General features: G+C 68.4%; 46 protein-coding genes and 5 pseudogenes. 22 read left to right on the forward strand and 29 right to left on the reverse strand.

The window, feature by feature from the left end:
- The 7 genes from BMG07_RS15325 to rpmH all read right to left on the reverse strand — a co-directional run.
- The coding region (locus BMG07_RS15325) for a zinc ribbon domain-containing protein (protein ID WP_198085298.1) at nucleotides 1-608 on the reverse strand (608 nt) is incomplete at its 3' end.
- Between the two features lie 108 nt (nucleotides 609-716).
- The gene (locus tag BMG07_RS15330) at nucleotides 717-1,178 is read right to left on the reverse strand and encodes a Crp/Fnr family transcriptional regulator (protein ID WP_198085299.1); all 462 of its coding nucleotides are present in this window, start codon (nucleotides 1,176-1,178) and stop codon (nucleotides 717-719) included.
- A gap of 88 nt (nucleotides 1,179-1,266) precedes the next feature.
- A complete protein-coding gene (gene mnmE / locus BMG07_RS15335) occupies nucleotides 1,267-2,673 on the reverse strand; it encodes a tRNA uridine-5-carboxymethylaminomethyl(34) synthesis GTPase MnmE (protein WP_198085300.1) in 1,407 nt (468 codons plus the stop codon).
- Between the two features lie 69 nt (nucleotides 2,674-2,742).
- Nucleotides 2,743-4,359: a membrane protein insertase YidC gene (yidC, locus tag BMG07_RS15340; protein WP_269759011.1), complete on the reverse strand. Its 1,617-nt coding sequence runs from the start codon at nucleotides 4,357-4,359 to the stop codon at nucleotides 2,743-2,745.
- A 64-nt stretch (nucleotides 4,360-4,423) separates the two neighbouring features.
- Nucleotides 4,424-4,711, reverse strand: a complete 288-nt coding sequence (gene yidD, locus BMG07_RS15345; RefSeq protein ID WP_198085301.1) for a membrane protein insertion efficiency factor YidD — start codon at nucleotides 4,709-4,711, stop codon at nucleotides 4,424-4,426.
- Nucleotides 4,708-5,157, reverse strand: a complete 450-nt coding sequence (locus BMG07_RS15350; protein ID WP_198085302.1) for a ribonuclease P protein component — start codon at nucleotides 5,155-5,157, stop codon at nucleotides 4,708-4,710. The genes yidD and BMG07_RS15350 overlap by 4 nt, the downstream gene beginning before the upstream one ends.
- A 101-nt stretch (nucleotides 5,158-5,258) precedes the next feature.
- Nucleotides 5,259-5,393 carry a 50S ribosomal protein L34 gene (gene rpmH, locus BMG07_RS15355; protein ID WP_007834827.1) on the reverse strand — a complete coding sequence of 45 codons (135 nt, stop codon included), beginning with the start codon at nucleotides 5,391-5,393 and terminating at the stop codon, nucleotides 5,259-5,261.
- A 310-nt stretch (nucleotides 5,394-5,703) separates the two neighbouring features.
- On the opposite strand from rpmH, the gene dnaA reads away from it, so the two are divergent.
- The 10 genes from dnaA (at nucleotide 5,704) to BMG07_RS44910 (ending at nucleotide 19,993) form a co-directional block, all read left to right on the forward strand.
- A complete protein-coding gene (dnaA, locus tag BMG07_RS15360) occupies nucleotides 5,704-7,083 on the forward strand; it encodes a chromosomal replication initiator protein DnaA (RefSeq protein ID WP_198085303.1) in 1,380 nt (459 codons plus the stop codon).
- Between the two features lie 88 nt (nucleotides 7,084-7,171).
- A complete protein-coding gene (gene dnaN / locus BMG07_RS15365) occupies nucleotides 7,172-8,278 on the forward strand; it encodes a DNA polymerase III subunit beta (RefSeq protein WP_093242281.1) in 1,107 nt (368 codons plus the stop codon).
- Between the two features lie 134 nt (nucleotides 8,279-8,412).
- Nucleotides 8,413-11,034 carry a DNA topoisomerase (ATP-hydrolyzing) subunit B gene (gene gyrB, locus BMG07_RS15370; protein WP_198085304.1) on the forward strand — a complete coding sequence of 874 codons (2,622 nt, stop codon included), beginning with the start codon at nucleotides 8,413-8,415 and terminating at the stop codon, nucleotides 11,032-11,034.
- Between the two features lie 167 nt (nucleotides 11,035-11,201).
- Nucleotides 11,202-12,995 (forward strand): AAA family ATPase, encoded by a 1,794-nt coding sequence (locus BMG07_RS44095; RefSeq protein WP_198085305.1) that lies wholly within the window; start codon nucleotides 11,202-11,204, stop codon nucleotides 12,993-12,995.
- A complete protein-coding gene (locus BMG07_RS15380) occupies nucleotides 12,995-14,422 on the forward strand; it encodes a hypothetical protein (RefSeq protein WP_198085306.1) in 1,428 nt (475 codons plus the stop codon). Before BMG07_RS44095 ends, BMG07_RS15380 begins: the two co-directional genes overlap by 1 nt.
- Entirely contained in the window at nucleotides 14,422-17,586 is a 3,165-nt protein-coding gene (locus BMG07_RS15385; RefSeq protein WP_198085307.1) for an AAA family ATPase, read from the forward strand. The genes BMG07_RS15380 and BMG07_RS15385 overlap by 1 nt, the downstream gene beginning before the upstream one ends.
- Nucleotides 17,517-17,702, forward strand: coding sequence for a hypothetical protein (locus tag BMG07_RS15390; protein WP_198085308.1), 186 nt, complete (start codon nucleotides 17,517-17,519; stop codon nucleotides 17,700-17,702). The genes BMG07_RS15385 and BMG07_RS15390 overlap by 70 nt, the downstream gene beginning before the upstream one ends.
- A gap of 22 nt (nucleotides 17,703-17,724) precedes the next feature.
- Nucleotides 17,725-18,108 (forward strand): hypothetical protein, encoded by a 384-nt coding sequence (locus BMG07_RS15395; protein WP_198085309.1) that lies wholly within the window; start codon nucleotides 17,725-17,727, stop codon nucleotides 18,106-18,108.
- Complete coding sequence (locus tag BMG07_RS44905) at nucleotides 18,102-19,487, forward strand: AAA family ATPase (RefSeq protein ID WP_198085310.1); 1,386 nt, start codon at nucleotides 18,102-18,104, stop codon at nucleotides 19,485-19,487. The genes BMG07_RS15395 and BMG07_RS44905 overlap by 7 nt, the downstream gene beginning before the upstream one ends.
- The gene (locus BMG07_RS44910) at nucleotides 19,469-19,993 is read left to right on the forward strand and encodes an AAA family ATPase (protein ID WP_198085311.1); all 525 of its coding nucleotides are present in this window, start codon (nucleotides 19,469-19,471) and stop codon (nucleotides 19,991-19,993) included. The genes BMG07_RS44905 and BMG07_RS44910 overlap by 19 nt, the downstream gene beginning before the upstream one ends.
- A gap of 3 nt (nucleotides 19,994-19,996) precedes the next feature.
- On the opposite strand, the gene BMG07_RS15410 is transcribed toward BMG07_RS44910, so the two are convergent.
- Together BMG07_RS15410 and BMG07_RS15415 are read right to left on the reverse strand one after the other, a co-directional pair.
- Nucleotides 19,997-20,668 carry a hypothetical protein gene (locus BMG07_RS15410; protein ID WP_198085312.1) on the reverse strand — a complete coding sequence of 224 codons (672 nt, stop codon included), beginning with the start codon at nucleotides 20,666-20,668 and terminating at the stop codon, nucleotides 19,997-19,999.
- Between the two features lie 53 nt (nucleotides 20,669-20,721).
- Nucleotides 20,722-20,979, reverse strand: coding sequence for a hypothetical protein (locus BMG07_RS15415; RefSeq protein ID WP_198085313.1), 258 nt, complete (start codon nucleotides 20,977-20,979; stop codon nucleotides 20,722-20,724).
- A 311-nt stretch (nucleotides 20,980-21,290) separates the two neighbouring features.
- On the opposite strand from BMG07_RS15415, the gene BMG07_RS15420 reads away from it, so the two are divergent.
- The 3 genes from BMG07_RS15420 to BMG07_RS15430 all read left to right on the forward strand — a co-directional run bounded on the left by BMG07_RS15420 (nucleotide 21,291) and on the right by BMG07_RS15430 (nucleotide 23,807).
- Complete coding sequence (locus tag BMG07_RS15420; protein ID WP_198085314.1) at nucleotides 21,291-21,812, forward strand: hypothetical protein; 522 nt, start codon at nucleotides 21,291-21,293, stop codon at nucleotides 21,810-21,812.
- A gap of 125 nt (nucleotides 21,813-21,937) precedes the next feature.
- The gene (locus tag BMG07_RS15425; protein ID WP_198085315.1) at nucleotides 21,938-22,426 is read left to right on the forward strand and encodes a hypothetical protein; all 489 of its coding nucleotides are present in this window, start codon (nucleotides 21,938-21,940) and stop codon (nucleotides 22,424-22,426) included.
- Nucleotides 22,427-22,559: 133 nt separating this feature from the next.
- Complete coding sequence (locus BMG07_RS15430; RefSeq protein ID WP_198085316.1) at nucleotides 22,560-23,807, forward strand: metallophosphoesterase; 1,248 nt, start codon at nucleotides 22,560-22,562, stop codon at nucleotides 23,805-23,807.
- A gap of 30 nt (nucleotides 23,808-23,837) precedes the next feature.
- Here BMG07_RS15430 and BMG07_RS15435 read toward each other — a convergent pair whose 3' ends face one another.
- The 4 genes and pseudogenes from BMG07_RS15435 to BMG07_RS15450 form a co-directional block, all read right to left on the reverse strand.
- Nucleotides 23,838-24,341 (reverse strand): polyhydroxyalkanoate granule-associated phasin, encoded by a 504-nt coding sequence (locus BMG07_RS15435; RefSeq protein WP_198085317.1) that lies wholly within the window; start codon nucleotides 24,339-24,341, stop codon nucleotides 23,838-23,840.
- 103 nt (nucleotides 24,342-24,444) lie between these two features.
- Nucleotides 24,445-25,434: a lysylphosphatidylglycerol synthase domain-containing protein gene (locus BMG07_RS15440; protein ID WP_198085318.1), complete on the reverse strand. Its 990-nt coding sequence runs from the start codon at nucleotides 25,432-25,434 to the stop codon at nucleotides 24,445-24,447.
- Between the two features lie 12 nt (nucleotides 25,435-25,446).
- A pseudogene (gene clsB, locus BMG07_RS15445) lies at nucleotides 25,447-26,714 on the reverse strand (cardiolipin synthase ClsB).
- A gap of 11 nt (nucleotides 26,715-26,725) precedes the next feature.
- On the reverse strand, nucleotides 26,726-27,508 hold the full coding sequence (locus BMG07_RS15450; RefSeq protein WP_198085320.1) for an endonuclease/exonuclease/phosphatase family protein: 783 nt from the start codon (nucleotides 27,506-27,508) through the stop codon (nucleotides 26,726-26,728).
- Between the two features lie 230 nt (nucleotides 27,509-27,738).
- On the opposite strand from BMG07_RS15450, the gene BMG07_RS15455 reads away from it, so the two are divergent.
- Nucleotides 27,739-28,167, forward strand: a complete 429-nt coding sequence (locus BMG07_RS15455) for a serine/threonine protein kinase (protein ID WP_198085321.1) — start codon at nucleotides 27,739-27,741, stop codon at nucleotides 28,165-28,167.
- An 87-nt stretch (nucleotides 28,168-28,254) separates the two neighbouring features.
- Here BMG07_RS15455 and BMG07_RS15460 read toward each other — a convergent pair whose 3' ends face one another.
- The 3 genes from BMG07_RS15460 to BMG07_RS15470 form a co-directional block, all read right to left on the reverse strand.
- Entirely contained in the window at nucleotides 28,255-28,821 is a 567-nt protein-coding gene (locus BMG07_RS15460) for a Spy/CpxP family protein refolding chaperone (protein WP_198085322.1), read from the reverse strand.
- A 138-nt stretch (nucleotides 28,822-28,959) separates the two neighbouring features.
- A complete protein-coding gene (locus BMG07_RS15465; protein WP_198085323.1) occupies nucleotides 28,960-29,859 on the reverse strand; it encodes a pirin family protein in 900 nt (299 codons plus the stop codon).
- Nucleotides 29,860-29,905: 46 nt separating this feature from the next.
- Nucleotides 29,906-31,324 (reverse strand): carotenoid oxygenase family protein, encoded by a 1,419-nt coding sequence (locus tag BMG07_RS15470; RefSeq protein WP_198085324.1) that lies wholly within the window; start codon nucleotides 31,322-31,324, stop codon nucleotides 29,906-29,908.
- Nucleotides 31,325-31,450: 126 nt separating this feature from the next.
- On the opposite strand from BMG07_RS15470, the gene BMG07_RS15475 reads away from it, so the two are divergent.
- Nucleotides 31,451-32,098 carry a TetR/AcrR family transcriptional regulator gene (locus tag BMG07_RS15475; RefSeq protein ID WP_198085325.1) on the forward strand — a complete coding sequence of 216 codons (648 nt, stop codon included), beginning with the start codon at nucleotides 31,451-31,453 and terminating at the stop codon, nucleotides 32,096-32,098.
- 37 nt (nucleotides 32,099-32,135) lie between these two features.
- Here the strand turns inward: BMG07_RS15475 and BMG07_RS15480 are convergent, their stop codons facing one another.
- The 6 genes and pseudogenes from BMG07_RS15480 to BMG07_RS15500 form a co-directional block, all read right to left on the reverse strand.
- Entirely contained in the window at nucleotides 32,136-32,903 is a 768-nt protein-coding gene (locus BMG07_RS15480; protein ID WP_198085326.1) for a GNAT family N-acetyltransferase, read from the reverse strand.
- A 5-nt stretch (nucleotides 32,904-32,908) separates the two neighbouring features.
- Nucleotides 32,909-33,298, reverse strand: a complete 390-nt coding sequence (locus tag BMG07_RS44100; RefSeq protein WP_307866975.1) for a transglycosylase domain-containing protein — start codon at nucleotides 33,296-33,298, stop codon at nucleotides 32,909-32,911.
- Nucleotides 33,295-34,173 (reverse strand): hypothetical protein, encoded by an 879-nt coding sequence (locus BMG07_RS44105; protein WP_307866976.1) that lies wholly within the window; start codon nucleotides 34,171-34,173, stop codon nucleotides 33,295-33,297. Before BMG07_RS44105 ends, BMG07_RS44100 begins: the two co-directional genes overlap by 4 nt.
- A gap of 11 nt (nucleotides 34,174-34,184) precedes the next feature.
- A complete protein-coding gene (locus BMG07_RS15490; RefSeq protein ID WP_198085327.1) occupies nucleotides 34,185-34,760 on the reverse strand; it encodes a hypothetical protein in 576 nt (191 codons plus the stop codon).
- Nucleotides 34,741-35,469, reverse strand: coding sequence for an exosortase Q (gene xrtQ, locus BMG07_RS15495; RefSeq protein ID WP_269759012.1), 729 nt, complete (start codon nucleotides 35,467-35,469; stop codon nucleotides 34,741-34,743). The genes BMG07_RS15490 and xrtQ overlap by 20 nt, the downstream gene beginning before the upstream one ends.
- A gap of 218 nt (nucleotides 35,470-35,687) precedes the next feature.
- A pseudogene (locus BMG07_RS15500) lies at nucleotides 35,688-37,747 on the reverse strand (VIT domain-containing protein).
- A gap of 203 nt (nucleotides 37,748-37,950) precedes the next feature.
- Between BMG07_RS15500 and BMG07_RS15505 the strand changes: the two are divergent.
- The 5 genes and pseudogenes from BMG07_RS15505 to BMG07_RS15520 all read left to right on the forward strand — a co-directional run bounded on the left by BMG07_RS15505 (nucleotide 37,951) and on the right by BMG07_RS15520 (nucleotide 43,805).
- Complete coding sequence (locus BMG07_RS15505; RefSeq protein ID WP_269759013.1) at nucleotides 37,951-38,940, forward strand: inner membrane CreD family protein; 990 nt, start codon at nucleotides 37,951-37,953, stop codon at nucleotides 38,938-38,940.
- Nucleotides 38,904-39,410: an inner membrane CreD family protein gene (locus tag BMG07_RS42230; protein WP_307866977.1), complete on the forward strand. Its 507-nt coding sequence runs from the start codon at nucleotides 38,904-38,906 to the stop codon at nucleotides 39,408-39,410. The genes BMG07_RS15505 and BMG07_RS42230 overlap by 37 nt, the downstream gene beginning before the upstream one ends.
- Before the next feature lie 95 nt (nucleotides 39,411-39,505).
- Nucleotides 39,506-40,698: pseudogene (locus BMG07_RS15510) on the forward strand (glycoside hydrolase family 3 N-terminal domain-containing protein).
- A 13-nt stretch (nucleotides 40,699-40,711) separates the two neighbouring features.
- Nucleotides 40,712-43,114: a penicillin-binding protein 1A gene (locus tag BMG07_RS15515; protein WP_198085328.1), complete on the forward strand. Its 2,403-nt coding sequence runs from the start codon at nucleotides 40,712-40,714 to the stop codon at nucleotides 43,112-43,114.
- Nucleotides 43,115-43,199: 85 nt separating this feature from the next.
- A complete protein-coding gene (locus BMG07_RS15520; RefSeq protein WP_198085329.1) occupies nucleotides 43,200-43,805 on the forward strand; it encodes a hypothetical protein in 606 nt (201 codons plus the stop codon).
- Here BMG07_RS15520 and creC read toward each other — a convergent pair.
- Both creC and creB read right to left on the reverse strand, forming a co-directional pair.
- Nucleotides 43,799-45,252 (reverse strand): annotated as a pseudogene (gene creC / locus BMG07_RS15525) (two-component system sensor histidine kinase CreC). The gene BMG07_RS15520 and the pseudogene creC overlap by 7 nt on opposite strands.
- Entirely contained in the window at nucleotides 45,249-46,043 is a 795-nt protein-coding gene (creB, locus tag BMG07_RS15530; protein WP_198085330.1) for a two-component system response regulator CreB, read from the reverse strand. The pseudogene creC and the gene creB overlap by 4 nt, the downstream one beginning before the upstream one ends.
- Nucleotides 46,044-46,602: 559 nt before the next feature.
- Here creB and BMG07_RS15535 point away from each other — a divergent pair.
- Nucleotides 46,603-47,558, forward strand: a pseudogene (locus BMG07_RS15535) (YcjF family protein).
- 109 nt (nucleotides 47,559-47,667) lie between these two features.
- Here the strand turns inward: BMG07_RS15535 and cueR are convergent.
- Together cueR and BMG07_RS15545 are read right to left on the reverse strand one after the other, a co-directional pair.
- Complete coding sequence (gene cueR / locus BMG07_RS15540; protein ID WP_198085331.1) at nucleotides 47,668-48,066, reverse strand: Cu(I)-responsive transcriptional regulator; 399 nt, start codon at nucleotides 48,064-48,066, stop codon at nucleotides 47,668-47,670.
- Entirely contained in the window at nucleotides 48,063-48,257 is a 195-nt protein-coding gene (locus tag BMG07_RS15545) for a heavy-metal-associated domain-containing protein (protein WP_198085332.1), read from the reverse strand. Before BMG07_RS15545 ends, cueR begins: the two co-directional genes overlap by 4 nt.
- Before the next feature lie 141 nt (nucleotides 48,258-48,398).
- Between BMG07_RS15545 and BMG07_RS15550 the strand changes: the two genes are divergently transcribed.
- Nucleotides 48,399-50,636 (forward strand): cation-translocating P-type ATPase, encoded by a 2,238-nt coding sequence (locus BMG07_RS15550; RefSeq protein ID WP_198085333.1) that lies wholly within the window; start codon nucleotides 48,399-48,401, stop codon nucleotides 50,634-50,636.
- Nucleotides 50,637-50,643: 7 nt separating this feature from the next.
- On the opposite strand, the gene BMG07_RS15555 is transcribed toward BMG07_RS15550, so the two are convergent.
- The 3 genes from BMG07_RS15555 to BMG07_RS15565 are packed head-to-tail and all read right to left on the reverse strand — an operon-like array spanning nucleotide 50,644 to nucleotide 53,008.
- A complete protein-coding gene (locus tag BMG07_RS15555; RefSeq protein ID WP_198085334.1) occupies nucleotides 50,644-51,126 on the reverse strand; it encodes a GNAT family N-acetyltransferase in 483 nt (160 codons plus the stop codon).
- A gap of 56 nt (nucleotides 51,127-51,182) precedes the next feature.
- Nucleotides 51,183-52,310 carry a sterol desaturase family protein gene (locus tag BMG07_RS15560; RefSeq protein WP_198085335.1) on the reverse strand — a complete coding sequence of 376 codons (1,128 nt, stop codon included), beginning with the start codon at nucleotides 52,308-52,310 and terminating at the stop codon, nucleotides 51,183-51,185.
- Between the two features lie 35 nt (nucleotides 52,311-52,345).
- A complete protein-coding gene (locus tag BMG07_RS15565) occupies nucleotides 52,346-53,008 on the reverse strand; it encodes a beta-ketoacyl synthase (RefSeq protein WP_269759017.1) in 663 nt (220 codons plus the stop codon).
- Nucleotides 53,009-53,112: the final 104 nt, after the last annotated feature.

Here is a 53,112-nt window from a genome sequence, read left to right on the forward strand (position 1 = left end):
CACCGCGGGTGCGGCGCCGGGGCTGGCGCCGGCTGCGCCGCCGCCAGCGCGATTTCGGCGGCCGGGGCCGACACCGCGGATTCGGCATCCTCGGCCGCCGTGGGCGCCTTGCTGCGGGTTCCATAGCCATACCAGCCCGCCACCATCATCATCACCGCCACCACCAGCAGGCCGAGCCACAGCAGGATCACCCGCTTGCGCGGCGGCCGCTCGACGGGCCGCCGGACCTTGACCCGGGTGCGCTTGCGTTCGGCCCGTTCCTGCCGCGCCGTCTCGTAGCCCGATGTCGACGAGGCAGGGGGCGCGGGCGGCGGCGGGGGATCGTCGTAGGCCATGATCACCGTCTGCTGCTCGTCCGACGGCGCCGGGGCCGACGACTTTCCGAAGAACGAGCGCCGGGGCTCGGGCTCGCCGGGGTCGAAGAGCGGCGCCGGAATGGTCGGCGCGCGCAGCTGGGCCGGCGCGGTGGTGGCCCATTCGCGCTCGGGGCTCGGGGGTGGGGGTGGGGGAATCCGGGTCGGCGTGGCGGACAGCGTGACGCCGCAGCTTCTGCAGAAATTCGCGCCGTCACGGTTTTCCGTGCTGCAGACCGGACAGATCAAGGCCATGGCTTACTTACTGACTACTCTCGGGAACCGAAAACGAAATGGGCTGCACGCGTGCCGGCTCCAGTGCCCGCATCGCGCTTCTTGAAGGCCTGACCGCGGCGGCCGGGCTCAGGTGACGGCGACGCGCTTGGAGCGATGCGCCATGCGCTTGGCGATCACGGCGCCCAGCGCCATCGCGATTTCCAGCGCCAGGTTGGGCTGGCGGTTCGTCATCTCGGCAAAGCGGATCGCGTTGAGCCGCCACACGCGGCCCGCGCCGGTGACCACCACGTTGGCCGAATGCGGCAGGCGCGAGAAGAACGAGCCTTCGCCCACCACCGAACCCGGCGTGAGCACGGCAAGGCGCATCTGCTCCTTGCTGCTGACGCGGTGCACGCTGATGGCGCCGCTCTCGATGAAGAACACCGAGCGGTCGGGCGTGCCCTGCTCGATCAGCACGTCGCCGACGCTGGTGTCGATGGGCTGCAGGTAGCCCGCCAGCGTTTCCCATTGCTGGACGCTGAACGTCAACGCAAAAGCGTCGGTGCTCATGTTTTCCGCGATGGCGCGGCTCAGGTTCTGGATGGACATGCTTTTCTCAACCCCGCATCAGTGCCGAAGTATCCGCGATGGCCATGAGATTGGGCTACAGATGTTTACGTTTTTCAGGACGCTGTCTCTATTTCCCAATGCAAAAGCGCGAAAAGATGACTCCCAGCAGGTCATCGGCGCCGAACTCCCCGGTGATTTCGTTCAGCGCGTTCTGCGCCAGCCGCAATTCTTCGGCCAGCAGGTCGAGCAGCTGGGCCTGCGCCGCGAGGTGGCCGGCGGCCAGCGCCAGGTGCGTTTCGACCTGGGCCAGCGCCTGCACATGGCGAGCGCGCGCGAGGTACACGCCCTCGGGCACGGCCTGCCAGCCGGCCATGGCCAGCAGCTGCTCGCGCAGGGCCTCGATGCCCAGGCCGGTCTTGGCGGACATCGCGATGCCCTCGGCCGGCCGGGCCGCCGGCGCAGCGTCTTGCTTGTTCCAGACGTCGAGCACCGGCACGCTGGCCGGCAGCTTTTGCCGCAGGCCGGCGAGGATTTCTGCGTCGGCGGCGGCGTAGTCGGGCATGTCGGCGCGCGTCAGGTCGTGCAGGAACAGCACGGCGTCGGCGCTCTCGATCTGGCCCCAGGCGCGCGCCACGCCGATCTGCTCGACCTCGTCGCTGCTTTCGCGCAGGCCGGCGGTGTCGGCCACGTGCAGCGGCACGCCGTGGATCTGGATGGTCTGCGACACCACGTCGCGCGTGGTGCCCGCCACCGCGCTCACGATGGCCAGCTCGGCGCCGGCCAGCGCATTGAGCAGCGAACTCTTGCCCGCGTTCGGCTGGCCCGCGATCACCACCTTGATGCCTTCGCGCAGCAGCGCCCCCTGGCGCGCGCGCTGCTGCACGGCGGCGAGTTGCGCCTGCAGCCTGGCGAGCTGTCCGGTCGCGTCGGCCTTCTGCAGAAAGTCGATTTCCTCTTCCGGAAAATCGAGCGTGGCCTCGACCAGCATGCGCAGGTGGATCAGCGCATCGCGCAGCGTGTGGATCTCGCGCGAGAAAGCGCCCGACAGCGAGCGCCCGGCACTGCGCGCGGCGGCCTCGGTGCTCGCGTCGATCAGGTCGGCAATGGCCTCGGCCTGCGCCAGGTCGATCTTGCCGTTGAGAAACGCCCGCTGGCTGAACTCGCCCGGCTCGGCCACGCGCAGGCCGGGCAGGCGAGGGCGGCCGGTGACCGCATCGGGCTCGGCCGCCGCCTCGAGGCAGCGCGCCAGCAGCAGCTGCAGCACGACCGCGCCGCCGTGCGCCTGCAGCTCGAGCACGTCTTCGCCGGTGAACGAATTCGGCGAGGGAAAGTGGATGGCCAGGCCGTGGTCGACCGGCTCGCCGCCCGCGTCGCGAAACGGCAGGTAGGTGGCTTCGCGCGGCTTGAGCGCGCGGCCGCAGATCGCGTCGATCAGCGGCGCCAGCCTCGCGCCCGACACCCGCACGATGCCGACCGCCCCGCGCCCCGAGGCAGTGGCGATGGCGACGATGGGGTCTGTGGTGCGGGCGAGCATGGTGCGGATTCTTTCAGCAAAAAGGGCCGCTTACGCGGCCCTTCGGGGATTGGCGGGGGTGGTGTCCGGCTACTTCTTGGTACCGAGCACGCCCAGGCGCTTGTTGATGAACCACTGCTGCGCGATCGACAGCGTGTTGTTCGTGATCCAGTACAGCACCAGGCCGGCCGGGAAGAAGATGAACATCACGCTGAACGCCAGCGGCATGATCCACATCAGCTTGGCCTGCATCGGGTCCGGCGGCGTCGGGTTGAGCCAGGTCTGGAACAGCGAGGTGGCCGTCATGACGATCGGCAGGATGTACCAGGGGTCCGGTGCCGACAGGTCGGTGATCCAGAGAATCCACGGGGCGTGACGCATTTCGACCGACGACAGCAGCACCCAGTACAGCGCGATGAACACCGGGATCTGGATCACGATGGGGAAGCAGCCGCCCATCGGATTGACCTTCTCGGTCTTGTAGATCCGCATCATTTCCTGCTGCATTTCCTGCGGCTTGTCCTTCAGCCGCTCGCGCATTTCCATGATCTTCGGGTTGATGGCCTTCATCTTGGCCATGCTGGCGTAGGCCTTGGCGTTGAGCCAGTAGAAGGCCGCCTTCAGCAGCACCACCAGCGCGACGATCGACCAGCCCCAGTTGCCCAGGATGCCGTGCAGCTGGGTGAGCAGCCAGTACAGCGGCTTGGAGATGATCGCGAAGATGCCGTAGTCCTTCACCAGGTCCAGGCCCGGCGCGATGGCTTCGAGCTTCTTTTCTTCTTCAGGACCGGCGAACAGCGCGCTGTTCACGACCTGCGTGGCGCCCGGCGCCAGCTTCGGCAGCGTGGCCACCATGGCCACGGTGAAGAGGTTGTCGCCCAGGTCCTTCACGCGGAACTCGCGGCGCAGCTGTTCGCTGACCGGGTCGCCCTTGAGCAGCCAGGCCGACGCGAAGTAATGCTGCACCATCGCGATCCAGCCGTCGTTGGCCGGCGGCGGCGGTTCGATCTTGCCCTTGGCGATGTCCTTGAAGTCGAGCTTGTGGAACTTCTTTTCGTTGGTGTACGCGGCCGGGCCGGTGAAGGTGTTGGTGCCGAACATGGTGCCTGCGGCCACGGTGCCGTGGCGCAGCAGCTGCATGTACAGCTGCGCGTCGCGCGGCTGGTCGCCCACGTTCGTGACTTCGTGGCGCACGCCGATGGCGTAGTCGCCGCGGTGGAACACGTAGGTCTTGGTGTACTTCAGGCCGCCGACGGGGGCGCTTTCGAAGCTCACTTCCAGCGTGTTCTGGCCGTCGGCCATTTCACGCGGGCCGGGCTTCGGCGTCATCTGCGTCAGGTGGTTGGGGAAGGCCTCGCCGGCCACCGGGTTCAGCAGGCCGGTCTGCGCGATGTAGCGCGTGGCCGGCGAGTCGTTCTCGAACAGCACCACGTGCTTGGTGCGGTCGGCCTCGTCGTACTTCAGCAGCTCCAGGTGGTTGACCGTGGCGCCTTCGCTGTCGATCGTCGCCTTGAACAGGTCGGTGGTGACACGGACCTTTTCACCGGCCGCGGCGGCGTGGCTTGCGTGGGCACGGCGCCCGCGTTGCCGGCGGCAGCGGTGGGCACGCCGTTGGCGGTGGCGGGCGTGGTGCCGGCGGCCGGGGCGGTGACGGCCGGCTTGCTCGACGGCAGGAAGGTCGGCTTGTTGCCGTTGAAGACCTGCCATTGGTCCCACAGCAGCACCAGCGAGAACCCAAAAATCACCCACAGTATCGTGCGGCGGATATCGTTCATGACGAAGACTTCTTGTCGGAGGAGAGAAGAGACGAAAACAGCGAGCCTGACTTGTCAGTGCGACGCTGTGATTTCGGTGGAACCGGATCGTGCCCGCCCTGGCACCAGGGCTGGCATCGCGCGATGCGGTGCACAGTGAGGTAGCTGCCCTTGAGCGCGCCATGCACCTCGAGCGCCTCGATCGAATACACGGAGCAGGTCGGCGTGAAGCGGCACGACTGGCCGAGCCAGGGGCTCAGCAGCAGACGGTAGGCCTTCACGAAGCCGATCAGCAGGCGTTTCATGATGAGGACGAAGAAGACGCGGAAGAGGGCCCCGAAGCGGCGGGGGGCCGGCGCGGCGCGGGCGCGGACGGGCGCGCGGCCCGAGCCAGCAGTTGCTGGAGTTCGGCGCGAACGGCGCTCTTGAGCTTGTCCGAGGTGGCGCTCACGAATTCCTTGCGATCGAAGCCCGCGCGCAGCCGCACCACGTGCGCGGCACGTGGCAAGGCAACACCGGGAGCAGCGCTCACGGCGTAGATCTGACGCTTGATGGCGTTGCGCGTGACCGCGCGACGCGCCCAGCGCTTGGGCACCATGGCACCCAGCCAGACGTCGTCGGACGCGAACAACGGCGGTGCGCCCGATGCGAAATCGAGCGCACAGCGATGCAATGCGAAATGAGCAGTGCGCGCCACGGTGGCACCTGCGAGGACGGCCTGGAATTGCGCGCGGGTCTTGAGCCGCTGCATGGAAGCCGGGCCGCGCATGTCGTTACCGGTCGGGCCGGACGCGCCGGCTGCGGGAACTGGCGCTGACGTGTCGGCTGCTGGCAACGGCAGGTGGGCTGCCGTCAGACGGCCAGGCGCTTGCGGCCCTTGGCGCGGCGTGCGTTGATGACGGCACGGCCGCCGCGGGTCTTCATGCGGACCAGGAAGCCGTGGGTACGGGCGCGGCGGACTTTGGAAGCTTGATAAGTGCGTTTCATGATGATTTCCTAATTCCCTGTTCGCGCGGGCTCTCTGCCTGAAAAGCATGAGCAACCTGCGGGGCGCCGGGGGAGCGTGTTGGGATGAACCCCGAAGAACGACGCAAAGAGGTTTTCAGGGAAACCCGCAATTATCGCAAACATTGGCCGCCGGAACAATCTTCGACTGGATTTGCGGGCCTTTCGGCGTCCGGGACAGCGTGTGGATAAGGTTTTGACAAGTTAGAATGCCGGGCGCCTTCCAGCAGAGAATATCCACAATACCTATACCAAGAAATGCCCGAGGGTCTCATCACTTTTTCAAGCGCCCATGTCGACTGACGGCATCGGCGAAAGCCTCTGGCAGGCCTGCGTCGACCAGCTCGCGCAGGAGCTGTCCGAGCAACAGTTCAACACCTGGATCAAGCCCCTGACCGCACAGGTCGCCGACGACCTGTCGCGCATGACCGTGTTCGTCGCCAACCGGTTCAAGCTCGACTGGATCCGGGCCCAGTACGCCGGCAAGATCGCGGCCATGGCCGAGAAGATGTACGGCCAGCCAGTGGCCGTCGAGTTAGCGCTTGCTCCTCGCGAAACGCCCGTGCGCTCTGCGCCCGTGGCGGTCATGACCGAAACCGACGTGCCGCGTGACGTGGCCGGCCCGGGCGAGGAACCCGCCGCCGCCGGCTTCAAGAACCGGCTCAACTCCGGGCTCACTTTCGACACCCTGGTCGAAGGCACGGCCAACCGCATGGCGCGCGCCGCGGCCATGCACGTGGCCGGCATGCCGGGCCATCTTTACAACCCTCTTTTCATCTACGGCGGCGTCGGCCTGGGCAAGACCCACCTGATGCACGCGGTGGGCAACCGGCTGCTCGCCGACCGCGCCGATTCCAAAGTTCTCTACATCCACGCCGAGCAGTTCGTCTCGGATGTGGTCAAGGCCTATCAGCGCAAGACTTTCGATGAGTTCAAGGAACGCTATCACTCGCTCGATCTGTTGCTGATCGACGATGTGCAGTTCTTCGCCAACAAGGACCGGACGCAGGAAGAGTTCTTCAACGCGTTCGAGGCCCTGCTGGCCAAGAAATCCCACATCGTGATGACCAGCGACACCTACCCCAAGGGGCTGGCCGACATCCACGAGCGCCTGGTTTCGCGCTTCGACTCGGGCCTGACGGTGGCCATCGAGCCGCCCGAGCTCGAGATGCGCGTGGCCATCCTGATCAACAAGGCACGCGCCGAATCGGCCGAAATGCCCGAGGAAGTGGCCTTCTTCGTCGCCAAGAACGTGCGCTCCAACGTGCGCGAGCTCGAAGGCGCGCTGCGCAAGATCCTGGCCTATTCGCGCTTCAACCAGAAAGAGATCTCGATCGCCCTGGCGCGCGAGGCGCTGCGTGACTTGTTGTCGATCCAGAATCGGCAGATCTCCGTCGAGAATATCCAGAAAACGGTGGCCGACTACTACAAGATCAAGGTCGCCGACATGTACAGCAAGAAACGTCCGGCCAGCATTGCGCGGCCGCGGCAGATCGCGATGTACCTGGCCAAGGAGCTCACGCAGAAGAGCCTGCCGGAAATCGGCGAGCTGTTCGGCGGTCGCGACCACACGACGGTGCTGCACGCGGTGCGCAAGATTTCGGGCGAGCGCCAGCAGCTCACCGAACTCAACCAGCAGCTCCACGTGCTCGAGCAGACGCTCAAGGGCTGAAGCCGGATGTCATCCAGGATGCCTCCTGCAACAGCGGAGAATGGCGTCTTACAAGCTGATTCAAAGAGATAGAGAAGAGGAAGAAGACATGATCGTTTTGAAGGCAAACCAAGACAAAGTCCTCGCCGCGCTGCAGTCGGTGGCGGGCATCGTCGAGCGGCGTCACACCTTGCCGATCCTGGCGAACGTGCTGATCCGCAAGACCGGCGGCCAGCTGCAGCTGACCACCAGCGACCTCGAGATCCAGATCCGCACCACCGCCGAGCTCGGCGGCGACGAAGGCAACTTCACCACGACCATCGGCGCGCGCAAGCTCATCGACATCCTGCGCACCATGCCGTCCGACCAGACCGTGAGCCTGGAGTCGAGCGCCAGCAAGCTGGTGCTCAAGGGCGGCAAGAGCCGCTTCACGCTGCAGTCGCTGCCCGCCGAAGACTTTCCGCTGGTGCAGGAAGCCGCCAATTTCGGCCCCGTGTTCAGCGTGCCGCAAAAGACGCTGAAGGACCTGCTCTCGCAGGTCTCCTTCGCCATGGCCGTGCACGACATCCGCTACTACCTGAACGGCATCCTGTTCGTGGCCGAAGGCAAGCAGCTGAGCCTGGTGGCCACCGACGGCCACCGCCTGGCGTTCTCGTCGGCCACGCTCGACGTCGAAGTGCCGCGCCAGGAAGTCATTCTTCCGCGCAAGACCGTGCTGGAAATGCAGCGCCTGCTGTCCGACGCCGAAGGCGCCATCGAGATGCAGTTCGCCAACAACCAGGCCAAGTTCAGCTTCGGCGGCATGGAGTTCGTCACCAAGCTGGTCGAGGGCAAGTTCCCCGACTACAACCGAGTGATTCCCAAGAACCACAAGAACACCGTCACCCTGGGCCGCGCGCCGCTGCTGGCCAGCCTGCAGCGCACCGCCATCCTGACCAGCGAGAAGTTCAAGGGCGTGCGCCTGAACATCGAGCCGGGCACCCTGCGCATCGCGTCCAACAACGCCGAGCAGGAAGAAGCCCAGGACGAACTCGACATCGACTACGGCGGCGACGCCATCGAGATCGGCTTCAACGTCACCTACCTGATCGACGCGCTGTCCAACATGGACCAGGACATGGTCAAGCTCGACCTGGCCGACTCCAACAGTTCGGCGCTGCTGACCATTCCCGAGAACGCATCCTTCAAGTACGTCGTGATGCCGATGCGTATCTAGCAGACAGACCCCGAAGCGCCTTGCGCACACAGCCCGCGGCCCTCCGCGGGTTTGCGCTTTCAAGAGGCGGCGAATTGAGCTTTTGAGAGCCCGAAAAATCACGTGAATGCCGTGAGAGACAGAGGAATATCCGAATGAGTGCTGAAGAAAACAAGCCCGAAGTGCCGCACACCGAGCCGGTCTACACGCCTGAAGTGCAGGTCGTGCCGCCCGAGGCCATTGCCGCCGACACCAGCTACGGCGAAGGCTCGATCACGATCCTCGAAGGCCTCGAGGCCGTGCGCAAGCGCCCCGGCATGTACATCGGCGACACCTCCGACGGCACCGGCCTGCATCACCTGGTTTTCGAAGTGGTGGACAACTCCATCGACGAGGCGCTGGCGGGCCATTGCGACGACATCGTCGTGACCATCCACACCGACAACTCGATCTCCGTCACCGACAACGGCCGCGGCATCCCGACCGGCGTGAAGATGGACGACAAGCACGAGCCCAAGCGCTCGGCCGCCGAAATTGCCCTGACCGAACTGCACGCCGGCGGCAAGTTCAACCAGAACAGCTACAAGGTGTCGGGCGGCCTGCACGGCGTGGGCGTGAGTTGCGTGAACGCGCTGAGCGTCATGCTGCGCCTGGTGGTGCGCCGCGAAGGCAAGATCCACGAACTCGAATTCAGCCGCGGCTTCGTGCAGAACCGCCTGCTCGAGACGGTGCAGGGCGTTGAAGTCTCGCCCATGAAGATCATCGGCGACACCGACAAGCGCGGCACCGAGGTTCACTTCCTGCCCGACACCGAGATCTTCAAGGAGAACTCGGACTTCCACTACGAGATCCTCAGCAAGCGCCTGCGCGAACTGAGCTTCCTGAACAACGGCGTGCGCATCCGCCTGAAGGACGAGCGCACCGGCAAGGAAGACGACTTCTCGGGCGCCGGCGGCGTGCGCGGTTTCGTCGAGTTCATCAACAAGGGCAAGACCGTGTTGCACCCGAACTCGTTCTACGCCGAGGGCGAGCGCCCGGCCGACACCTACGGCGGCATCCCCGGCACGCACATCGGCGTCGAAGTGGCGATGCAGTGGAACAGCGGCTACAACGAGCAGGTGCTGTGCTTCACCAACAACATTCCGCAGCGTGACGGCGGCACCCACCTGACGGGCCTGCGCGCCGCGATGACCCGCGTCATCAACAAGTACATCGAAGAGAACGAGTTCGCCAAGAAGGCGAAGGTCGAAGTCACCGGCGACGACATGCGCGAAGGCCTGTGCTGCGTGCTGAGCGTGAAGGTGCCCGAGCCCAAGTTCTCGAGCCAGACCAAGGACAAGCTGGTGTCCAGCGAAGTGCGCGCGCCGGTGGAAGACATCGTCGGCAAGCTGCTGACCGACTACCTGCAGGAACGCCCGAACGACGCCAAGATCATCTGCGGCAAGATCGTCGAGGCCGCCCGTGCCCGCGAAGCCGCCCGCAAGGCCCGCGAAATGACGCGCCGCAAGGGCGTGCTCGACGGCATGGGCCTGCCCGGCAAGCTGGCCGACTGCCAGGAAAAAGATCCGGCGCTGTGCGAGGTCTACCTGGTGGAGGGTGACTCCGCCGGCGGCTCCGCCAAGCAGGGCCGCGACCGGAAGTTCCAGGCCATCCTGCCGCTGCGCGGCAAGATCCTGAACGTCGAGAAGGCGCGCTACGAGAAGCTGCTCACCAGCAACGAAATTCTCACCATGATCACCGCACTGGGCACCGGCATCGGCCGCGCCGGCGCGACCACGGCGGGCGGCGGCGCGGACGACTTCAACGTCGCCAAGCTGCGCTACCACCGCATCATCATCATGACCGACGCCGACGTCGACGGCGCCCACATCCGCACGCTGCTGCTGACCTTCTTCTACCGGCAGATGCCCGAGCTGGTCGAGCGCGGCCACATCTACATCGCGCAGCCGCCGCTGTACAAGGTCAAGGTCGGCAAGGAAGAGCAGTACCTGAAGGACGGCCCCGCGCTGGACGCCTTCCTGCTCAAGGTGGCACTGAAGGACGCGAGCATCGAGACCGGCGGCGCCAACTCGACCACGCTGAGCGGCGACACCCTGGGCGAGCTGGCGCGCAAGCACCAGGTGGCAGAGGCCGTCATTGCACGCCTGCGCAACTTCATGGACGCCGAGGCGCTGCGCGCCATTGCCGACGGCGTGGCGCTCGACCTGGACACCACGCCCGCCGCCGAGGCTTCGGCCATTGCGCTGCAGGCCAAGCTGCGCGAGCTCAACACCACCGGCATCCCCGCCGAGGTGAGCAGCGAGTTCGACGCCCGCACCGACAAGCCGCTGCTGCGCATCAGCCGCCGCCACCACGGCAACATCAAGAGCAGCGTGCTCACGCAGGACTTCGTGCACGGCGCCGACTACGCCGCGCTGGCCGAAGCCGCCAACACCTTCCGCGGCCTGCTGAGCACCGAAGGCGCGCTGGTGAAGCGCGGCGAGGGCGAACGCGGCAAGGAAGAAAAGGTCGACGACTTCCGCCAGGCCATGAAGTGGCTGATCAGCGAAGCCGAACGCGCCACCTCGCGCCAGCGCTACAAGGGTCTGGGCGAGATGAACCCCGAGCAGCTGTGGGAGACCACGATGGATCCGGCGGTGCGCCGTCTGCTGCGCGTGCAGATCGACGATGCGATCGAAGCGGATCGCGTGTTCACGATGCTGATGGGCGACGAGGTGGAGCCGCGTCGCGAGTTCATCGAGCAGAACGCGCTGCGGGCGGCGAATATCGACGTGTAAGCCTCCACGGCTTCTCCGCACCCCAAGGAACGCCCGGCCATGCCGGGCGTTCTGCTTTCCGCCGCGTCGAACCGCCAGACCCTTGAGGCAGAATCTGCGCCAATTTCGTTCGCGCCCACAGGACCCTTCCCATTCCATCCAGCCTCGCCTTCTTCGAACTGATCACCGTGTCCGGCGAAACCGTGGTCACTTCGCTGGCCTTTCCGGAGATGGCGTGGTTGGGCAGCAGCGCGCAGGCGATGGCGCGGCGCATGACGCAGGCGGTGCAGTCGCACCTGATCGACAAGGGCCGCTACCTCGAGGCCGTGCAGGTCAGCGATCCGCCGGCGTTCGAGCGGCACACGCTCGACGTCGACCTCCCGGGCGGCAGCGACGCGGTGCTGCACCCGCCGCGCCGCAGTCGCCATGTCGCGTTCCTGTCGAGCGGCCCGGCGAACACGCCTTGCATCGGCTACGTGCCCGCACTGGGTGTCGTCGCGCTCGCCGAGGCGGAGCGCCTGCGTGAAGCGGTGATCGAGGCCATCGTGCTCGAGCACCGCCGCACCGGCCGGCAGACCGATGTGCGGCGCCAGGTGGCGGCCCAGTGGTTCGAGCAGATCGAGCTGTCGCAGCTGCCGCTGGACCTCGTGTTCCACAGCGCCGAGGCCCTGCGCCGGCTGCAGGACGAACGCGCCAAGCCGCTGCTCCCCACGGTGGCCGACGAGATGAACACCGGCGCCTTGCGCACCGCTGTCGGGCTGGCCGCGCCGCTGACGGCGCTGCAGCGCGCGGCGGAAGGCCGCTTTGCGCGCAGCGTGCTGGTCGTGGGCGCCGAAAGCAGCGGCAAGACGGCGCTGATCCACCAGTACGCGCGCGAGCGGCGCGACCGCGCGGCCGGTTCGCCCTGGGAGACCAGCGCGGCGCGGCTCATCCAGGGCCTGACGCGCGACGGCAGCTGGCAGCAGGCACTGACCACGCTGTGCCGCGAGCTGGCCACGCGCGAGGTGATGCTGTACGTGGGTCACCTGGCCGAGCTGTTCGAGGTCGGCCAGTACCAGGGCAACAGCGTCAGCCTGGGCGACGCCTTGCGTGAGCCGCTGTCGCGCGGCCAGTTGATGCTGCTGGCCGAGGCCACGCCCGCCGAGCTCTCGCAGATCGACCTGCGCAGCCCCGGCTTTTCGGCCCTGTTCCAGCCGGTGCGCCTGCCCGAACTTCCCGAGGCCGAGCAGGAGCGCACGATGCTCACCGCGGTGGCCGCGCTCGCGGCGGAGCATCGCGTGGAAGTTTCACCGGATGCGGTGGCCGAGCTGATCGCGCTGCAGCGGCGCTTCTCGCCGTACTCGGGCTTTCCGGGCAAGGGCATCCGCTTCTTCGAGGAGCTGATCCTGCACGCGCGCGGCCAGCCGAACGCGGTGATCGGCCGCGACGACGCGCTCGCCGCCTTCTGCGCCGAAACCGGCATGCCGCGGCGCATGCTTGATGCGCGCCTTCCGCTGTCGCTGGACGAAGTCGACGGCTTCTTCCGCCGCCGCCTGTTCGGCCAGCCCGAGGCGCTGTCGGTGGTGACGAACCTGCTCGTGGCCACCAAGGCCGGGCTCGCGCGCGGCGGCAAGCCGATCGCGTCGATGCTGCTGATCGGGCCGACCGGCGTGGGCAAGACGGAAACAGCCAAGGCGCTGGCCGAGTTCATGTTCGGCGACCCGCGCCGCATGATCCGCATCGACATGAGCGAATACGCCGACCCGGCGGCCGTGCTGCGCCTGCTCGGCGACCTGGGCGGCGACGAGGGCGTGCTGATCGGCGCGGTGCGGCGCCAGCCGTTCTCGGTGGTGCTGTTCGACGAACTCGAGAAGGCCCACCCCAGTTTCTTCGACCTGCTGCTGCAGGTGCTGGGCGAGGGCCGGCTGACCGGTGGCGACGGCCTCACCGCCAACTTCTGCGGCAGCTTCGTGGTGATGACGTCGAACCTGGGCGCGAGGTGATGCAGCGCACGCCCATGGGCCTGGGCGCGGTGCGCGGCGATCCGCGAACGCACTTCGAGCAGGCGGTGCAGCAGGCCTTTCGCCCCGAGCTGTTCAATCGCATCGATCACATCGTGCCCTTCGCCGCCTTGTCGGCGGCCGAGCGCGCGCCGATCTTCGGGCGCGAGACGCTGCTGATGCGCCAGCGCGAAGGCCTGCTCGAACGCAGTGCCGAGCTGACGATCGACGACGACGTGGCCACCCGCCTTGCCGCGCTGCCCGGCGACGAGCGCTACGGCGCGCGCGACGTGCAGCGCGTGCTGCGCCGGCACCTGTTGCTGCCGCTCGCGCATGCGCTGTCGCCGCACGCCTACGTCACGCCGCTGGCCGTGCGGATCGACGCCGGCCAGCCGCTGGGCGTGCGCGTCGACCCGCTGCAGCGCCCCATCGACAACACGCCGCTGCTGACCGCCGACGCATTGGCCGATGCACGCCGCCACTGGCAGCGCGTGACCGAAGGCCCGCTCTTCGTGAACCTGGTGAACCAGGTGTTCCGCCTCGACGACGAGCGGCGCCGCTACGAAAAGAAGCGCCGCAACGCACCCCATCTGCCGCACTGGGACGGCACGCCGTCCGCCCACCGCGCCCGCACCCTGACCGCCGTGCAGCAGCGGGCGCACGGCCTGTTCGCGGAAATCATGGAGCTCGAGGGACAAGCCCTGCTGGCGCTGATCGGCGAGTCGGAAGCGCCGCCCGACCTTGCCGCGTGGCGCGCGCACTTCACGGCGTTCAAGCAGCAGGCGTTCCACGCGGTGCGGCCCGACAGCGGCGTCTGCACTGTCGGCCTCTATGCCGCGCCCGCGCTGGCCACAAGCTTGCACGATGCGTGGTGCGAGCTGGCCGCGCTCGCGGGCCTCGAGTTCCGCTCGCAGGTGGTGCGGCTCGGCGACGAGCCCCGCAAGCAGGCGCCGCCCGTCGACGCCGAGGCGCGTGACGAAAAGCGCGACGAAAAGCGCGACGACAAGCGCGAGGAAAAAAGCGAAGACGAAACACCGCCCAGCCCCTACCTGAAGTTTCCGTGGCCGCAGGCATCAGGCCGCAAGAGCCTGATCGTCGGCTTCGAGATCGAACTCAAGGGCCCCGCGGTGTTCGACTACTTCCGCCAGGAGAGCGGCGTCTGGCGCATCTGGGTCGGCGACCGCAACAAGTCCGACGCCTGGGTCTCGGTGCGCAACGACACGCTCTCCGGTTTCGAGACACCCCACAACGTGCACCGACAGCATTTCTTCGACAGCCGGCCCGTGCACCGCTTCCTCAGGGACGGCATCCTGGCCGCGCAGCAGGCCGACTGGCGCAGCCCGTTCCCCGACGCACCCGCATGGAAGCGCGCGCTCGACGCCCAGTTCGACACGCTGATGGACCGCATGCTGCTCGGGGAGGACGACTGATGAGCGGACGCGGCAGCCTGCGCATTCCGGTCTTCGTCACGCACCGCAAGGAAGCGGGCTACCGGCTGCGCTGCCTGTTCCTGCCCGAGATCGACGCAACGGCCGCGCGCTACGAGGTGGCGCTGAACAAGCTGCGCCAGGCCATCGTGCATCACTTCCTCGGCACGCGCAGCACGCGCGCCACGCTCGACGAGCGCCTGTGGCTCAGCTTCGCGCCCGAGTTGCGCTTCGAGCTCGTGCCGCTGGGTTTCGACAGCGGCCGTCGCTGGGTCGAGGGCGCATTCGCCGCGGCGCACTTCACGATCGACGGACGCCGCTACGCCTGCCTGCCGCAGCTCGACGGCCTGGTGGCCGACCTCGGCGAATCGCACCTGGACAAGGCCGAGCGTACCGAGCGGCTGGTCGCCGGCATCCAGGCCTGGTTCCGCGAGCAGCGCAAGGAGCGGGGCGACGCCTTCGACCCGCTGCGCTACCTGGCCGCGCCGAACGACGAACTCGGCGAGCTCGAAATCTCGATGCACCTGGCGCAAGGGCGCTTTCCGTTCGAGAGCGAGCACGACCTGCGCACCGCGATGCGCGACGACGGCATAGGCGACGGCCCCACCGAGATGGCGCGCGCCGCCGTCGACCTGAACGATCTCTACCCGGACGGACTGACCCGGGCCATCCTGCGCGACGACGCGATCGAGGAACTGGGCCGCGCGATCTACCGGCCCGACGGCGGCGCGGGGGCCATCGTGCTCGTCGGCCCGCGCGGAGCCGGCAAGACGGCGCTGGTGCACGGCGCGCTGCAACGCTTCATGGTCTGCGAGACCGGTCGCGACCGCGCCAAGCTGCAGAAGATCTGGCAGCTCGATCCGATGCGCGTGATCTCCGGCATGAGCGTGATCGGCCAATGGCAGCGCCGCATGGCCGTGCTGCTGCAGCACCTGCAGTTCCGCCTGCGCGACGATTTCCGCATCGCCAAACCCGACCACCTGTACTGCGACAACCTCGTCGCGCTGCTCGCGATCGGCAAGAGTTCGCAGAACACGCTGACGCTGGCCGACGTGCTGCGCCCGCTGCTCGAGAAACGCGCCTTCACCATGATCGGCGAAGCCACGCCCGAGGCCTGGCAGAAGGTGCAGCAGCGCGACCGCCGCTTCGCGGAGCTGTTCCGCGTGATCCGCGTGGAGCCGCCGTCGCGCGCGGCGGCCATCCGCATGGTGGGCTGGCGCCGCGCCGAACTGGAGCGGCAGCACGAGTGCCGCATCGGCGCCGGCGCGGTGGCCGAGCTGCTGAAGATGGAGCGCCGCTTCGCCGCCGACGAGGTGCTGCCGGGCTCCGCGATCCGCGTGCTCGACCGGCTCGCCGTGCGTCATGCGCGCGGCGAGGTCGGCCGCGCCGAAGTGCTAGCCGCGTACACCGCCGCGTACCACTTCCGCGAGAAGCTGTTCTCGCGCCAGGTCGGCCTGGCCCCGGCCGAAGCCGCGGCGCATTTCGCGGCGCGGCTGATCGGCCAGCCCGAGGCGCGCGCGCAGCTGGTCGACGTGGTCGCGCTCATCAAGTCCGGCCTGGCGGCGCCGGGCAAGCCGCTGTCGTCGCTGCTGTTCATCGGCCCGACCGGCGTCGGCAAGAGCGAGGCGGCCAAGCTGCTGGCCGACTTCCTGTTCGAGGACGAAGGCGGGCTGGTGCGCTTCGACATGAACGAGTACGTCGACGGCGACGCCGCCGGCCGCCTGATCGGCGATGCCTACCGTCCCGACGGCCAGCTCACCGCCGCCGTGCGCCAGCGCCGCGCCTGCGTGCTGCTGCTCGACGAGATCGAGAAGGCGCATCCGTCGGTGCACGACCTGCTGCTGCAGGTGCTCGGAGAAGGCCGGCTGACCGATGCACTGGGGCGCACCACCGACTTCTCGCAATGCGTGGTCGTGCTGACCTCGAACCTGGGTGCCAGCGCGGCGAGTCGCCACACCGGCTTCGTGCGGCAGGAGGCCGATGCGGCCCACACCTACCGCGAGGCGGTCGAGCGCTTCTTCCGGCCCGAATTCCTGAACCGCATCGACCAGGTCGTCGGCTTCACGCCGCTGGGCGCGGACGACATCGCGGCCATCGCCCGGCTGCAACTGGAGCGCGTGCTGGCACGCGACGGCTTCGTGCGCCGGCTGACGTTCCTGAACGTGTCGGCGCAGGCGCTGGACCATCTGGCGCGGCTTGGCCACGACGAGACGCTCGGCGCGCGGGCGCTGAAGCGCGGCATCGAGCGCGCGCTGACGCAACCCATCGCGCAGCGGCTCGCGGCGTCGCACAGCGGCCAGCCGATGCTGCTGGACGTGGCCTTCGGCGAGGGCGCGCTGACCACCCGCGCCACCGTGCTCGACTACGCCGCGCGGCGCGCGGTCCCGCTGCCGGAAGACACCGGCTCGGCCGCCGGCTACCAGGCGCTGGCCGCCGTCGCCGATGCGCTGCGCGAGCGCCTGCGCGCGCAACTCGACGCGGCACCGGCCGAGGCCGAAGCACTGGCGCTGCGCGCGCTGCAAGTGCGGCTGGACCCGCTGCGCGAAGTGTTGGCACGCCGCAGCTGGGATCTGGCGGAGCGCCGCATCGCACCGGGACGCGCAGTCAAGCAGAACCAGCCACGGCCGCGCGAATGGCGCGCGACGGGCCACCAGCAGGTGCTCGACGACTTGGTGGCGCAGCAGGACATCCGCGACTTCTTCGAGCAGCTGTTCGCGGGCGCATCGCCCCTGCGCGGCATGGACACCGAACTCGTGCGCTGGCAGCTCGAGATCGACCTGCTCGCCAGCCGCGCCGACAGCCTCGGCCGGCACGGCATCGAGCGCGTGGCCGTGGAGATCCTGCCGCTGCAGACCGGCGCCGGCGAGGCCGCCGTGCAGACCGCGTGGGCCGACTACGCGGCGCTGATCGCACAGCTCGACCTGCACGAACTGCCGTCGCCGCGCGCGGCGTGCGCTGCTTCGAAGGCATCGGCCTGCGCGATGCGTTCGCCGGGGAATGCGGCATCCACCTCTGGTACGCCGGCGACGACCGGCCGCTGCCGCTGGCGGTGCGGCTGCTGCCCGCGTCGGAGGATGCGGATGCCGATGCGGTCGCCTTGCCGCTGCCCACCGAGATCGTGCGGCTGCGCCTGGAGCCCGCGCGCCCCGGCGACCACCGCCGTCTGACCGACCTGCGCTCCGGCCGGGTGCGCAAGTTCAGCGGCCCGCTCACCGAAGAAGACTGGCGCCTGCTGCTGTGGGACGCCCGCGCCGCGGCGCGCGCACCCGCCGCGCAGGACTGAACGAGAAAAGACCCGCATCCGCATGGCCACGCTTTCGTACCCCCTGGTGTGCTGGCAGCTCGACGACACGTCCGTCTGCGGCCTCTTGCTCGGCACCGACTTCCAGGTGATCGAGCGCAACGCGCGCCGCGTGAAGGCCGCGCTGGCCGAGACCCTGCAGCGCGAACGCGAGCGCGACGGCTATGTGCCCGAACCCGACATCGGCAACGCGCGGCTCAAGCTCGTGCACGTGTCGGTGAACCTCGCGCACCGCACCGACAAGGGCAGCTTTCCGGTGCCCCGCGCCGCCGATTTCCACGTGGCCGCCGTGTTCGGCGAGAACGAGGAAGACGCTACGCCAAGTGCTACCTGCCCTGGCTCGACCAGAGCTTCTACTACTACGACGACGCACAGCTGCCGGTGCTGATCGAGCACTACACACGCGAATGCCTCGACGGCATTTCGCCCGAGGCCGCGCAGCGCTTCCTGATGCCCGCCGCGCCGTGGCTCGACCAGATCGACGTGCGGCGCGACGACAAGGCCACGCACCGGCAGCATGTGCCGCGCCACCTGCGCGAGGCCTGCACGCAGCTCGACGCCGTGGCCGACCGCCTGCCCGAGACCGGCGCGCGCCGCGGCCTGCATGTGTTTCCGGAAGTGGCGTGGGAGCAGGGCGCGCTGGTCGACGAGATCGCGGCGCGGCTCGCGCGCGGCGGCAACCTGCTGCTCGTCGGCGAGCCCGGCGTGGGCAAGAGCGTGGTGATCCTCGAGGCGATCCGCAAGGCGCACCGCCTGACCGCCGCGCGCGACGCGCCGCCGACCTTCTGGCGCAGCCATGCCGAGCGGCTCGTCGGCCGCGCGAAGTACCTCGGCGAATGGCAGGCGCTGTGCGACCGCACGGTCGAATGGCTGGACATGACCAGCGGCCTGCTGTGGGTGACCGACTTCGTGAACCTGCTGCAGATCGGCGGCGAGAGCCCCGAGGACTCGATGGCCGCCTACCTGCTGCCGGCGCTGCGCCGCGGCACGCTGCGCCTGGTCGGCGAGGCCAACCCCAGCGAGCTCGAGATCGCGCGACAGCGGCTGCCGGGGTTCATCGACTGCTTCGAGACCCTGCGCCTGCCCGAAATGGACAGCATGCGCGCGCGCCGCGTGCTCGACCTGTTCGCGGGCCATGCGAAGAACGCGCTATCGATCGACATCGAGCGGCCGGCGCTGGACACCGCCTACCGGCTGCTGAACCGCTACGTGCGCTACGACCGCTTCCCGGGCAAGGCCGTGCGCTTCTTCGGCGACTGCGTGCGCGAGGCCATCGCCGCGCAGGCGGACGTGGTGACGGAGACCGCGGCCATCGCGCATTTCGCGAAAAGCACCGGCCTGCCCGAGAGCTTCCTGCGCGACGACCAGCCGCTGGACGACACGCAGGTGCACGACTTCTTCGCGCGGACGCTGTTCGGCCAGGACGCGGCCATCGGCCATCTGAAGGACGTGGTCTACCTGTTCAAGGCCGGGCTGAACGACCCCGCCAAGCCGATCGCCACGCTGCTCTTCGCCGGCCCGACCGGTGTCGGCAAGACGGCGGCGGCCAAGGCGCTGGCGCGCTACTTCTTCGGCGCGGGCGGTGGCGCGGACCCGCTGTTCCGCATCGACATGAGCGAGTTCCAGCACGCGTTCCAGATCGCGCGGCTGATCGGCACGGGCACGCGGCCCGGCAAGCTGGTGGAGCATGTGCGGCAGCAGCCGTTCTCGGTCGTGCTGCTCGACGAGATCGAGAAGGCCGACGCTCGGTGTTCGACCTGCTGCTGACGGTGCTCGACGAAGGCCGGCTGCGCGACAGCCGCGGCCGCCTGACGGACTTTCGCAGCACCGTGATCGTGATGACCACCAACCTGGGCGTGCGCCACGGCGCGTCGCTGGGGTTCGGCGAAACGGCGGGCGGGGACAACGTGGTGCACGACATCCGGCAGTTCTTCCGGCCGGAGTTCTTCAACCGCATCGACCGCGTGGTGCCGTTCGCGCCGCTGTCGCGCACGGCCATCGAGGCCATCGCGGTGCAGGAGCTGGAAGCGATCGCGCAGCGCGAAGGGCTGGTGCGCCGGGGCGTGCGCCTGAAGTTCGCGCCCGAGGTGATCGCGTTCGTGGCGGACAGGGGGTTCAGCCCGAAGTACGGCGCCCGGCCGCTGCAGCGCGCGGTCGAGCAGCACGTGGTGGCGGCGGTGGCGCGCACGATGTTCGGGCCGGTGGCCGACGGGGCTTGCCTGGACGTGCTGCTGCTGGACGGGGCGGTCGTGGCGAAAACCGCCGGCGGTTGAGCGTCAGCGCTGCTGGGGGCAGCCCAGCCTGAACTGCCGGTCGCGCGTGCGCTGCCGGTCCTGGCGCAGGTCGTCCTGCGAATACGCGCCTTGCGGCTGCCGCCCGACGGCATCGATCCACTTGATGTGTTCGGCCAGCCCGGCGCACTCGGCCATGCCGTCCACGGCGTTCTGCGCAACTTGCCGTTCGTACCGGTGCTGTTGCGCGGCGATGGCGGCGTTGTCCCGTATCGATGCTTCTCGTGCTTCCACGCTCATGCCGTCCGCGATGTTCACGTCGCGCCGCAGGCGGACCGTGGTGGCGCGCGATCCCTCGGGGCATGGGCCATCCGAATAGGCGGCTTTGCCGGAAGGGGTCAGGCACTTAGTCACCTCGAAGGTGTCTGGCCCGGTCGCGTCAGGCGATGTCGGAAGCGGAGAGGGCGCGGGCCGGGCGACCTGCGCAGGCGGCGCGCCGCGTGAAGACGGCGCCGCCATCGGCGCATCGGATGGCCGCGCGGCGCGTTGTTGTCCCAACAGCCACTCCGCGCCCAGATAGAACAGGTACACCGTCAGCACAGCCAAGGCCAACCACAACAACCAATGCCGCTCCGGCTTGGGCCGCAGGCCTTGCTCCCAGGCACTCATCGCCTCGCGGCGTTCGCGCATCGGGTCGTGGTCGTCGTCGGGCTTCATGAGGCCGCAGTATCCACGGCCCGCCCCCCGGGGGCTCGTGTCGGAGCGACGCTTCAGCGCCGGGGCGTCCCCCAGTTCCCCGCCTGCAACACCCCCGCCAGCCTGGCGGCCCCACCCGTCCCGCTCGCCGCCCGCCCGATCAGCGCACCGCCCGCGGCCCCCGCCGCGATGCGCGCCAGAAACGACCGGCTGCGTCCCGCCGCCAGCAGCAGCAACACGCCTGCGCCCAGCACCACGAGGTGCTCACCGGGGTAGTCCGCCCGCTGGGCGTCCACGCGCTTGAACTCGTTGATCGTCGATTCGATGGTCATGGCCGAAGCTCCTTTTCCGTAGTTCAGCCCTTCTTAGCCCTCCGCGCGATGCACCGCTGTAGGCCTGGGCCATGCACCCGTGCGGAATCCGCCACCAAAACGCGCCCCGACAGGCCGGATCAGGGTTTCCGTGGAGTCTGTTAGCAAATGTGGCTTGCGTGGCCGTCACACGGGCGTCACCAGCTATGAAAACAATAGCATTCACCTTTCGAGCGAGGATCGTTCCTCGTAAACGCTATATCTAGCCCGACTCTTGCTAAGCAAAATCCTCGTCGGATTTCACGTTACGCAAGATCGAGGACCACACAGCAATGAACCCTAAGCGTTTCCGCCGGCCCGTGGCCGTGCTGGTATTGGGCGGCGCAGCAGCACTCCTCGGGGCCGTGACTTCGGCCCATGCGTTCTCGAATCCGCCCATCCAGGTGGCGCAGGGCATCGAATACATGTCGGGCGGCTCCGCCAAGGACGAGGCCGCCTTCATGGAAATGGTGTCGCCCCGCTGGGCCGCGACCATCGAATTCGGCGTGAGCGACGGCAAGGGCGCGCAGCAGCCCGGCTTCCCGGCCAAGGCCTCGATCGAGGTGCGCCAGAAGTACACCGGCCAGCCGATCATGAGCGTGCAGACACAGGCGCCCTACATGCTGGCGCGCCTGAATCCTGGCGCCTACGACGTGAACGTGACGCTGGGCGGCCTGACGCTCACGCAGTCGCTGGTGGTGATCGCCGGCGTGCCGGCGCGTGCCTCGTTCGTGTGGCCGTCGAACTTCGACATGGCCTCGGTCACGCCGCCGCTGCCGCAGGCGCTGGCGCAGACCGCCTCGAACACCCGCTGATAAAAAAGAAGAAAAGAAGCGCACGCGCGCATGGCGGCGCGCGCTTCGGTCAGCCTTTCCTAAGTCGCGCCCCGCAAAGTGGCGCGGTGGCTACTCGCCACGACGATCAGGAAAGGACCCAGACCATGACTTCCCGCTTTTCACCCTCGCGCATGCGGCCCCTGGCGGCCGCGCTGCTGTGCGGTGCCGTGCTGCTCGGCGCGTTCTCGTCGGCGCAGGCCGCGGTGAACCCGCCGATCTACATGACGCACGGCGTCGAGTACATGAGCGGCGGCATCGGCAGCGACGAAGCCCAGCTGATGGAAACGGTGTTGCCCCGCTGGCCCGCGAGCTTCGAGTTCGCGATCAAGGACCACAAGGGCGCCGAGTTCGCGGCCAACGTGCATGTGACGGTGCGCGACAGCAGCGGCGTCGCGCTGCTGGACAACGTGGTGTCGGGCGGCCCGTTCATGGTGGCCCGGCTCGACCCAGGCAACTACGAGGTCGAGGCCCGTCTGGGCAGCCAGGTGCTGAAGCAGCAGCTGCGCGTGCCGCAGGGCGCGTCCGCCAAGGCGACCTTCGTCTGGCCGGCGGGCACCGACATGGCTTCGGCCGGCACGCGCGCGGTGCAGTAACCCGCGAAAGTGGGCGCCGGCACCGCATGCCGCCGGCGCCGATTTTCGGGCGACGGTCGGGCCTACAACGCCCGCTATCCGGGCGCCGACGCTATAGAAAAAATAGCGGCTTGCGCGCCTTCGGGTGCCTTGAATGCGCGGCATGCGCCTTGCAGATGGTGTATCCCGGGCAGTGCCCGATCCCATTGCCCCGATGCCGATCCGTCCCCTGAGCGCGCTGACCGCGCTGCTGCACGTCTACATTGCGCTGCGCCTGCTGCCCGCGCTGGCCGTGCTCACGCCCGCGTGGCCGTTGGCGCTGCTTGCGCTGGCGGTGTCGGCGGTCACCATTCCCCTGCCTTTCCTGTCTCGCCGCATCGAGCGCAATGCTTCGACGGGCGAAGTGCTCAAGTGGGTCGGGCTGATCAGCATGGGCTGGTTCTCGTCGGTGTTCGTGCTGACGCTGGCGCGCGACGCGGGCCTGCTGCTCGCATGGCTGGCCAGCGCGCTGGGCGGGCTGCAGGTGCCGTGGGGCACGCTGCGCCCCTGGACCGCGCTGGCGGTGCTGGCCATGGCCACGGCCACCTCGGCGATCGGTTTTCTCAACGCGCGGCGCACGGCGGGCGTGAAGCGGGTGGAAGTGCCGATCCGCGGGCTGCCGCAGGCGCTGGAGGGCTTCACGATCGCGCAGCTCAGCGACATCCATGTGGGGCCGACCATCAAGAGCGGCTACATCCAGCGCATCGTCGACGCGGTCAACGGGCTGGGCGCCGACACCATCGCCATCACCGGCGACCTGGTGGACGGCAGCGTGCCCGAGCTGCGCGAGCACATCGCGCCGCTGGCCGGGCTGCGCGCGCGGCACGGCACTTTCGTCGTCACCGGCAACCACGAGTACTACGCGGGCGCGCACGCCTGGATCGACGAGTTGCGCCGCCTGGGCATGAAGGTGCTGCTGAACGAGCACGTGGTGCTGCAGACGCGCAACGTGCGCGGCGCGCAGACCGACGAAGAGCTGTTCGAAAGCGCGCTGGTGCTGGCCGGCGTGACCGACTTCACCGCGGGCCATTTCGACGCAGCCCACGCCAGCGACCCGCACCTGGCGCTGTACGACGCGCCGCCGCTGGTGCACACGCGCGTGCTGCTGGCGCACCAGCCGCGCAGCGCGCCGCTGGCGGCGGCCGCCGGCTACCAGCTGCAGCTGTCGGGCCACACGCATGGCGGCCAGTTCTTTCCGTGGAACCTGTTCGTGCCGATGCAGCAGCCGTTCACGGCGGGGCTGCACCGCCTGCACGACATGTGGGTCTATGTGAGCCGGGGCACCGGCTATTGGGGCCCGCCGAAGCGTTTTGGCGCGCCCTCCGAAATCACGCTGCTGACGCTGGTGCCGGCCAAGGCCTGAGGGCCCTGCAAGCCCAGCGCGGCTTTTTTATCAGGCCTCGAGGTCGGCCAGGCGCCGCGCGTTCGACGTGGCGGCCGCGTGGATGGGCGCCAGGCCTTCGCGCGCGATGTGCACCGCCAGGCCCGACAGCTGGCTCGCCGCGCTCACCGTGCCCGCGGCCGACTGCGCCAGCGCGTCGCCGTGCGCCGCGGCCTGTGTCGGCGTGACGCTGCCGGCCAGCAGGAAGAACGCCGTCGTGCCCTGCACCCACTGCTGCAACACCCGGCCGGCCAGCGAGAGGTGCGTGCTGTGCCACTGCCTGGCCATCGCCATGCCCGACTCGCTCGCGGCCGCGAGCTTCTCGTGGCCCATGAGCTGGAACTCCGCGAGGTCGTCCGCGCTGGGCGCGAGCCCGGCCTTGGCGATGCGCTCGGTGCGCATGCGGATCACGGAGCCGGAGGACAGCAGCATCTCCTGGGTCTTGAGCGCCAGGTCGATCCACTGCGTGAGCGGATGGGCCAGACCAGGGGCGGCGATGGAAGATGACGACGACATGATGGGGAGTGCGCGAGGACGCGCTTGGAGGAGGTCGGACCACTATAGGCCTGGCCGGTTGCAATTGCTGCAGTGCAACAAATTGAAGCCTGTATTTTGTCGATCAAGTCCTACTTTTCGATGTGGAAACTACGTGCCGGGCCGTACCCGCGCGCAGCCGCCTGGCGCGCACTTCCGTGAGCAGGTAGCCCAGCGTCGCCACCACCAGCGGCAGCAGGTAATACAGGCCCCGGTACGCCAGCAGCGCGCCCAGCAGCGTGGCTTCCGGCACCTGGTGCGCGAGCAGCGCCACGAACACCGCCTCGAGCACGCCGAGCCCCGCGGGCACGTGCGTGATCACGCCGGCCACCGCCGCCACCAGCAGCACCGCCAGCACGTGCGGATAGCCGACCGCGCCCTGCAGCAAGAACCAGATCACGCCTCCGATCAGCGACCAGTTGGCGCACGACATCGCCAGCTGCAGCAGCGCCATCGCGAGCCCCGGCGTCCTGAACGCGTGGCCGCGCACGCGCCACACACGCCCCTTGGCAACGGCGCACAGCAGCACATAGGCCAGCGCCACCATCCACAGCACCGCGCCCAGGATGCGCAGCCCCTCGTTGCCGATCTTCCAGCCCGGCGGCAGCGCCAGCGGCCAGAAGCAGAAGGCCACGCCCGCCACCAGCAGGTAGCCGACCCAGTTGGTGAGCATGCTGAAGCCCAGCACGCGCGTGATGGTCTCGTTGCCCAGCCCGAGCCGCGAATAGAGCCGGTAGCGAAACGCCACGCCGCCCACCAGCGAGCCCAGGTTGAGGTTGAAGGCGTAGCTGATGAAGGTCACGCCCATCACCGTGCCGGTGCCCAGCCGGTGCCGCGTGAGATGCCGGCCCAGCAGGTCATACGTGCTGTAGAGCGCGAAGCTGCAAGCCACCAGCGCGCCCGCCGCGAGCAGCGTGGTGGCGGGCAGCGCGCGAATCGCGTCGAGCACCTCGTCCCAGTCGACGGTGCGCGCCTGCCGCACCAGCAGCCACGCAATCAGCGCGAAGAAGCCCCACACCGCCGCGCGGCGGGCCCAGGGCCACCAGGACTGGCGGGAGAGGGCCATCGCGCTCATTGCCGCCCCGGCTCAGGCGGCTTCCGTCTGCGTGGCGCCGCCGGTCGGCTGGCTGGTGCCGGTGTCGCGCCGGCTCGCGAGCTCGGTGGCCTCGGCCGGCGTGAGGCGCGGCACATGGCGCGGCAACGGCCGAGCAGGGCCGGATACCAGCGCAGGATGTGGAACACGAAGAAGCTGCGCACCAGCCGCCAGCCGCTCCATTCGCTCGCGAGGTCGGCGGTGGCTATCTGCTTGCAGCTGTGCTGCATCAGGCGGTCCATGCGCTCCCACAGCACGTTGTTGAACGCCGTGTCGCGCACGATCACGTTCGACTCCAGGTTGAGCGACAGGCTCAGCGGGTCGAGGTTGCTCGAGCCCACGGTGCTCCATTGGTCGTCCATCAGCGCGACCTTGCCGTGCAGCGGGCGGTCGCAGTATTCGTAGATGCGCACGCCCGCGTGCAGCAGGTGGTGGTACAGCATGCTCGCGGCGGTCTTGACGATCGGCATGTCGGGCTCGCCCTGCAGGATCAGCCGCACGTCGACCCCGCGCCGCGCCGCGCGCCGTAGCTCCTTGATGAGCCGGTAGCCCGGAAAGAAATACGCGTTGGCGATCACGATGCGCTCGCGCGCCGCGCGAATGGCGGCGCGGTACTGCTGCTCGATGTCGTTGGTGTGGCGCCGGTTGTCGCGCGTGACGAACATCGCGTCGGCCTCGCCGGCCGCCTCGCGCGTCGCGTGCGGCACCTGCCTGAGCCGGCGCCGGAACCAGCCCGCGCCCTTGCCGCCCAGCGCGATGGCGCGCAGCACGAACTGGTGGATCTCGGCCACGATCGGCCCGTGCAGCTCCACCGCATAGTCCTGCTTGGCCTTGGGCCCGAAGTCGAGCAGGTGGTCCGCCGAATAGTTGATGCCGCCCACGAACGCGCGCTCACCGTCGATCACCACGATCTTGCGGTGCATGCGGCGGAACACGTTGAGCCGCTTGCCCAGGAAGCGCTGGCCGGGGTCGAACACGCGCACCTTGACGCCCGCCGACGTCAGCCCCTCGATGAACTCGCGCGACAGGTCGGGCGAGCCGAAGCCGTCGATCATCAGGTCGACCTTGACGCCGCGCAGCGCCGCCTCGCGCATGGCCGCGTGCAGCTGCAGGCCGACCTTGTCCTCGAACAGGATGAAGGTCTCGATGATGGCTTCGCGCTCGGCCGTGCGAATGGCCTCGAACACGCGCGGAAAGAACTCCTCGCCGTTCTCCAGCAGCTCCACGCGGTTGCCGCCGATCCAGTGGTTGTTGTTGTTCATGGCCGAGGCGCTCACAGGTCGATGTCCGCCACCAGCGGGGCGTGGTCCGACAGATGCGACCATGGCCGGCGCGGCAGCACCACGGGCGCATGCACGCCGGCGTTGCGCACGTAGATGCGGTCCAGCGGCAGCACCGGAAAGCGCGCCGGAAACGTCTTGGCCGCGCGGCCGTTGGCGTGCACGAACACCTCGCGCAGCGAAGCGCCTTTTTCGAGCACGTCGTGCGCAAGGCCGCGCCAGTCGTTGAAGTCGCCCGCCACGATCAGCGGCGCGTCCGCCGGCACTTCGTCGCGCACGATGTGGCACAGCAGTTCGAGCTGCTGCTGGCGGTGCGCCTCGGCCAGGCCCAGGTGCGCGCAAATCACGTGCACGTCGACCACGCGGGCCGGCAGCCGCAGCACGCAATGCAGCAGGCCGCGCTTCTCGGGACCGCTTACCGACACGTCGTGATTGCGGAAATGCACGATGGGAAATTTCGAGAGCACCGCGTTGCCGTGGTGCCCCTTGGGATACACCGCGTTGCGCCCGTAGGCGAACTGCGGCCACATGGTGTCGGCCAGGAATTCGTAGTGCGGCGCCTCGGGCCAGTTGCTCACGCGGCGCGAGTGGCGCGAATGGGTGCCCAGCACCTCCTGCAGGAACACCACGTCGGCGCCCACCGTGCGCACGGCATCGCGCAGTTCCGGCAGGATGAACTTGCGGTTCAGCGCCGTGAAGCCCTTGTGGGTGTTCACGGTCATGACCTTCAGCGAGGTCGGCGCGGCGGCGGCGGCGGAAACAGGAGAAGAAGACATCGGTAGACGGGTTGTACGTTGCCCCGCCCACGCCGACTGTAGGAACGCGCCACCTTCTCGCGACCCCTTCGCGCTCGGGCGGCGGGCTCCTACAGGCAGGCCTGCCGCACCCCCACACGGCACCTTTTTGGGGACTCCTACGGTGATTTCAGGGCTTGGAGAAAGCAGCCCGCGTTTTCATCCCTCGACCATCCCTCGATACCGAGACAAGCCACAAGGAGCAAGACACCATGAAGCAGACCACTTTTCACGCTGCGGTTCTCGCCGCGCTGCTGGGCACGGCGGCCATCGCCTCGGCCCAGACCACGTCCATTCCCGCGCAGCCCGACCCGTCGGTCGGCGGCGAGGCCAGCACGATGACGCCGGCCGGCGTGGCCAACCCGCCGCAGCGGCCTGACAACTCGATGCCCGCGTCGCGCGAGTCGGTGAAGGCCGAGGCCCGCGCGCAGAACCGCAACAACGCCAACAGCATGGTGCCCAAGGGCGAGGCCACGACCACCGTCAACCACCAACCCAACGCCATGCCGCGGCCGACCGGCGAGATGTCGCGCGCCGAGGTCAGCCAGACCGGCCGCAAGGTCAAGCCGCAGTTCGGCCAGAAGGGTGAGCGCCCGGACGTGGTGACCAACCCGACCGACAAGACCGGCACGCCGAAGTAGCCGGCACGCACCCACCTGGCGCCGGCATGAAAAAAGCCCGCAACGCTTTCGCGCTGCGGGCTTTTTCGAGGAGCCGCGACCGGTCGGTCAGCTCTTGGTGGCGGGTGCCGGGCCACCATGGTGGCCGTCGGGGCCGCCACGGTGCCAGCGATGGCCGCCGAAGTGCGCGGTCTCGGTGTCGAAGGTCTTCTGCTGGTCAGGCGAGAGCGTGGCGTAGAAGGTCTTCGTGGCGTCGGCGCGCTTGGCGAACATGGCGCTGCGCTCGGCCTGGCGGGTCTGCATGCGCTCCAGGCGTTCCGGCGTGGTCAGCTTGGCGAACTCGGCGCGGTCCATGCGCGGACGCGGGCCGGCGGGCGGTTGCGTCGCGGTGGTGAAGGTGCTCCATGCGCCTTCCTGGGCCGATGTCAGCTTGAGCTTGTCCTTGAGCGCGGCCATGCGCTTGGCGCGGTGCTCCTGCATGCGCGCCATGCGCTGGGCCGGATCCGCGCGCTTGTGCTGCGCCTTGGGGGCGGCAGCGCCGTCGGCCTGGGCCACCGCGGCGGCGGGAGCGGCTGGGGCGGAGGCGGCCGGCGCTTGAGCGAAGGCGCCCGAAGAGGCGAGGGCGGCCGAACCCAGCAGGCTGGCCCAGACGATGCGTTGGCGAAGAGAAATCATGAGAAGTGCTTCCTTTCGAAGAAGCCCGCCGCCGATGGGCAGCAGGTGAGACGAAGTGTGGAAGACCTCTGTATCGCGCCCGTTAGCCCAGCGTGAGCTTGCGTAAAGAATCATGAATCGTCCCCACGGCCCTTTGCCTTACCCGCCGAGCTTGCCGTTCTGGAAGTCGTGCACGGCCTGCTTGATCTGCTCCTGCGTGTTCATCACGAAGGGGCCGTATTGCGCGATGGGTTCGTGCAGGGGCTTGCCCGCGATCAGCAGCGCGCGCGCCGGGCTGTGGTTGGTCGCGCCGGCGCGCAGCACCACGCCGTCGCTGCCCGCGTCGTTGGCCAGGATGGCCATGCGGCGCGTCGGGATCTCGCTGCCGGCGATCCACAGCGATTCGCGGAACACGTAGACCAGCGCGTTGTGGTCGTCCGGCAGCGGCTGCGCGAACTCGGCGCCGGGCGGCAGCGTGATGTCCAGGTACAGGGGCTCGGTGTGTTCGCGCCGCACCGCGCCTTCGATGCCGTGGCTCGCACCGGCGATCACCCGCACGTGCGCGCCGCCGGTGGTGGTGAACTCGGGAATCTCCTCGTTCTGGATGTCGCGATACCAGGGCTCGCGCATCTTGTCTTTGGCGGGCAGGTTGAGCCACAGCTGGAAGCCCTCCATCAGGCCTTCTTCCTGCTCGGGCAGTTCGCTGTGCACGAGGCCGCGGCCGGCGGTCATCCATTGCACGCCGCCGTTCTCGAGCAGGCCTTCGTGGCCGGCGCTGTCGCGGTGGCGCATGCGGCCCGCGATCATGTACGTGACCGTTTCGAAGCCGCGGTGCGGGTGGTTGGGAAAGCCGCCGATGTAGTCGCCCGGGTTGTCGCTGCCGAAAGCGTCGAGCATCAGGTACGGGTCGAGCCGCTTCTGCAGCGGCTGCTGCAGCACGCGGGTGAGTTTGACGCCGTCCCCGTCGCTGGTGGAAACACCGGCCACGATGTGGTCGATGCCGCGCGGCGTGGCGACGGGATCGGTGGGGTGGTTGGCGTGGTGGTTGGCGTTGGTCATGGGGCCATGGTGGCACTAACGCGCCCCCGGCGCCACCCGCGCGCTGTCAGCCGGCGGCTTGAATTCCGGCGAACCAGTTGCCATGAAAGCCGACCGGCACGCGGTGCGGCAGCGAGGCCACGCACACCGGACCCGCCGCGAGCGCGCGCGCGTCGAACACCACGAGGTCGCTGGTGTCGGTGGCGCCGCGCCACACGGTGGCCAACAGCCAGCCGTCGCCTTCTTCCGCATCGGCCGAGCGCGGCACGAACACGCCTTCGGACACCACGTCGGGCGCGGGAAACTGGTAGATGTCGCGGTGCGGCGTGGTGTGGTCGATGTGCACGAGCCCCGCGTACAGGCGCGGCGGTTCGCCGGGCTGCGACACACCCCGGCACACGTACCAGCCGTGGCGGTAGGGCAGGCCGGCCCGACGCTCGTCGATGCGCGGGAACTCGCCCGGAATTTCCTCCAGCGGCGTCTGCGTGAACTCATGCGCGGGGTTCGACAGATCGAACTGCCAGCGCACGAGGCGGCTGATGGGCGGCTTGTCGCTCACGGGCGAGCCGTCGGGCCTGGGAAACAGCGGCGGCGTGGGGAACTGAACCACGTCGGCGAACAGGCTGCCGTCGGCTTCCCACGCGTTCATGCAATGGAAGACGTAGCAGGCCGGGCCGGTCCACCAGACGATGTCGCCCGTGCCGCCGCCGCGCGGCATCAGGCCGACGCGGGTGCCGTACTCGGGCTCCCAGGCGTAGGGCGGGCGGCCGCTCTGCGCGCGTTCCATGCTGGCGGTGAGCGGCATGATCGGGAACATCACGTGGCGCTCGGTCACCATGAAGTCGTGGACCATGCTGGCGTAGGGCGCCTCGAAGCGCTCGAAGCGCGTGACGCGGCCATCGGGCGACATCACGCCGAAGCTCATGCCGTTCGACAGCGGCGCGGGCGTGCCGTAGCCGAAAAACAGCAGCTCGCCCGTCTTCGGGTCGGTCTTGGGGTGCGCGGTGAAGCTGCCTTGCAGGCCGCCGCTGAAATCGGTGGCGCCCAGCGTGTCGAGCGCGGGCAGCGCCATCTCGACCGGCAGGTGCGCCTCTTCCAGCGCGAGCATGCGGCCGGCATGGCCGATGACGTTGGTGTTGGCGGAGCCGTCGTCCTTCAGGTGCTCGCGTTCCTCGCTCGTGAAGGCGATCTGGAAGCCGCCCGAGAGGTCGCGCCCCTCGGTGCCCGCGCGCCAGCGCTGGGTGCGCACCCAGCGGTTGCGGTAGCGCACCTGGCCGTCGCCGATGCTGAACGCGTGCAGCATGCCGTCGCCCGAGAACCAGTGCGCCTTCACATCGGGCACCACCGGGTTGGGACCGTTGCGCACCAGCGTGCCGCGCAGGCCGGCGGGCAGCGTGCCTTTCAGCGGCAGCGGGCCGACCTCCGTCTCGAAACCGATCGGCCCCATGTTGGGCGGCGGGGCATTGCGGGGAATGGCGTCGTTCATCGGGGGCTCCTGGGGTTCGGCGGGTGTCGTTGGTTATCTTTCCAGTGGAAATATCTTCGAGCCCGGTGTCGAAGTCAAGAGATTTTTCCAGTGGTAAGATTTTTGGCCTCCCGCCGCCCTTTCCCGATGACCACCGACACCCCGCCCAAGCGCTATCACCACGGTTCGCTGCCCGAAGCCCTGCTGGCCGCGGCCGAGACGGTGCTGTTGCGCGACGGCATTCCGGGGCTGGGCCTGCGGGCGATCGCGCGCGAAGCGGGGGTGTCGCACACCGCGCCCAAGCACCACTTCGGCGACACGACGGGGCTGGTGAGCGAGCTGGCGGCGGTGGGCTACCGGCGCCTGAGCGACGCCATGCGCGACGCGGCCGCCCGGAGCGCCGACGCGCGCGAGCGCCGCGGCGCCATCGCGCATGCGTACGTGCACTTCGCGCACGACAACCCGGCCATGTTCGGCCTGATGTTCCGCAACGAGATGATCGACATGCAGCGCCCCGCGCTGTCGAACGCCTCCCGCGAGGCGATGCGCGTGATGGCCGCGATCATCGGCGCGAGGAACGAGACGATGGGCGATGCGCCGGTCTCGCTGGGCAGCGCCGAGGCGATGCGGATCACGGCCGCTTGGGGCTACGTGCACGGGCTGGCGATTCTGCTGATCGACCAGCGGCTGGGCGGCATCCTGCAGGTCACGCCCGATGTCGACAGCCCCATCGACCTGGTCGACAAGGCGCTGCGGGACGTGCGCTTCGGCTTCGACGCGCCGCCGGCGCCCTAGCCTCGATCTTGTTGACCTCTTGGCGCCTGCGAGCCGCTCAGCGCGGCCACTGCTGGCGCTGCCAGTAGCGGTATTGCCAGTGGGTCTCGAAACCCGCGCGCCGGTACAGCGCGAGCGCCGGCGGATTGGCCGCATCGACCTGCAGGAACACCCGCTCGAAGCCGCGCGACATGGCCGCCTGCGCCAGCCCCGCCAGCACGCGCCCCGCAAGCCCACGGCCGCGCTGCGCCAGGTCGGTCCGCATGCCGTGCACGCTGCACCAGCCATGGCCGAACGCCATTGCGCCGGCCGCCACGGTGCGCCCGCCTTCGCGCACGCTGGCAAACAGCGTGCCCTTGGCGCGGGCCAGCGTGCGCACGCGGTGCGCGCCGTCCACCGGGTCGAAGCCTTCGCCGAGGAACAGCCCGGCCCAGGCGTCGTCGGGCGTGGTGTCGACATCGGCCGGCGCGCCGCCGCCCTCGGCCACCCGCAGCATGCGCGGGGTCGAGCCGACCTGCACCAGCGTCGGGCTGTCGCCCACGTAGTGCCGCCGCTCCAGTTCCGCGCGCAGGCTGTCGAAGCAGTCCGCGTCGGCCAGCCGCAGCACGGGCACCACCTGGCGGCTGTCGCAGCGGTCCTCGATGCGGTCGATGGTGCCGGGGTCGACCGCGGCGCGATGCAGCGGCACGGCGGACTTGGCGCGCTTGACGGTGCCTTCGGCAAAAGGCAGCAGCCAGCCGTCGAGCTCTTCGGTCAGGTCGGGCGAAACCGCCGCGACCGTGGCGCGCTCGATGGCTTCGATGTCGGTCTCTGTGATCGTGTGCATGAGCTTCATTGCATGGCTTCGGGCGCCGTGAATTTGGCCGCGGCCACGCCCTTGAGCAGCGCTTCGCGCTGGGCCCGGGAAATGCCGCGGATGCTTTCGGCGACCCACTTGGTGCGGTCGGCGTCGATGTGGCCGTCGCGCCGCCATTGTTCGAGCACGGCCTGCGGCTTGTGCAGCATGGCCGCGAGCCACACGGCCTGCGCGGGTTCCAGCGTGCGCGCGCTGCGCTTGAAGTAGCGCCGCGCCGCGGCCTCGGCGCCGCAGATGGTGCCGCCCCAGGGCGCGTTGTCCAGGTACAGCTGCAGGATGCGGGCCTTGCCCAGCGTCTGCTCCATTTCGACGGCGTAGAGCATCTCGCGCAGCTTGCGTTCGGCCGTGCGGTCGCTGCCCGTCACCAGCAGCTTGGCCAGCTGCTGCGTGAGCGTGCTGCCGCCGCGCGGACCTGGCCGGGCTTCTGGTTGTTGTCGATCGACGCGAGGATTTCGGTCAGGTCGTAGCCGGCGTGCGTGAAGAAGCGCTGGTCTTCGGCCGCGACCACTGCGCGCGCCAGCCAGCTGTCGTTGGTGAGCCTGGCCGACGGGCCGCAGCTGGTGCGCGCATTGAGCATGGCCTCGGTGCCCAGCCCCTCGACCGTGAACTGGCTGATGGTCGGCTGCACCGCGAAGGTGGCCTCGGGCAACAGCAGTTGGCCGTGCAGCGCCAGCGTGCCGCCGATGCGCGCGCCGCGCAACTCAGGCAGCGTGGGCACCAGCACCGCGTACCAACGGGCGATGGGCGCGTCCTGCACGTTGGCGCTGAGCTGCAGATTCCTGGGCGCGAGCTTGCCTTCCCAATGGCCTTGCAGCCGGGTCGCGTCGGCGTTGTCGGGCGTGGCCTCGAAAGTACCGTTGAGGGTGTTGCCGTCGCGCTTCACGGTGGCGACCAGGCGTTCGACCCGGATCGGCTGGGTGCCGAGCGCCGGCACCTCGGCGCTGCAGGGGGCGCATTGCATCTCGAGCAAGTCGCCGGCCGGTTTCCACGCGAAACGCACGGTGCCGAAGCGGGTGTCGAGCGAACGGCCGTTCAGGTACGGCGCAAACCATGGCGAAGTGGCCACGCGCACCGCCGTGGGCACACCGATCTCGAAATTCAGCGGGCCGGCCTTCACCGTGGTGCTCCATTCGCCGGCCGCCGGCGCAAGCGCCAGCTTGACTATCAAAAAGATAGCAACACATGCCGTGATGACAAGGGCCATCAGGCTGAAAAGCACAATTCGCAGGGTCTTCTTCACAGGCTCGTTTCTCAGATCGGTCTTGCCACGGTGACAGCTTGCCACGGCCCATGCGACTGGCCGCTGGCGGCTGCCCAGTACCAGCTTGAAGTGTCTGTGAAAGCCGTGCCCCGGGCGTCGACGATGCGCTCGCAAACACGGATTTTTTGCGCACCGTGCCGTTGCGCAACAAAACAGCGCCACAAACGCTCCTGCGCGTCATGTTCCAGCCGCGCCTGCTCGATGCGATAGCCCAGCGCGCGGTAGCAGTCCACCGCCGGGTGCAGCATGCGCGTGGGCTGCTTCACCTCGCGCATCACCAGCGTCTGCGTGCCGTCGGTCATGCGGCCGATGGCGCCCGGAAAGTTGTCGGCAAAGCGCTGCTCCACTTCGCTCAGCGCCAGCGGGCGCAGCGGCATGCCGTCCCACTGGCTGGGCCATTCGTGCGACACGGCCGAGGCCATGGCCGCGGTGTCGGAAGGCGCGCGCAGCGCGGCGCCGGCCGACCAGAACATGCACAGCAGCATCGCCAGCGCGAACGCCGACTTGTGGCCGATGCGGTTGATGAAATGGTTCGCGAACCAGCGTTCAAAGAACGGTGTCGACATGGCGGCCTCCTTGCGTGGTGATCAGGCCCGGAATGGGTTGTTCGGCGGGTTCGGGCGCGACGCGCTCCGGCACCATGAGACGGGCGATGGCCGCGCACACCACGGCCAGCACCACCAGGCCCAGCGCGTTGTGCGCCCAGGCCGCCAGCGGGTGGCCGGCGCCCTCGAAAGCGATCAGCACGCTGTTGCGCACGATGTTCCCGGCCAGCACCAGCAGGCCGACCATCGGCAGGCGGCGCAAAAAGGCCCGGTCGCTGCGGCGCGCCCACAGCGCGACGGCGCAGGCCGTGAAGTAGCCCAGCCAGACCATCTGCACGCCGGAGCAGGGCGCGTCGACGATCACGAGGCGGCCGTCGACCATCAGGCTGGTGCCCTCGCGCGCCACGTCGAAGCCCGGCGCGAGCAGCCAGCGGCTGGCCTCGGCCGTGACCACGCGCAGCGGATAACCGGCATAGAACTGCAGCGACGACAGCAGCGGCAACGCCAGCACCGCGAGCCCGGCCACCGGCAAGGTGGCCACGCGGCGCGGCAGGAAGCCAGCAGCCCGCAGGCCAGCGCCAGCACGGCCACCAGGCCGGCGGCCAGCGGCGGCAGCGCGGGCAGGAAGCCGAGCCCCGTGCGCAGCAAGGTCGCGAGCACGGTGCCGGCACCCGCCAGCGCGAGCCAGCCCAGCCGGGGCGAGGCGCGCAGCTCGCGCCGGCGGCTCCATGTGAGCGCGGCCAGGGCGACCAGCGCCAGCAGGCCCATCGGATCGTCGGAGCCGTCGCGCATGCGCTGGACCATCCAGACCCAGGTCGGCATCAGCGCGACGAACTGCAGGCCGAGCCAGCCGGCGGCCGGCGTGCGGTCGATGTGGATGCCCCAGTCCACGATGCGCGGATGGCGATGGGCGAGTGCTGCCAGAGACATTCTTTTCTTTCTTCGGGTTCAGGCGGTGAAACGGCGCGCGTCGTTGCGGCGCGCGCGGCGGCGCAGCATGGCCAGCATCGACAGCACGACGGCGATGGCGCCCAGCGATTCGGGTTCGGGCGTGCTGGGCACCTCGGCGCCGAGCGCCAGCTCGCTCACGCCTTGCGGCAGGGGCAGCGGCTGGTTCACGTCCACGCTGTTCTGCGGCGCCACGTTGCGCACCACCTTGTCGACGGCAATGAAGCTCGTGTACTGGGTGAGCAGGCTGTACTTCAGGCCCAGCTCGGTGATGCGTTCCTTGAAGGCGGTGGTGCCCTCCAGCGTTTCCTGGTCGCTCAGGCTCTGGATGCGGTGGCGTGCCCACAGCGTGCGCAGCGCGGCCGTGTCCTGGCGGGTGCGATCGTCGATGCGCACTTCCTGGCGATAGGGGCCGCTGGCGCTGCGGCCCTCGATGATCACGCGGCCTTTCGCTTCGCCGCGCCACTTGCCGAACACGATCACCGGGCGTTCGCCCAGCACGTCGGGCAGCGCCTGTGGTTCCACGTCGTACACGTCGAGCCCGCCGAAGGTGGCCTTCACGTTCGTGAGCACCGGCGACTCCACCATGCGGCGAAAGCGCGCGGCCTGCTCGGGCGCCTGGATCGGGTCGGTGATGATGAAGGGCTCGCCCATGCCGGCGCGCGCAATGCCTTCCATCAGGCTGCGGTTCACCGACGAGCCGATGCCGAAGGCGAACACATTGGCCTTCGACAGGTTGTTGCGCACCAGATCGAAAGCCTCGCGCTCCACCGTCACGTAGCCGTCGGTCACCACCACCACGGTGCGCGACACGTTCTCTTCCTTCGGCTCGGCGTACACGCGCTTGAGCGCCGGAATGAGTTCGGTGCTGCCGCTGCCGCTGTAGTTCTGGATGGTGGCCAGCGCCTGCTGGATGTTGGCGCGCGTGGCCGGCACCGACCGGGGCGACAGCATCTTGTTGCTGCCCGAGAACAGCAGCACGTTGAAGGTGTCGCTCGGGCGCAGGCCGCCGATCAGGCGCTCGAGCACCGTCTTCGCGGTGTCGAGCGGAAAGCCGTGCATCGAGCCCGAGATGTCGACCACGAAGATGTAGTCGCGCGGCGAAATCGCGCTGGCGGCCACGGCCTTCGGGGGCTCGACCATGGCGAGGAAGAAGTTCTCGGCGTTCTCTCCCTGGCCCTTGTAGAGCATCAGGCCCGACTCGATCTTTTCACCGGCCAGGCGGTAGTCGAGCACGAAGTCGCGGTTGTCCAGCGGGCGGCCGTCGGCCGTGAGCACGATGTCGGCGTGCTGGTCTTCGTCGCTCTTCTTCACGTCGATGGTGTGCGTGGTCGAGCGGATTTCCTTCAGGCCCATCGGCGTGTCGATGGTGGCCTTGAGCTTGAAGCTGGTGCCGGGTGCCACGCCCGCGGCCAGCGTGGGCTGCGCCACCCATTGGGCTTGCGCGTTGGCGGACTGCGGGCTGTTGTAGCGCGGGCCCACCACGGTCGGGAACACGAACTCGTAGTTGCCCGACTGCGGCACCAGCAGCTCGGTGTAGCGCAGCTCCACCTTCACGTCTCGCCCGGCATGATGTTGGCGACGTTCATCTGGAACACGTTGGGCAGGTGCTGCTCGAGCAGCGCGGCGGTCTTGCCTTCTTTCTTGGCGGTGTCGTATTCGATCTGCGCCTGCTGCTTCTCGCGGATCTGCGCGGTGATGAGCCGGTCGGCCAACCGCACGTTGAGGCCGCTCACCGCCGCCTTGGTCGAGCCCGGAAAAACATACTTCGCCTCGATGGCGCGCTGGCCCTCGTTGCGATACGTCTGCGTGACCGTCACGTCGGCGATCACGCCCGAAATCTTCACGGCCACCTCGGTGCCCTTGAGCGGCAGCCGGTCGACCGAGGGGTCGTCGCTCTTGACGAAGAAGTACGGGCTCTCGGTCTTCAGGCGCGGGCCGGCGGGCATTTCCTGCGCATGCAGCGGGCGCACGCCCAATGCGACGAAGCCCGCGGTCGCCAGGCTCACGGTGGCGAGCCAGAGCCAGCGGCCCGGGCGTGGAGTGGTGGAGGCGTTCATGGCGGTGTCCTTGTCAGTGCGAACTTGCATGGACCTGAATGTCGACACCGCGCGAGAAGCCAGTTGGAAGCCTCCTTGAAGTCGAAAGACACCGATACGCCGCTGTGTGAAGTCTGTGTGAAGTCGAACGCCGGACCGCTTCATACAACCTTCGGGTCGCGCGAAGAGCATCGCGGCTTCGCTACAGACGAGGAGAAAAAAACATGCTTCAGTTGTTGAAGGCCCTGCAGAGTTCGGTACTGGCCAAGGTGGCCGGCCTGTTCTTTCTGTTGTTGCTGCTGTGCATTCCGCTCGCCGAGATCGATTCGATCAACCGCGCACGCGGACAGAGCCAGCGCGAAGCGGCCGACGAGCTGGCCGCCACCTACGCCGGCCCGCAGACCATGGTCGGCCCGCTGCTGCTGGTGCCGTATGTCGAACGCTGGATGGAGCCGCTGCGCGACGCGCAGGGCAAGGTCATCGGCCAGGAGCCGCGCAGCAAGGAACTGGCCCACGTGGTGTTCCCCGACAAGCTGCACATCGAAGGCACGATGGCGCCGCAGGAGCGCTATCGCGGCATCTTCAAGATCCCGTTCTACACGCTGAACGCCGCGCTCACCGGCGGCTTCGCCGCGTTCGACGCGAAAGCCGTGCCGCACAGCGAGACCGATTCGAAGATCGAATTCAAGGTGCCGTTCATCGCCTTCAACGTGAGCGACCTGCGCGGCCTCGACGGCTCGCCCGCGATGACCATGAGCGGCGAGGCGCTGCGCTTCAAGCAGCGTGTGCCGGGCATCGCCGACGACGCCTGGTTCGCCGACGGCATCCACGCGCCGCTCACCGGCGCCGCGCTGAGCGCATGGCAAGCCAATGCGCCGGTCGCGTTCGACATGAAGCTCGGCCTCGTCGGGCAGGACACGCTGGCCATCGCGCCCATTGCCGAGGAAACGACCGCGCACCTGCGCTCGCCCTGGGCGCACCCCAGCTTCGGCGGCCGCTTTCTGGCGGCCGAGCGCAGCGTGACGCCGCAGGGCTTCGACGCGCACTGGCGCGTGTCCTCGCTCGTGACCTCGCGCGCGAGCAGGTGCGCGCCGGCTTGTCGGGGCGCGGCGGCAACGCCGCCGACGGGGCGGCGCCCACCTCGCGCCGCAACGTCGGCGCGCTGCAGACCTTCGACGTGTCGCTCGCGCAGCCGATCAACGTCTATTCGATGAGCACGCGCGCCGGCAAGTACGGCGCACTCTTCATCGGCCTGGTGCTGATGGCGGCCTTCATGTTCGAGCTGTTCCGCAAGCTGCGCCTGCACCCGATCCAGTACGGGCTGGTGGGCCTGTCGATTGCGCTGTTCTTCCTGCTGCTGCTGGCGCTGTCGGAAAAGTTCGCGTTCTGGATGGCGTATGCGGGTGCCGCCACGGCCAGCGTCGGCCTGCTCGCCGTGTACTTCAGCGCGGTGCTGGGTGGCTGGCGGCGCGGGGCGTCGTTCGGCGGCTTCGTCGCGCTGCTGTACGGCGCGCTCTACGGGCTGCTGGCTTCCGAAAGCAATGCGCTGCTGCTGGGCGCGCTGCTGATCTTCGGCATGCTGGCCACGCTGATGCTCGTCACGCGCAAGGTCGACTGGTATGCGCTGTCGCGCCGCACCGACGCCGCACCGGTGGCCGCCACGGGCACGGCGACGGCCGCATGACAACGTTGCGGGCCATTGCCACCGCGCTGGGCTGGCTCGCCCTGGCCGCGCTGTGGTTCTGGGCCTGGCACCTGAAAGACCCGCACCTGCTTTTCATGCGCGCATGGGAGCTGCCCGTGCTGCTGGGGGCATCGGCTTTCGGCATTGCCGTTGCATGGCGGCTGGCGCGCGGCAGGCTGCGGCCGGTGGCGCTGGGGCTGGCGTTCGCTTCGTTGCTCACGGCGCTGTGCAACGAGGCCGCTTCGCGCCAGCACCGGGCCGATGTCGAAGCCGCGTCGGGCCCCGTGGCGCAGGCACTCGGCGCGCGCTTCATCGTCGGCTACGACGACGCGGCACAGTTGCGTGACCTGGTGCGCAAGGGCCTGATCGGCGGCATTTTCGTGACCGGCCGTAATGTGAAAGGCCGCACCGCCGCCGCGCTGCGCGACGAAATCGCAGGCCTGCAGGCGCTGCGCCGCGAAGCCGGCCTGCCGCCGCTCGTGGTCGCGACCGACCAGGAAGGCGGCGCGGTCTCGCGGCTCTCGCCGCTGGTCGAACGCCAGCCCGCGCTCGCCACCTTGCTCGATGCCGACGTGCCCGACCAGGAACTGTCGCAACGCGCCCGCGCCTATGGCGCGCAACAGGGCAGAGCGCTTGCGGCCCTGGGCATCACGCTCAATTTCAGCCCCGTGGTCGACTTGCGCCCCGGCCGCGCGCCGGGCCGCTGGGACTTTCACACCCGCATCGACGAACGCGCCATCTCGGCCGACCCCGCCGTCACCGCGCAGGTGGCGCTCGCTTACGAGCGAGGCCTTGAATCTGCTGGCGTGCGCGGCACGCTCAAGCACTTTCCCGGCCTGGCCGGCGTGACCGAGGACACGCATCATTTCGCCGCCGTGCTGCATACACCGGCGCCCGGCTTGCAACACATGACTGGAAACCATTTCAAGAAGTGTCGAAACAATCTGACGCAGCCATCATGCTGGGCCATGTGATCCTTGCGGAACTCGACGCGGAACATCCGGTCTCTTTCTCACGCAAAATCGTGCAGCGTGTGATTCGGGGCGAGTGGGGCTACCAGGGCCTGCTCGTCACAGACGACCTCACGATGGGCGCGGCCTACAACCGCGGTCTTTGCGACGCCACTGTCCGCGCCCTCGGCGCCGGCGTGGATCTGTTGCTGATCGCCTACGACCACGACAAGTACTTCGACGCCATGCACTGCGCGCTGCAGGCCGCGCAGCGCGGCGCACCCGATCTCCCGTTGCCGGAACACGGCAGCGCGCGGCGGCTCCAATCTTTTCGCTAGCCAGTCAATTCCTATGTTCAAACGCTCAAGCACCCCACCCAACGACGACGGCGCGAGGCCGGCCGATCCGAACCGCCGCTGGAAGCGCGTCGCCACGTGGGGCGGCATTGCGGTGGGCTCCGGCGCGCTGGTGGTGCTGGTTGCCGCCATCGTGGCCGTGGTCGCCATCTACCCGAAGCTGCCCGACGTGTCGGCGCTGGCCGACTACCGCCCCAAGCTGCCGCTGCGCGTGTATTCGGCCGAAGGCCAGATGATTGGCGAGTTCGGTGAAGAGCGCCGCAACCTCACGCCCTTCGCCAACATTCCGAAGGTCATGAAAGACGCGGTGCTGGCCGTGGAAGACGCGCGCTTCTACGACCACGGCGGTGTCGACTACAAGGGCTTTGTGCGCGCGGCCGTGGCCAGCCTGAAGGGCGGGCGCAAGCAGGGCGCCTCGACCATCACGATGCAGGTGGCGCGCAACGTGTACCTCACGTCGGAGCGCACGCTGAGCCGCAAGACCTCCGAAATTTTGCTGGCGCTGCGGCTCGAGCAGCAGCTCACCAAGGACCAGATCCTGGAGATCTACCTGAACCAGATCTACCTGGGCAACCGGGCCTACGGTTTTGCCGCCGCCGCCGAAACCTACTTCGGCAAGCCGCTGCAGAACGTGACCATCGCCGAAGCCGCGATGCTGGCCGGCCTGCCCAAGGCGCCGGGCGCGAACAACCCCGTGGCCAACCCGCGCCGCGCGCGGGCACGGCAGCTCTACGTGATCGACCGCATGCAGGAAACCGGCTTCATCACCGCCGACCAGGCGGCCGCTGCGAAGAAGGAAGAGCTGCACCTGCGCGATGCCGCCGACCCGAACCGCCTGCATGCCGAGTACGTGGCCGAAACCGTGCGCCAGATGATGTACGCGCAATACGGCGACAGCATCTACACCAGCGGCCTGAAGGTCTACACCTCGCTGGTCGCGGCCGACCAGGCGGCGGCCTACAAGTCGCTGCGCAAGGGCATCATGGACTACGAGCGCCGCCAGGCCTATCGCGGCCCCGAGAAGTTCGTCGACCTGCCGACCGATCAGAAGGAAGTCGACGAGGCCGTGGACGACGCGCTGGCCGAACACCCCGACAACGGCGACGTGATCGCGGCCGTGGTGCTCGATGCCAACCCGAAGGAAATCAGCGCCGTGCGCGCCAACGGCGAAACCATCCAGATCACCGGCGAAGGGCTGAAGCCCGCGCAGTCGGGCCTGGCCGCCAAGGCACCGCCGAACATCAAGATCCGCCGCGGCGCGGTGATCCGCGTGGCGCGGACGCCCAAGAACACCTGGGAGATCACGCAGCTGCCCGAGGTCGAAGCGGCCTTCGTCGGCATGGACCCGCGCACCGGCGCCATCAAGGCGCTGGTCGGCGGTTTCGATTTCGGCAAGAACAAGTTCAACCACGTGACGCAGGCCTGGCGCCAGCCGGGCTCGAGCTTCAAGCCCTTCATCTATTCGGCCGCGCTGGAAAAAGGCTTCGCGCCCTCGACCATCGTGAACGATGCGCCGCTGCACTTCGACCCTTCCGAAAACGGCGGCCAGCCCTGGGAGCCGAAGAACTTCGAAGGCACCTACGAAGGCCCGATGCCGCTGCGCACCGCGCTCATGAAGTCGAAGAACCTGGTGACGCTGCGCGTGCTGCAGTCGATCGGCGCGCCGTACGCGCAAGACTGGGTCACCAAGTTCGGCTTCGACAAGGACAAGCAGCCCGCCAACCTGCCGATGGGCCTGGGCGCCGGCTCGGTCACGCCGATGCAGATGGCGGTGGGCTACTCGGTGTTCGCCAACGGCGGCTACCGCGTCAACCCGTACCTGGTGACGCGCGTGACCGACATGAAAGACAAGGTCCTGATGGAAACCGAGCCGCCCGTGCTCGACGAATCGCGCCGCGCCATCCCGCAGCGCAACGCCTTCATCATGAGTTCGCTGCTGCAGAGCGTGGTGCGCAACGGCACCGGCTTCAAGGCCTACCAGGCACTGAAGCGCGACGACCTCTACGGCAAGACCGGCACCACCAACGACTCCTTCGACACCTGGTTCGCGGGCTTCCAGCCGACCATGGTCGGCGTGGCCTGGGTCGGCTACGACACGCCGCGCCAGCTCGGCGTGCGCGGCGAAACCGGCGGCAGCCTGAGCCTGCCGATCTGGACCGGCTACATGCAGACCGCGCTGCAAGGCGTGCCCGTGACGCAGCCGGCCGAGCCGCCGGGCGTGGCGCGCATCGACGGCGAGCTGTACTTCGACGACTTCACGCCGGGCCACAACGTGGCGAGCCTGGGCCTGGACAGCACCGACACGCCGCCGCCGCCCGCGGAAGAACTCACGGGCGCGCCCATCGGCGCACCGCCGCCGCCCGAAGAGCGCAACAAGATCCTGGACTTCTTCCGCTGACGCGCAAGCCCGAAAAACACGGCGGGATGGCGGTGCCTACACTCGGTGCTGCTTCCCGCCTTTTTCTTTTCTTCCCCACGCATCCATGGAAATTCTTACTCTGGTGGCGCTCATTGCCGCCGGCTTCTACATCCTCAAGTCCAGAGACCAGCGACAGCGCATCGCACTGCTGGGCAGCCACCTCGGCCGCTACCAGATCGAGAAGCTCATGGAGAGCCTCACGTCGGGCTACCTGCGCTGCCTGGGCGAAGACGATGCCGAGCGCCGCCAGCAGATCTGGAGCCTGCTCGACTCCACCGAGGAAAAACTCTCCGGCCAGTTCGACAGCTTCGCCGCCGAGTTCGCGCGCCTGCCCGAGCCGGTGACGCGCGTGAGCAAATTGCCCATCGCGCTGCCGCTGGCGACCAGCATTTTTCCGGGTGCGAGTTTCGACTTTCGCCAGGTCCTGCTGATCCACGCGCGCGGCATTGCCGGCGTGATGCGCAACGAGTCGAACCGCACGCCGAAGTCGAAGGCGTTCACCATGTCCGCCGAGCTGTTTTTGATGCAGCACAGCTGCCACTGGTATTGCAAGTCGAAGACCGTGGCGTCGGCGCGCATGCTCGCGCGGCACCAGACCTCGTATGAACAGCTGCTCGACGCGGTGAGCCCCGAAACCCGCAGCGCCTACGGCGCGCTCACGAGTCAGTGATTGCGTCCGTGATGTGACGACAGCAACGGCAGCGTGAGCGTCGCCACCGCGCCGCCGCGCGCCGCGTTGCCCAGCTCGATGCGACCGCGGTGCAATGCCGCGATCTCCTTCACGAGGCCAGCCCCAGCCCCGTGCTTTTCTTCTGGCTGTGCGGCCGGGCCAGCGAATAGAACTTCTGGAAAACTTTTTCCTGCGCGTACTCCGGTATGCCCGGGCCGTGGTCGCGCACGCTCACGCGCGCCAGCTTCGACGTGGTTTCCAGCGTGATCAATATCTCGCTGTCGCGCGGTGAAAAATCCAGGGCGTTGTCGAGCAGGTTGCTGATCGCGCGGCGCAGCAGGAACGGGTCGCCTTCGGTGCTGGCTTCGGTGCGGATGTTCACCAGCAGCCTGATGTTGCGCTTGGCCGCCGCGGGTTGCGCGCTGAGGGCGATGTCGTCGATCAGCGAAGCCAGCGCCACCGGTTCGGTGCGGTCCAGCGCACGCCGCGTTTCGAGTGCGGTGAGCTCCATCATGCGGTCGACGATTTCCTGGATGCGCTGGGTTTCGCGTTCGATGTTTTTCAGGAAACGTTCACGCTCGACGTGCGGCATCGACGGTTCCTGCAGCAGCTCGGCCGCGCCGCGAATGGCCGAGAGCGGGCTCTTCACTTCGTGCGTGAAGGTCTGCACGTAGTCGGCCACGTAGTTGCGTCCGGTCAATGCATCGCGCATTTCGCTGAAGCCGCTGCGCACGCCGTCGATGGCGCGCCGCACCATGCGCGCAAGGCTCAGGCTGCGCTGCGCGCGCACCCAGTTCCAGTAGTCCGAAATCAGCCCGAAGGGCCGCACCAGCCACACCGACACGATCAGGGCCAGCAGCAACAGCGCCAGGCCCGAGCCCACGCCGACCCACAGCGTGCGGGCCCGCGCGTCTTCCACGAACTGGCCGAAGCTCTGCACCGGCTTGCCCACGCTGACCATGCCGACGATTTCGTTGTTCCAGCGGATCGGCGCGCCCACGTACATGACCGAGGTGCGCGGGTCGCCGTCGACGTCGCGCGAGGTGCGCGCGCCGTACAGGCCGGCGAGCGTGCGGCTCACGTCCATCCACTGCGAATAGTCGGCGCCCAGGTGCCTGCCGAGCGAATCGAACATGACGCGGCCGTTGCGGTCGGTCACGTACACGCGCAGCTCGACCTGGCTCTTGTGCAGGTTGTAGATCTGCGCCGAGAACTCGCGCGCGTAGGCGGTGCGGAACAGCGGCTCCAGCCGCGCGGTGTTGATGGCGCCGGCGATCACGTCCTGCTCGACCAGGCTGGCCAGCAGTTGCGAGGTCTCGACCAGCGATTCCTCCGCCGACTCGCGGTAACGCGGGTCGATGTCCGAAACGACGCGGTACAGCAGGAAGGCGATGCCCGCCGTGTAGATCAGCAGGATGCCGATGAAGATCCGCGTGCGCCTGGTCACGACGCCTTGGCTGGCAATTCTTCGTTCAATGCGTAGCCGGTGCCGCGCAGCGTGCGGATCGGCTCCACATCGGGCGCCACCGCCTTGAGCTTGGCGCGCAGGGTCTTGATGTGCGCGTCGACCGTGCGGTCGAAGCTGTCGCTGGCGTCGTCCCAGACCAGTTCGAGCAATTCGTCGCGCGTGAACACGCGCCCCGGGCGCTGCACGAGCAGGCGAAGCAGGCCGTATTCGTAGCGCGAGAGTTCAAGCAGCCGTCCGTAATAGCGGATCTGCATCCGCTCGTTGTCGAGCGAGAAGGGCATTGCAGGGGTCTGCGGCGCCGCAGGATGCGGCGCGGGCGCGATTTGATGGGGTACCCCATGGTTTTGTGTCGGCGGCGTTCCCGGGCTTCCTGGCGCGTTTCTGGCGCTGCGCCGCAGGATCGTTCGCACGCGAGCAACCAGCTCGCGCGGCGAAAACGGCTTGGCAATGTAGTCGTCGGCACCGAGTTCCAGGCCCACCACGCGGTCTATTTCGTCGCTGCGGGCCGTCAAGAACACCATCGGCACCTCCGGGCCCCCCATCGACTGGTTGAGCGCCTGCAGGCGTTTGAAGAGCTCGAAACCGTTCAGGTCGGGCAATCCGATGTCCAGGATCGCCAGCGCGGGCGGTTCCTGCGCGAACTGCGCAATCGCTTCTTCGGCCGTCGGGCACCAGATGGGGGTGAATCCGTCGCTCTTCAGGACGTACTGCAGCGTGTCGGCGATGCCCGATTCGTCTTCGGCAATCAGGATCCGGGGTTTGAAGCTCATCCGCGGATGTTAGCGAGGGGCGCGGCGGCGCAAGGACCGGTTTTCGACCAAGGCGCCGGGGCCGGCGCGGCCTTTCGCTTTTTTTCGGGCGCGGCGTTTGCCTCTTCTGTCTTCTTATTCTTCTTATTCAAATTAGTAGTAGTAGATAAGGGTTGCCCTCCTCTGTGGACATGCCTGTTTTTTCGTTATGCGACAACGACTTGTCATGCCCGTGTCACTGTGCGCAGCCGCGCTTTGCGGATGTACCCGGCAAATGAACAACATTGGGTAACCCGCCGGCGCTGTGGATAACCCATGGCTTTTGCAAAAACTGTCCCCAGAGTTGTCCTTTGACACCCCCCTGGAAATCTGCCAAAGACGTTTTTCGGGCAGGGAAATTCATTGCTCAAAAATAGGCAGTCTGTATATTTCTCTTGTAAATCAAGGACTTGCAACGGCCCTACAGAGAAGCTCCAACGTTACCCACAGAGTTGTCCAAGTTTTGCGGGGAGAACGTGCAGGAACGCTTCGAGGCCGCGGGCGACCCGGCTTTTTTTCTTCAACCTACAAGATTTCGAACATGACACCTTCTGAAACACAGGCCATCGTGACCCTGAGCCTTCTGGCTGCCTTCGTGGACGGCGAAAAGCACGAACGCGAACGCGCCGAGATCAAGCGGATCGCCGAGGGCCTGTCGCAGAGCGACGGCCTGAACCTGCCGACGCTCTACCAGGACGTGCTGATGAAGCGGGTCTCGCTGGCGTCGGTGGCGGGGGAACTGAAAAGCACGGAGTCGCGCCAGCTCGCCTACGAGATGGCGGTGTGCGTGTGCGATGCCGACGGCACGCAGTCGGAGCCCGAGCGCATGTTCCTGGCGGACGTGCGCACGTCGCTGGGGCTGGACGCGTCGGCGGCCGGTTTTTCGCAGCGGGCGGAAGAAATCGCGGCGGTGCCCGTGGCGGCAGCCGTCGGCGTGGCAACCGCTGCCGGGACGGCGGTGGCCGCGGCGCCGGCTTCACCGGACAGCGCCGAGCTCGACAAGTCGATCCTCAACGCCGCCATCCTCAACGGCGCGCTCGAGCTGCTGCCCGAAACGCTCTCGACCATGGCGATCATTCCGCTGCAGATGAAGCTGGTGTATCGCATCGGCCAGGCGCACGGCTACCAGCTCGATTCGGGCCACATCAAGGATTTTCTGGCCACGGTCGGCGTGGGCCTGACCTCGCAGTACCTGGAGCAGGCCGGGCGCAAGCTGCTCGGCGGCTTGCTGGGCAAGGTCGGCGGCGGCCTGCTGCGCGGGCTGGGCAACCAGGCCGTGAGTTCGGGCATGAGCTTTGCCGCGCCTACGCGCTGGGCCATGTGGCCAAGCGCTACTACGCTGGCGGCCGCACGCTCTCGACGCAGATGCTGAAAGACGCGTTCTCGGGCGTGGTGAAGGAAGGGCAGGGCCTGCAGACGCAGTACCTGCCGGCCATTCAGGAGAAGGCCCGCACGCTGGATGCGGGCAAGGTGCTGTCGCTGGTGCGCGGCGCCTGAACGGGCTTTTCCGGGAACACCGTGGAACCGGCTTTGCCGGGCCACCGGTGTTGCCCCCGGCGAGGGGGTTGGCGCAGCGACACGAAGTGCGCGAAGCCTGGGGGCGTGCCTAGTTCGCCAGATCGTCCAGGATCGGGCAATCCGGGCGGGCGTCGCCGTGGCAGCAGTGCACCAGGTGGGCCAGCGTGTTGCGCATCGACTGCATGTCGGCAATGCGCTGCTCCAGTTCACCCAGGTGCTTTTCGGCGATGCGCTTCACGCTCGAGCTGGCGCGGCGGCGGTTGTGCCACAGCCCCACCAGCTCCGCGATTTCCTCCATCGAGAAACCGAGGTCGCGCGAGCGCTTGATGAAGCGCAGCGTGTGGATGTCGGCGTCGTCGTACTGGCGATAGCCGCTCTCGGTGCGCGCCACCGCCGGCAGCAGGCCCAGCCCTTCGTAATGCCGGACCATGCGGGCCGACACGCCGGAGCGCTGCGCCGCTTCGCCGATGGCGACGTGGCCGGTCATTGGACGGCGTAGCCCGCGTTTTCGATCGCCGCCACGATGTCCTTGCGCGGCTGCTCGCTCAGCACGTCGACATGGCCGGTGGCAAGGTCGACCGTGACCTGCGCTTCGGGATCGACCGTCTGCACGGCGTTCTGCACCGCGTTCACGCAATGGCCGCAGCTCATGCCCGTGACCTGGAATTTCTGGCTCATCGTGTTTGCTCCTGTTGAAATGAGGGGAGTGAAGGGGAAGAAGCCGCAAGTTTGAACCCTCTCACGATGTCAATGTCCAGCGAAGGGGCACTGAAAATCTCCGCTTGACCTTCACATGGTGTGAGGCTTTAGCCTTGGCACATGGAAAACCTGAAGCTGCAACCCCAGACCACGCTCGACCTCTCGGTCGGCGGCATGACCTGCGCCTCGTGCGTGATGCGCGTCGAGCGCGCGCTCAAGAACGTACCCGGCGTGCAAGACGTCAGCGTGAACCTTGCGACCGAATCGGCGCGCATCGTGGCCGCGCCCGGCGACGACATCGACGTGCGCGTGCGCCGTGCCGTGCGCGCGGCCGGCTACGAGCCGCGCGCGGCGAGCAGCGCGGCCGAAGAGGCGGCGGCGCTGTCGCCGTGGCACGGCTTCGGTCCGGTGGCCGTCGGCCTGCTGCTGTCGATTCCGCTGATGGCGCCGATGATCGGCAGCCCGTTCGGGCAAGACTGGATGCTGCCGCCCTGGGTGCAGCTGCTGCTCGCAACGCCGGTGCAGTTCTGGCTCGGCGCACGGTTCTACCGCGCGGGCTGGCATGCGGCCAAGGCGCGCACCGGCAACATGGACCTGCTGGTGGCGCTGGGCACCAGCGCGGCCTTCGGCCTGTCGCTCTGGCTGTGGTGGCGCGCGGCCACCGGCGAGCATGCCGGCCACGGCGAAATGCCGCATCTCTATTTCGAGGCCTCGGCCGTGGTGATCACGCTGGTGCTGCTGGGCAAGTGGCTCGAGGCGCGCGCCAAGCGGCAGGCCACGTCGGCCATTCGCGCGCTGCAGCAGCTGCGGCCCGAGGTAGCCCACCTGGTCGGCGCGCGCGGCAAGGAAAGCGATGTGCCGCTGGCCGAAGTGATGGTCGGCGACCACCTGGTGGTGCGGCCCGGCGAACGCGTGCCGGCCGACGCGCGCGTGATCGAAGGGCAGTCCGAGGTCGACGAGTCGATGCTCACGGGCGAACCGCTGCCGGTGCCCAAGGGCCCCGGCGACGCGCTGACGGGCGGTGCGGTGAACGGCGACGGCCGCATGGTCATCGAGGTGAGCGCGGTCGGCGCCGAGAGCGTGCTCGCGCGCATCATCCGGCTGGTCGAGGACGCGCAGGCCGCCAAGGCGCCGATCCAGCGGCTGGTGGACAAGGTCGCGGCCGTGTTCGTGCCGGTGGTGCTGGTGATTGCGCTCGTCACGCTGGCGGGTTGGCTGCTGGCGGGCGCGGGCATCGAGACGGCCATGATCTACGCGGTGGCGGTGCTGGTCATCGCCTGTCCTTGTGCGCTGGGCCTGGCAACGCCGGTCGCGGTGATGGCCGGTACCGGCGTGGCGGCGAAGCACGGCATCCTGATCAAGGACGCGCGCGCACTCGAAATCGCGCACCGCGTCGACACCGTGGCCTTCGACAAGACCGGCACGCTGACGCTCGGCCGCCCGGTGCTGACAGACCTGCTGCCGGTGGCGGGCGCCGTTGCGACCGAAGACGCGCTGCTGGCAACCGCCGCGAGCCTGCAAGGCGGCAGCGAGCATCCGCTGGCCAAGGCGGTGTTGGCCGCGGCGGCGCAACGCCATCTGCAGGCGCCCGCGTTGAGCGCGATGCAGGCGATGCCGGGTCGCGGCGTGCGCGGCGATGTCGAGGGCGCCACCTGGGCCATCGCGAGCCTGCGCTGGTGCCGCGAGCTCGACGCGATGCCCGAGGCGGCCGATGTCGAGCGCCTGCAGGCCAAGGGCGCGACGGTTTCCGCGCTGCTGCGCTTCGACGAAGCCGGTGCGGCGCAGGTGCAGGCATTGCTCGCCTTCGCCGACGAGCCCAAGCCGCAGGCGGCCGAAGCCGTTCGCACGCTGCGCGCGCGCGGCCTGCGCGTGGTGATGATCTCGGGCGACAACCTGCGCGCCGCGCAGGCCATGGCGGCGCGGCTGGGCATTGCCGCCGAAGATGTGCGCGCCGACGTGCTGCCGGCCGACAAGGCCGCGCAGGTCAGCGCGTTGAGAAAGAACGGACACGTCGTGGCCATGGTCGGCGACGGCGCCAACGACGCCCCCGCGCTGGCGGCGGCCGATGTCGGCATTGCCATGGCGCCTTCGGGCGGCGGCACCGACGTGGCGATGGAAGCGGCCGGCATCACGCTGATGCGCGGCGACCTTGCGCTGGTGGCGCAGGCCTTCGAACTCTCGGGCCGCACGGTCGCCAAGATCCGCCAGAACCTGTTCTGGGCCTTTGCCTACAACGTGGCCGGCATTCCGCTCGCGGCCTTCGGGCTGCTCAGCCCGGTGGTGGCCGGCGCGGCCATGGCGCTGTCGAGCGTGAGCGTGATGGCCAACGCGCTGCTGCTGCGGCGCTGGAAGCCCTGAGCTCTTTTCAGTCGAAGAGCAGCGCCATGAAGTGGTCGTCGATGGCCTGCGCATCGCCGGCCCGCTTGTAGAACTTGCGCAGCGTGCCTTCGCGCTCGAAGCCGAGCTTGTCGTAGAAGCGCAGCGCCGGTGCGTTGTCGCTTTCGACGATGAGCTCGATGCGCTTCACGCCGTCCGCCTTGAGGCGGTCGATCGCATCGGTCACCATGGCCAGCGCAATGCCCTGGCCGTGCAATGCGGGGTCGACCGCGAGCGTGCCGAGGCTGGCCACGTGGCGCACGCGGCCGGGGTAGCGCGCGGCGCGATAGAAGCCCGCGATTTTTCCGTTGCGCTCGTAGACGAAGAAGTCCTGGCCGGCGAGCAACTGCCGGTAGATGGCGCGAAAGTCTTCCAGCGGCATCGGGTCGTAGCCCAGGAACGGAACGACCTTCTCATGCATGTACAGAGAAAAAACGGTGCCGATGTCTTCGGGGGTGGCCAGCCTGCGCATGGTGTGGTTGCCTCGGAGCGATGAAAGCGCCGAGCATAGCGAGGGTCCGGCGGCGCTCAGGCGAGCAGTACCGCCGAAAGCGCCAGCAGCGCCGCCTGCGCGCACCAGGCCCAGCGCAGCCGCAACTTCGAGTCGAGCACCGCGCCGATGGCCCAGAAGCCGCCGACCGCCAGCGCGAGCAGCGCCACGCCGATCTGGAACGCCAGGTCGTCGGCGCGCCAGAGAAAGGCCAGCGTCACGCCGACCCAGCATGCGAAGTGAAGGGCGGCCGTTGCGACCTGCGGGCGCGTCAGCTGGGGGGCGTGGATGTGCATGGCTTCTTCCAGCGAAAACGGTGCCTCCGGAAAGCGCGCCGCCACATCGGCCGGCCGCCAGCCCGGCGGCTTGAACCACACGGCGACCTTGTCTTGCCAGCGCCGCGTGTGCCAGGCATCGCGCAGCAGCGGCGCATACGGACCGAGCACGGCGCGCAGCGGGTCGAAGCTGGCGAGGGTCTTGCGCGTGCCGTATACGCAGCGCTCGGTTTCCTCGGCGAAGGTGCCGAACATGCGATCCCAGATCACGAGCATGCCGCCGTAGTTGCGGTCGACATAACCGTCGTTCACCGCGTGGTGCACGCGGTGGTTCGACGGCGACGAGAACACGCGGTCGAACCAGCCGAGCTTGCCGATGTGCTCGGTGTGGATCCAGAACTGGTAGACCAGCACGATCAGCCCGGCCAGGCCGAACTGCTCGGGCGGCACGCCGACCACCGCCATCGGCAGGTAGAAGGCCCAGCCCAGGAAGGCCACGGTGCTCTCTTGCCGCAGCGCGGTGGAAAAGTTGAAGTGCTGGCTCTGGTGGTGCACCGAGTGCGCGGCCCAGAACACGGCCGACTCGTGGCCCGCGCGGTGCAGCCAGTAGTCGAAGAAGTCGAACAGCACCACGGCCAGGATCCAGCCCATGGCGCTGTCCCAGAAGTCGGGCCGCGTCCAGATCGCGACGACCGGGTAGACCATCGCGTACAGGCCGATCTGGAAGAGTTGGGTGCAGACCGCGAGGGCCTGGCTCAGCAGCCCCTGGCTCAGGCTGCCGAGCGTGTCGCTGAAACGGTAGGTGTTGCGCTGCTTGAGCCAGCCCCAGGCGAACTCGCACAGCATGAGCAGCGCGAACACGGGCACGACGAAGACAACCAGCCGATGCACCGCGCTCGATTTTTCAGGAAGTGTTCAGCGAATCTTCAGCGTTCGGACGCGCGACCGGCCACGATGACCGCGTTGGTGCCGCCAAAAGCGAAGGAATTGGACAGCGCGTAACGGATGCCCTTGGCCTCGCGTGCTTCGCCCTGGACAAAGTCGAGGTCGAATGCGGCGTCGGGCGTCTGCAGGTTGGCGATGGGCGGCAGCGTCTCGCGCGCCAGCGCGCGCAGCGCGGCGATGAGTTCGATCGCGCCGCCGCCGCCGAGCACGTGGCCGTGGATGGCCTTGGTCGCGCTCACCGGCGCGCCCTTGCCGAACACTTCGCGGATCGACGCGGCTTCGGCCGCGTCGCCGGCCGAGGTGGCGGTGCCGTGCGCGTTGATGTGGCCCACGTCCGAGGCTTCGATGCCGGCGTCGCGCAGCGCCGCGCGCATGACGCGCACCTGGCCCGCCGAGTCGGGGTTGGTGATGTGCGTGCCGTCGCAGTTGGTGGCGTAGCCCGCGAGCACGAAGGGCGCCGCTTCGGCGCCGCGCGCGGCGGCATGCGCTTCCGACTCGAGCACCAGCGCGGCCGCGCCTTCGCCGATGGCAAAGCCCGCGCGGTCGCCCGAGAACGGGCGGCAGGCCGAAGAGGGCGCGTCGGCCGGCGGCGGCGCCATCACGCGCATGGCGTGCCAGCTGGCCATCACGCCGGGCGTGAGCATGGCGTCGTGGCCGCCGACGATGGCCACGCCGATCCAGACCGTGATGCGCCGTTTTGGCGTGCAGGGCGCCTACGAGCAGCTCAAGGAAGTGACGCGCGGCAAGA

This window comes from Variovorax sp. E3 (genome assembly GCF_016082275.1).
Classification (GTDB): Bacteria; Pseudomonadota; Gammaproteobacteria; order Burkholderiales; family Burkholderiaceae_C; genus Variovorax.

Excerpts from the sequence above, each read along its gene's own strand:
- BMG07_RS15480 (WP_198085326.1), bottom strand. The coding sequence starts at position 32,903 with ATGCACACGATCACAGAGACCGACATCGAAGCCATCGAGCGCGCCACG.
- BMG07_RS15565 (WP_269759017.1), bottom strand. The coding sequence starts at position 53,008 with ATGCTCACGCCCGGCGTGATGGCCAGCTGGCACGCCATGCGCGTGATG.
- BMG07_RS15425 (WP_198085315.1), top strand. The coding sequence starts at position 21,938 with ATGACTTCCCGCTTTTCACCCTCGCGCATGCGGCCCCTGGCGGCCGCG.
- BMG07_RS15550 (WP_198085333.1), top strand. The coding sequence starts at position 48,399 with ATGGAAAACCTGAAGCTGCAACCCCAGACCACGCTCGACCTCTCGGTC.
- dnaN (WP_093242281.1), top strand. The coding sequence starts at position 7,172 with ATGATCGTTTTGAAGGCAAACCAAGACAAAGTCCTCGCCGCGCTGCAG.
- BMG07_RS15415 (WP_198085313.1), bottom strand. The coding sequence starts at position 20,979 with ATGACCATCGAATCGACGATCAACGAGTTCAAGCGCGTGGACGCCCAG.
- BMG07_RS15465 (WP_198085323.1), bottom strand. The coding sequence starts at position 29,859 with ATGACCAACGCCAACCACCACGCCAACCACCCCACCGATCCCGTCGCC.
- BMG07_RS15435 (WP_198085317.1), bottom strand. The coding sequence starts at position 24,341 with ATGTCGTCGTCATCTTCCATCGCCGCCCCTGGTCTGGCCCATCCGCTC.
- mnmE (WP_198085300.1), bottom strand. The coding sequence starts at position 2,673 with ATGCTCGCCCGCACCACAGACCCCATCGTCGCCATCGCCACTGCCTCG.
- gyrB (WP_198085304.1), top strand. The coding sequence starts at position 8,413 with ATGAGTGCTGAAGAAAACAAGCCCGAAGTGCCGCACACCGAGCCGGTC.
- BMG07_RS15520 (WP_198085329.1), top strand. The coding sequence starts at position 43,200 with ATGGAAATTCTTACTCTGGTGGCGCTCATTGCCGCCGGCTTCTACATC.
- yidD (WP_198085301.1), bottom strand. The coding sequence starts at position 4,711 with ATGAAACGCCTGCTGATCGGCTTCGTGAAGGCCTACCGTCTGCTGCTG.
- rpmH (WP_007834827.1), bottom strand. The coding sequence starts at position 5,393 with ATGAAACGCACTTATCAAGCTTCCAAAGTCCGCCGCGCCCGTACCCAC.
- BMG07_RS15470 (WP_198085324.1), bottom strand. The coding sequence starts at position 31,324 with ATGAACGACGCCATTCCCCGCAATGCCCCGCCGCCCAACATGGGGCCG.
- BMG07_RS15505 (WP_269759013.1), top strand. The coding sequence starts at position 37,951 with ATGCTTCAGTTGTTGAAGGCCCTGCAGAGTTCGGTACTGGCCAAGGTG.
- BMG07_RS15420 (WP_198085314.1), top strand. The coding sequence starts at position 21,291 with ATGAACCCTAAGCGTTTCCGCCGGCCCGTGGCCGTGCTGGTATTGGGC.
- BMG07_RS15545 (WP_198085332.1), bottom strand. The coding sequence starts at position 48,257 with ATGAGCCAGAAATTCCAGGTCACGGGCATGAGCTGCGGCCATTGCGTG.
- BMG07_RS15460 (WP_198085322.1), bottom strand. The coding sequence starts at position 28,821 with ATGATTTCTCTTCGCCAACGCATCGTCTGGGCCAGCCTGCTGGGTTCG.
- BMG07_RS15475 (WP_198085325.1), top strand. The coding sequence starts at position 31,451 with ATGACCACCGACACCCCGCCCAAGCGCTATCACCACGGTTCGCTGCCC.
- BMG07_RS15430 (WP_198085316.1), top strand. The coding sequence starts at position 22,560 with ATGCGCGGCATGCGCCTTGCAGATGGTGTATCCCGGGCAGTGCCCGAT.
- yidC (WP_269759011.1), bottom strand. The coding sequence starts at position 4,359 with ATGGCAGGTCTTCAACGGCAACAAGCCGACCTTCCTGCCGTCGAGCAA.
- BMG07_RS15385 (WP_198085307.1), top strand. The coding sequence starts at position 14,422 with ATGAGCGGACGCGGCAGCCTGCGCATTCCGGTCTTCGTCACGCACCGC.
- BMG07_RS15490 (WP_198085327.1), bottom strand. The coding sequence starts at position 34,760 with ATGTCGACACCGTTCTTTGAACGCTGGTTCGCGAACCATTTCATCAAC.
- dnaA (WP_198085303.1), top strand. The coding sequence starts at position 5,704 with ATGTCGACTGACGGCATCGGCGAAAGCCTCTGGCAGGCCTGCGTCGAC.
- BMG07_RS15440 (WP_198085318.1), bottom strand. The coding sequence starts at position 25,434 with ATGAGCGCGATGGCCCTCTCCCGCCAGTCCTGGTGGCCCTGGGCCCGC.
- BMG07_RS15455 (WP_198085321.1), top strand. The coding sequence starts at position 27,739 with ATGAAGCAGACCACTTTTCACGCTGCGGTTCTCGCCGCGCTGCTGGGC.
- cueR (WP_198085331.1), bottom strand. The coding sequence starts at position 48,066 with ATGACCGGCCACGTCGCCATCGGCGAAGCGGCGCAGCGCTCCGGCGTG.
- BMG07_RS15330 (WP_198085299.1), bottom strand. The coding sequence starts at position 1,178 with ATGTCCATCCAGAACCTGAGCCGCGCCATCGCGGAAAACATGAGCACC.
- BMG07_RS15410 (WP_198085312.1), bottom strand. The coding sequence starts at position 20,668 with ATGAAGCCCGACGACGACCACGACCCGATGCGCGAACGCCGCGAGGCG.
- BMG07_RS15515 (WP_198085328.1), top strand. The coding sequence starts at position 40,712 with ATGTTCAAACGCTCAAGCACCCCACCCAACGACGACGGCGCGAGGCCG.
- BMG07_RS15450 (WP_198085320.1), bottom strand. The coding sequence starts at position 27,508 with ATGTCTTCTTCTCCTGTTTCCGCCGCCGCCGCCGCGCCGACCTCGCTG.
- xrtQ (WP_269759012.1), bottom strand. The coding sequence starts at position 35,469 with ATGGAGCCGCCGGCGCGAGCTGCGCGCCTCGCCCCGGCTGGGCTGGCT.
- creB (WP_198085330.1), bottom strand. The coding sequence starts at position 46,043 with ATGAGCTTCAAACCCCGGATCCTGATTGCCGAAGACGAATCGGGCATC.
- BMG07_RS15555 (WP_198085334.1), bottom strand. The coding sequence starts at position 51,126 with ATGCGCAGGCTGGCCACCCCCGAAGACATCGGCACCGTTTTTTCTCTG.
- BMG07_RS15350 (WP_198085302.1), bottom strand. The coding sequence starts at position 5,157 with ATGCAGCGGCTCAAGACCCGCGCGCAATTCCAGGCCGTCCTCGCAGGT.
- BMG07_RS15380 (WP_198085306.1), top strand. The coding sequence starts at position 12,995 with ATGCAGCGCACGCCCATGGGCCTGGGCGCGGTGCGCGGCGATCCGCGA.
- BMG07_RS15395 (WP_198085309.1), top strand. The coding sequence starts at position 17,725 with ATGGCCACGCTTTCGTACCCCCTGGTGTGCTGGCAGCTCGACGACACG.